The organism is Dactylosporangium sp. CS-047395 (assembly GCF_050942185.1).
Classification (GTDB): domain Bacteria; phylum Actinomycetota; class Actinomycetes; order Mycobacteriales; family Micromonosporaceae; genus Dactylosporangium.
In genome coordinates this window covers 3,338,375-3,395,074 of the sequence record NZ_CP192015.1, presented here as the reverse complement: position 1 = coordinate 3,395,074, position 56,700 = coordinate 3,338,375, and the positions used below count along the sequence as shown (strand labels likewise).

The window sequence follows — 56,700 nt, the reverse complement described above, 5'->3', positions numbered from 1 at the left end:
TCCAGAGCTGGGGCGAGCCGGGCAGCGCGACCCAGTGCCCGGTGCCGGTGTTCCAGCCGAGCGGGCCGTACCAGTAGGTCCAGGGCCAGACCACCCGCCAGCGCCAGGTCGACTCGAAGTTGCCCTGCATCAGGATCGTGACCAGCACGAGCAGGACGACCGCGAGCGGGGTGACGCCACGGCCGGGCAGCCAGCGGGCGAGGAGCAGGCCGAGCAGCGGGCCGCCGAGCGCGGGGAGCACGCCGGAGGCGAACATCACGGCGAACACGTGCCCGTCGCCGAACGGGCCGAACGGCACCGTCGCCGGCGCGGGTGGGTGGATCGCGTACTCGGCCAGGGCGGCGGCGTACCAGAGCAGCGCGGTGGCGACGGGGACGACCACGGCCCCGGCGAGCGCGGCGGTACGGGTGCGCTCCGGCACCGCGACGGAGCCCGCGGCCGCGGCGGCGCGGTCGGAGCGGCGGGCCAGCCCGGCCATGACGATGAGGCCGAGGACGCCCAGCAGCGCGGCCGGGCCGATCATGCTCAGCGCCGAGGACGAATATTCGCCGCCGGCGGTGGTGGAGGACGAGGAGCCGGCGAGGTCGATCGCGGTGACCACGGCGAGCAGGGCCGCGCCGAGCCAGTAGAGCTTGGCCGTGAGGTAGTGGCGGATCTCCCGCCGGGTCAGCACGCCCAGCATGGGCGCGACGGGGGTGACGGCGGCGGTCATGCCACGGCTCCTTCGACATCGGCGCTGCGCAGCAGCAGGTAGGCGTCCTCGACCGTCGGCTCGACGGCGGAGGAGCCGGGGGCGGGCCGGCCGCCGACGGAGCGGACCAGGCCGGTGCCGGTCCGCCAGGTCTGCACCGCGCCGGGACTGGCCTCGGCGCCCTGGTGGACCCGGTCGGCGGCGGTGGCGAGCAGTTCCGGGACGGTGCCGTCGAAGCGGACCCGTCCCCCGTCGAGCACGACGACCCGGTCGCAGAGGGCCGATACGTCCTCGGTCTGGTGGGTGGAGATCAGCACCGTGCCGGGGCGGCCGGACAGCAGGCCGCGCAGCGAGGCCCGCTGCTCGGGGTCGAGGCCGGTGGTGGGCTCGTCGAGGATCAGCAGGGCGGGGTCGCCGAGCAGGGCCTGCGCGATCGCCAGGCGGCGCCGCTGGCCGCCGGAGAGGGCCTTCACCTTGACCGTGGCCCGCTCGGCCAGCCCGACCAGGGCGAGCACCCGGCGTACCTCCTCGTGGCGGTTCGTCGTGTCGGCCCATTCCTTGAGCACGGCGATGTAGTCGAGGAACCCGAACGCGGTCATGCCGCGCGGGAACACGACCTCCTGCGGCAGGTACCCGATCCGGCGCCGGGCCGCGGTGCGCTCGGCGTGCGAGCCGGTGACGGCGTGGCCGGCCACGGCGACCGTGCCGGTGCTCGGCGCGAGGGCGCTGGACAGCACCCGCAGCATGGTGGTCTTGCCGGCGCCGTTGGGGCCGAGCAGGCCGATCACGCCGGTGCCGAAGCGCAGCGTGGTCGGGTGCAGCGCGACGGTACGGCCATAGATCTTGGAAACGTCGACGAGGTCGGCGGTCATCGGGCGGCTCCCCGGGCGTGGTGGGTGGTGGTGACGTGCACGAGCACGACGGCGAGGACGGCCACGACGAGCGCCGAACCGGCCTGCCCGGCGGGTGGTGGCCAGCGGGTGCAGCCCGCCGGTACCGGCCGCGACCGAGGCCAGCACCAGCCAGCCGGCGGCCACCGCGGCGGTCGCGGCCCGGGCCGTGAGCCAGGTCAGCAGGATCAGCGCGGCCACGGTCAGGGCGAGCCCGGGCAGCAGCCAGGTGGCGAAGTACCCGTGCAGGGCCGGCACGGCCAGCGCCGCCACCACGGTCAGCGGCACCGCCGCGGTCAGGGCGGCCGCGGTGCGCAGCAGGGCGAGCCGCAGCCTGGAGTACGGCGTGGTCCCCGAGACCTCGCGGAAGGGGTCGGTGGCGTCGTAGGTGGCGATCACCGCGAGCACCGGGATGAGCGGCGCGAGCAGCAGGAACATCGTGGCCGGCCCGCCCGGCAGCCGGACCGGGGCCAGCCCGGCGAGGAAGGCGCAGCACACCGCCGCCCCGACCGCCACGGACCAGGACAGCCGCAGGTCGCGGGCGGCCGCCACGACGACGAGGTCGGACTCGGGCACGCCGAGCCGGGCGAGCATCCGCAGCGGCCAGGGCGGCCGGGGCCGGGTGATCTCGGCGTGCACCGCGTCCCAGAGGACACCCACGTCCGGCACCAGCGGGCGGGCGCCCGCCCGGCACGGCGCGCACACCGTCACGTGCTGCTCGAGCGCGGCCTCGGCCACCGGGTCGAGCCGCCCGGCCGCGTACCCGCGCCAGGTCTCGTCGTCGACGTGCCAGCTCATGCCAGTCCCTCCAGCAACTGCCGGCGCAGGCGGGCCTTGGCCAGCCGTACCCGGCTCTTCACCGTGCCCTGCGGCACCCCGAGCAGCAGGGCGGCCTCGCTCGTGCTGAGCCCGTCCAGCACCGTCACCTGCAGCGCCTCCCGCAGCTGCGGGGACAGTCCGCGCAGCGCCGCGCCGAGGTCGCCGTGCTCGACGGCGGCCAGCAGCTCGTCCTCGGCGCTGCGCAGGCTCGGCGACAGCGCGGCGACCACCTGCTGGCTCACCGGCGTCGGCCCGCGCCGGACCCGCAGCCGCGAAACCAGCTGCCGGATCGCGATGCCCCACAGCCAGGCACCGACGTCGCCGTCGCCGCGGTACCGCCGCGCCTGCTGCCACACCGCGACGAACGTGTCCTGCAGGGCCGAGGCGGCCAGCTCCTCATCCGGGGTGCGCCGCCGCAGCCGCAGCGCCAGCCACGCCGAGTGCCGCTCGACCAGCTCGCGCAGCGCGCGTTCGTCACCGGCCGCGACCCGCGCCAGCAGGTCGGCGTCGCTCGGTGTCGGCGTCTGCATGCCACCACTGTCGCGGTCCGGGCCGCGATCGGATCACCGTCGCGGCGACTTTTTTCCGATCCGGGCGGAGGACGGACGCCAGGACGTCAGGACACCGTGTCGAACACGACCGACCAGGGGCCGGGTGCGCCCAGGATGCGGCCCGGGGCGTCGTTGCGGGGCTCCAGCACCTCGCGGGCCAGGGCGCCGAAGCGCTCGGCGGCCGGATGCGGGGCGCGCCGGGGCCAGACGGCGGAGGTCTCCTGCCACAGCGGGTCGCCGGCCAGCGGGCGCCACGCCACGCGGGGCTCGCGGCGCACGGCGTCCTCGCGCTCCAGGCCGATGCCCAGGCCGGCCAGGACGAGGCCGCAGAGGAACTCCGGGTTGCGGGCGTGCCGCACGCGCGACGGCACGAAGCCCAGTTCGCGGCAGGCGTTGATGAGGGTGTCGTACCACTGCGGCGCCGTCGCCCGCGGGAAGACCACGAGGCCCTGGCCTGCGAGCTGGTCCACGGTCAGCTCGGTGAGCCGGGCCAGGGGCGAGACGCGGGGCAGCACGACGCCGAGCCGGACGCGCGTGACGGGGCCGCGGCGCAGGTCGGCCGCGGTGACCGGGTGGTGGACCAGGCCGACGTCCAGCCGGGCGCCGGCGAGCAGGTCGAGCTGCTCGGCGGTGGTGAGCTCCTGCAGGTCGACGTCGAGGCCGGGGGCCTGCTCGCCGAGGCGGCGCAGCAGCTCGCCCAGCGCGGCGGCCGGGGTCTCGGGCGGCACCCCGGCGCGCAGGGTGCCGAGGTCGCCGTCGCGGATGCTGTGCATGAGCGCGCGCAGCCGGCGTTCGGCGCCCAGGAACTGCGGGGCCTCGTCGCGCAGCGCCCGGCCGGCCGCGGTGAGCTCGGTGCCGCGCGGCAGCCGGTCGAACAGCGTCACGCCCAGTTCGCGCTCCAGCCGGCGCATCGCCTGGCTCAGCGGCGGCTGGGCGATGCCGAGCACCTCCGCGGCCCGGCCGAAGTGCAGCTCCTCGGCGACGACGAGGAACTGCCGCAGATGCCTGGAAAGGTCGGCCATACAGTGACCCTATGGTAATCGAGGAGGTCTTCGCCGCCGCCGGGGTCCGGGGACGGCTGCACGCGTGCGACATCGACTCGGGCCGCGCGGTCGGGGTCGGCGCGGACGAGCCGGTCGTCCTGTCCTCGATCGTGAAGGTGCTGCTGGTCCTGGAGTTCGCGCGGCAGGCCGCGGCCGGGGTGCTCGACCCGGCCGAGCGGGTCGTGATCGGGGCCGGCGACCGGTTCGGCGGCTGGGGAACGGCCGGATGCGCCGACGACGTCGAGATGTCCCTGCGCGACCTGGCGTACTTCGCGATGTCCATCAGCGACAACACCGCCGCCGACGTGCTGCTGCACCGGCTCGGCGGCCCCGACGTGCTCGGGCTGCTCGCGGCCGAGCTCGGGCTGCACCGCACGCGGATCGTCGGCGGGCCGCGGCAGATGCTCGAGTCGATGTTCGCCGACATCGGCGCGCGCGACGACGCCGAGTTCGCGCGGCTGTTCCCGACGCTGCCGCCGGAGCGGGTGGCGGCGCTGCGCGTGTTCGACCCGGCGCGCACGACGTCGAGCACGCCGCGGGAGCTGACCCGGCTGCTCGGGCTGATCTGGCGGGACGAGGCCGGGCCGGCCGGGGCCTGCGCGGCGGTGCGCGGGCTGATGGCGCGGCAGATGTCGTGGACCCGGCTGCGGTCGGGCTTCCCGGCCGACGTGCGGGTCGCGGGCAAGACCGGGACGCTGCCGGGGCTGGCGATGGAGATCGGCGTCGTGGAGTACCGGAGCGGCAGTCGTTTTGCGGTCGCGGTCTTCATCGACGGCGGCCCGGCGCCCCGCATCGACGCCGACACCGCCCTCGGCCGGGCCGCCGCGGCCGCCGTGAACCTGCTGCGTGAGCAGGGCTGATATCGGATCGGCTATCGCTCGTTCGGTCCACCGGTCTTGGACAGGCCGCGGCCGGGACTGCTTGGGTGGGCGACATGTCCGACCTGAACCGACGTGCCCTGATGAAGACCGCCGTCGCCGGCACCGCCGTGGCGACCGGCCTGACCGCCCTCGCTCCCCCGGCCGCCGCGGCCCGCCCGCGCACGGGGACGTTCCGCTGGTTCGGCACCTCCGGCTGGCGCATCGACGTGAACGGCCGCACGGTCCTCGTCGACCCGTACCTGTCCCGCTATCCCACCGGCCTGTTCACCGGCGCCTTCGACCCGGGGACCCCGCTGCGGGTGGACGCGGACGCGATCGGGCCGCGGATCGGCAAGCCGGAGACGGTGCTCGTCACGCACACGCACTGGGACCACTTCAACGACGTACCGCACATCGCGAAAACCGTCGCGGGCGTGCGGGTGCTGGGGACGCTGACGGCGTACCACCTCGCGCTCGCCTCGGGCGTGCCGGCCGCGCAGGCGGTGCCGGTCAAGGGCGGCGAGGTCCTCGACTTCGGCGACTACACCGTGGAGGTGGTGGCCGCGCTGCACAGCCGCAACCCCGCGTACTCCCTCGCCTTCCCGGGCGTGCGGGTGACCCAGCCGCCGGCGCCGCGGACGATCGCGGACCTGCCGGAGGGCGACACGCTCGCGTACCAGGTCTCGATCGCCGGCGGGCCGAAGGTGTTCTTCATGGGCGGCAGCGACTTCGTCGAGCGCAACCTGACCGGCCTGGCGCCGGACGTGGCGATGGTGGCCCTGCCGTCCGGCGGGATCGTGCACGACTACACCGCGCGGCTGCTCAAGGCCCTGGAACATCCGCGGGTCGTGGTGCCGGTGCACTGGGACGACTTCGAGCGGCCGCTGCAGAATCCGCCGGTGGCGCCCGCTGCCGACGCGGCCAAGCTGGACGCGTTCGTCGCCGAGATCCGGCGGGTGTCGCCGCGGGCGCGGGTGCTGCGGCCGGAGTACGAGACGCCCTACAGCTTCTGACAAGACTCTTACATTCACGGCATCGATTCGCTTCTATCGTGATTGGAGATCGTCGATGGGAGTGCGTTATGTCAATGCAACGGCTGACGAGGGCCGCCACCGTCGTGAGCCTCCTGACCGCCGGGATCGTGGCGCCCGGCACCGCCGCGAGCGCCGCGATCCCGGCCCCGCCCGCGGGCTTCACCCAGATCTGGGCCAGTGACTTCGACGGGGCGGCCAACACCGGCCTCGACACCGCGACCTGGATCTACGACACCGGCCCGGGCAGCAGCTTCGGCACCGGTGAGATCGAGACCATGACCAGCAGCACGCAGAACGTGTACCGCGACGGCAACGGCCACCTGATCCTCAAGGCCAGGCACGCGGGCACGAACCCGGCCACCGGCTGGACCTCCGGGCGCGTCGAGACCAAGGCGACCTTCGGGGCCGGCGCGGGCGGGGTGCTGCTGGTCAAGGCCTCGATCCAGCAACCGGACGTGACCACGGCCAACGGCGCCGGCTACTGGCCGGCGTTCTGGATGCTCGGCGCCCCGCTGCGCACCGGCACCCCGTGGCCGACGTCCGGCGAGATCGACATCATGGAGGACGTCAACGGCCGCAGCTCCGTCTTCGGCACCCTGCACTGCGGCACGAACCCCGGCGGCCCGTGCAACGAGTCGACCGGCATCGGCAGCGGCGAGCGCGCCTGCGCCGGCTGCCAGACGGGCTACCACACCTATGCGGTCCAGATCGACCGCTCGGTCAAGCCCGAACAGATTCGCTGGTACCGCGACGGCGCCAACTACTTCACCGTGAACGCCAACCAGGTGCCGGCCGCGACCTGGAGCAACGCCGTCGACCACCCCTTCTTCATCATCTTCGACCTGGCGATCGGGGGCGGCTTCCCCGGTGCCTTCGGCGGCGGCCCCAACGCGGCCACCGCGGGCGGCCACGCGATGAAGATCGACTATGTCGCCGTGTACCGGAAGTGAGGCCCTGATGCGTCGCCTGATGGTTTTTGTCGTCGTCGCGGCCCTCGTGTTCCTGGGCGCACCGCCAGCTTCGGCCGCCGACTTCTGGGGTTCCACGACCGGCATCCCCGTCTCCAGCCGGGTCATGACGTTCAAGGTGCTCAATCGCACGAACGGGCAGTACCCCGACAACAAGGTGTTCTGGACCTTCAACGGCCAGACCCACTCGATCGCCGAGCAGCAGTTCGTCGACGTGCCGGTCATCTCGGCCGCGCGGATGTACTTCCACCTCGGCACCCCGGACAGCCAGTACTCCGACTTCATCGAGCTCAACACCACCGCCGCCTGGATCGGCGTGAACACCACCCGGGTGGACGGCTTCGGCCTCAAGCTCGCGCTGCGCGTGCACACCAAGGGCGGCCAGGAGGCGACGGTCGGCGAGACCCAGGCCGTCTTCGCGCAGGGCCGCACCGCCACGTTCCAGGAGTTCGTGACCGCGATGCCGGCCCAGTTCAAGCACCTGGCCCAGGTGCAGGCGCCGTACCGGATCCTCGCGCCGAGCAAGTCCGCCCAGTTCCTGCCGGGCGGGCAGTATCAGAACTACTACAAGGCGTACACGTCGTCGCTGGGCCTGAACGTGTCGACCGGCGACGTCTTCGGCTGCGCGGGTTCACTCGCGCAGAACGCGGCGCTGTGCGGCGCCCTCAACCGGCACGTGGCCCAGCTGCCGCAGGGCCAGTGGGGCGACGTGAGCAAGTTCTACCAGGCGGCGCCGGCCAACTACTACGCGCGGTTCTGGCACAACCACGCGATCGGGAACAAGGCGTACGGCTTCCCGTACGACGACGCCGCCAACCAGTCGAGCTTCATCGCGCTGAACAATCCGCAGTACATGCTGATCGCCGTCGGCTGGTGACGCTCAGCTGAGCCTCATCCCTGGCGGGTCGGCCTGATCGTGAGGTCGCCGATCTCGACGTCGTCGGGCTGGTCGATCGCGAACGCGATGGCCCGCGCGACGGCGTCGGGGTCGATGCCGAGCTCCGCCATGTGCTGCTGGGCCTGCTCCCGCACCGCGGGATCGTCGACGGCATGGTCGATGAGCTCGGTCCGCACGTACCCCGGCGAGATCGACGTCGTGCGCAGCACCCCGTCGGTGCTCTCCTGGCGCAGCGCCTCCAGCAGCGTGCGGACCGCGTTCTTCGTTCCGGCGTAGACCGCCTGCGTCGGCACGATCTTCAGCCCCGACGTCGACACGACGGTCACCAGGTGGCCCGAGCCCTGGCGGCGGAACACCGGCAGGGCCGCGGCGATCCCGTGCAGGATGCCCTTGACGTTCACGTCGACCATGGCCGACCACCCCGCGAGGTCGAGGTCGGCCACCGGCCCGATCCGGCTGACCCCCGCGTTGCCGACGAGCACGTCGAGCCGCCCGAACCGCTCGACGGCCAACCCCACCAGCGCCTCCAGGTCCGCGGCGGCGACGACGTCGACCTTCAAAGCGGCAGCGGTACCGCCTGCCGCCCCGCCCGCGAGCTGGTCCGCGAGCCCGGCGAGCTGAAGCTGAACGCGGTCGCGAAGGCGTGCGGGATCGGCCAGGGCACGCTCTACCGGCACTTCCCGACCCGCGAGGACCTCCTGTCCGAGGTGTACCGCCAGGAGGTGGGCGACCTCGTGGCCGCCGCGCCGCAGCTGCTGGAGACTCTTCCCCCACTGGACGCCCTGGCGGCGTGGTTCGACCGCGTGGCGGCGTACGCCCGCATCAAGCGTGACGTGTTCGCCGCCGTCGAGGCCGCCACCTGGCGCGACCTGGCCGCCCACAGCCTGGGCCCGATCGGCGACGCGGTGGAGCTGCTGCTGGTCGCGGGCCGCGCGGCGGGCACCGTCCGCCCGGACGCGCAGGCCCGGGACGTGATCGTGCTGATCAGCTGGCTGTCCCGGCTGGACGACGCGGAACTGGACGCGCGCGGTCCGCGTTTGCTGTCCATCCTGGTCGACGGGTTGCGAGCTGCGACAATGTGACCCATGCAGGCGGTCCGCTTCAGCCGATTCGGCGGCCCTGAGGTTCTCGAACTCGCCGACCTCCCCGACCCTCATCCGGGTCCGGGCGAGATCCGGATCGCGGTTCGCGCGGCCGGCGTCAACGCCAGCGACTGGAAGAAGCGCGAGGGGCTCATGGACCAGGAGCTCCCGCAGACCCTGGGCTACGAGGCCGCGGGCATCGCCGACGAGCTGGGCCCCGGCGTGACGGGCGTGGCGCTCGGCGACCGGGTGTATGGCTTCTCCAGCGCCGGCGCGGCCCAGGCCGAGCTGGCGGTGCTGTCGCACTGGGCCCCGATCCCACCCTCGCTGAGCTTCCCGGAGGCGGCCGCCCTCCCGGCCGCTGTGGAGACGGCCTGGCGCGCCCTGGACCAGCTCGGCGTCGCCCGCGGCGGCACCCTGCTCATCAGCGGGGCGTCGGGGAGCGTGGGCAGCGCCGCGGTGCAGCTGGCGGTGGCCCGCGGCGCCCGGGTCATCGGCACGGCCGGCGCGGACAACCAGCAGTACGTGCGGTCGCTCGGCGCCTTCTCCGTGCCGTACGGCGAGGGCCTGACCCAGCGCGTGCGCGCGCTCGCCCCGGACGGCGTCGACCTGGCGCTGGACGTGGCGGGCAGCGGCGTGCTCCCGGAGCTGATCGCCCTGGCCGGCGGCGACCCGGACCACGTCGTAACGATCGCCGACTTCGCGGGCGCGCAGCAGCACGGGGTGCGGTTCAGCCGGGGCGACACCGGCCGCGCCCTGCACGCCCTGGCCGAGATCGGCCCGCTGATCGACGCCGGCCGGTTCGCGCTGCCGGTCGCGCGGACGTTCCCGTTGGCCGACGTGGCCGAGGCGCACCGCGTGAGCGAGCAGGGCAAGGTACGCGGAAAGCTGGTACTTCTGGCACATTAGGGCGCCGTGGCACCTGACACCCCGCTCATGGTCTGGCTCCCCGGCGAACGAGAGTCCTGGCTGTCCCGCGCGGCCGCCCTCGACCACGGGCGCGAGCAGCCCGACTGGGCCGCCGCGGCCACGCGCGCGGGCCGGTTCGCCGATCTGACCCCGCCGCAGGTCGCGTGGCTGCTGTCGCGCGGGCCCGAGGCGGTGGCGCGGCGCCTGCTGCCAACGGACCTGCCGGTGTGGCAGCCGCAGCGGATCGACCTGGTCCGGGTCGCCGTCGCCCGGTTCGGCCCGGACGCGCTGCCGCTGGCCCTGGAGGAGGCCGGGGCGAACGCGGACGGCCTGGGGTTCGTGCTGTTGCCGTTCCGCGCTCCGGAGGCGGCCATGCTGGTCGCCGGGTGGCTGCGGAACCTCGGATCGTCGCGGTTGTTCGCGCGGCTGTGGTTGCGGCGGCACGCGGAGACGGCGGTGCGGGCGCTCACGCCGGTCGCGCAGGGCAAGCCGGGGCGGCCGCGGCAGCACGCCGACGACGCGCTCGGCTACCTGTCCGTTGCCGTACCCCCGGACTCGCTGCTGCCGCCGGCCATGGTCGCCGCGCTCGGGTCGGAAGGACGGCTGCCGCGGTGGGCGCGATCCGTGCCCGCGCCGGTGGCGGACGAGGAAGCGGCCCGGTTGATCCGCCTGCTGACCCGGTCTCGGCTGGCCGACCCGCCCGAACCCGCGCCGGGCGACGCGGGCGTTCCGGTCGTCGTCGAGTCGTCGGCGGCCGTGCAGCCGCTCGTCGCCCCGGCCGGCCCCGAGCTCGAGCGGGCGGTCGCGCGGTGGGAGCGGACGACGGTGGCCGCGTTCGGGCGGTCGTTGTTGCGGGCCTGGCTGGACGACAAGATGCCGGCGGCCGAATCGTGGGTGCTGCTCGCGCAGGCGCACATCGGCGACGACGCCACCATGGACGAGCTGGCCCCGCTGATCCGGTCCTGGCCGCCGAAGAGCCGGTACGCGCGGGCCATCGACGGGTACGCGGTCCTCGCCACGGCCGGCACCGACACGGCGCTGCGGCATCTGCTGGCCATCACGGCGAACATGTCCGGCGGCCCGATGAACGATCGGGCGAACGACTACCTGCGCCAGGCCGCCGCGCGGCGGGGGCTGTCGCCGGCGCAGCTGGCCGATCGGCTCACCGTGACGCACGGGCTGGACGCGGGGCTGACCCTCGACTACGGGCCGCGGGTGTTCACTGTGGACATCGACGAGCACCTGACGCCGTTCGTGGTGGACCGTGACGGGCGGCGGATGGCGCGGCCGCCGAAGCCGGGGGCCAAAGACAGCAATCCCGACGCGTACAAGCAGTTCCAGCAACTGGCCAAGGACCTGCGGGCGACCGTGGTGGCGCAGACGGCGCGGTTCGAGCGCGACATGCTCACCCGGCGGCCGCGCCCCGCGCGCGATCTGCACGACGTGCTGCTGCCGCACCCGATCCTGGGCCCGCTCGCCCGGCGGCTGCTGTGGGGCGACGGCGACCGGGCGTTCCGGATCGCCGAGGACGGCAGTTTCGCCGATGCGCGCGATGCGAGCACGACCGTCCACCCCGACGCGCAGATCGTGATCGTGCATCCGGCCGAGCTCGGGGCGGAGCTCGCCGGGTGGTCGCAGCTGCTCCTGGACTACGAGGTGCTGCAGCCGTTCCCGCAGGTCCATCGGCCGGTGGTGATGCTGACCGAGGCCGAGCGCGGGGCCACGAGCCTGGCCGGGTTCGGGCCGGTCCCGACCGGGCGGCTGGACGCGCTGCTGAACGGGCGGCGGTGGCACGGCAACGCGCACCAGCTCTCGAGCAACCGGCACACGCAGCTCGCCCACCCGCTCCCCGGCGGGCGGTCCCTGCTGGTCGAGCTGAGCCCGGGCGTGCCGACCAGCGTGCGCGACCCGGACGAGGAGCAGTGGATCACCGAGATCTGGGCCGACGACGAGTGGTCGAGCCACTGGCAGCTCGCCCGGCGCACCCCGCTGGGCGCCTGCGACCCGGCTGCACTGTCCGAACTGCTCGTCGCGCTGTACGCGCTGAAGGAGTGATCAGTGCGCGTACCGGTCGCCGGCGTGCTGCTCCAGGGCCTCCTTGACCAGCTCGTCGCCGAACGCGCTGGTGCTGGTCAGGAAGAACACGCTGTACGGGCGGGACCAGAACCGTGCGGTGCCGTGGTCGCTGCCCAGCGCCGTGTTGCTCGCCGGCGTGCACACCAGCCAGCGGCTCGCGCGGTACGGGCGGATGTACACCGTCGCCATGAGCGACCACGGGAACGTCGTGTCCTGCCCGCCCAGCGTCACAGTGATGCCGGTCGCGTCGATGCGCGTCGGGCGGGTGTCACGGGCGCTCACCGCCCACTGGAACAGCTTCCACCCGAGGCCCGCGCCGCCGCCCAGGATCAGCAGCCAGCTCAGCAACGTGAACAGGACGCCGTCGAACAGGCCGAGCACGATGCCCGCCACGAACACGGCGGCGAAGCGGAACGTGGCCGGGCCGTGATGGCGGTACGGATTCGGGATCAGCTTGCGCTTGTCCTGCTGCGGCGGGCCGTACGGAACGGGGCCCGGCGGGGGAACGGGCATTGGCGCGGGCGGCATCTTGACGGTGACCGACTCGCGCCGCGTCGGAGGAGCCTGCGTGGCCACCGCCGGTTCCTTGAGCGTCCCCCCGTCCTGCGGCGGAATCCAGGCCGGCACCGAGACCGGAGCAGCCTCCGGCGTAGTCCTGAATGGCGTTGTCTTCAAAAGGGGTTCGTTGGCCCGCATCGCGAGGTACCGCAGCGCCCCCTCGGCCACCACGAGCTCCGGATGCTCGACCCGCCGCGGCGAGCGCCCGGTCGCCTGACCCAGCAGCGTCCCCACCAGCGGCGTGCGCGTCGCCCCGCCGACCAGGAACAGCTCCGCCCGGTCGTCCCGCCCGATCTTGGCCCGGCGAAGCACCTGGTCGGTCATCGACACCGTACGCTGCAGCAACGCCCGCGCGTCGCGCTCGAAGTCGCCGCGCGTCACCGACACGTCCTCGTCGACGAGCGGCACCTGCACCCGGGCCACCCGTTCGGTGCTCAGCCGCTCCTTCGCGCCGCGGCAGTCGTCCCAGAGCAGCCGGGCCGACCAGCGGTCCGGGCCCTCGGGTTCCATGAGCCGGGCCCACTCGTCGGGGTACCGGTCGCCGACCGAGCGCCCGACCCGCTTCTGCACCACCTCGTCGAGGTCGAGCCCGCCCACGTCGCCCAGCCCGGCCTTGGCCAGTTGCTGGAACTCGCGGCCGGTCCGCAGCACGGCGGTCACGTCGCAGGTGCCGGCGCCCAGGTCGTACACGATGAGCGGGTCCCCGTCGGCGACCGTGGCCCCCGACGCGATCAGCTGCGCGGCGGCCGCCTCCGGCTCGCTGACGAGCGTCGGCTGGTGCAGCCCGGCATGGCCCGCGGCCGCGCGCAGCACGCCCTGCCGGTCGGCCGACCACGCGGCGGGATGCGTCAGCACCACGCGCAGGCGGTCGGTTCCGGCGAGGCGGACCGCCTCGGCGTACACCTGCGCGAGGGTCGCCCCGATCAGTTGCGCGATGTCGAACTCGTCGCCGCCGAGCAGGACCCGCTTCTCGTCGATGCGCCGCTTCGGGTTGGGCTCGTAGCGGCCCGGGTCGAGGCGGGCCGAGCGCACCGCCGCGTTGCCGGTCACCAGCGAGCGGTGCTCGTCGGCCCACACCGCCGAGGGCAGCAGCGGCCGCCCGTCGAACTGCAGCGCGAACGGCGTCTCCCCCGGCGGCTGCAGGTACGCGACCGTGTTCGTCGTGCCGTAGTCGATGCTGAGCCGGAACTCGCTCATTGCGATCCCCCTTGGAGGGCGAAGATGACGACGGCGACCACGGCGACCAGGACGAGCGCGGCCCCGCCGACCATCAGCAGCAGCCGCGACGAGATGCGCGAGGCGGGCGACGGCGCGGCCGAGGAGCGCGTGACCGTGCCGGCGAGCGCGGCGACCGGACGCTGCCGGACGGTCGTGCGGCGCTCGGCGAGCAACAGTTCGGACCGCTCCGGCCAGATGTCGTCGAGCCCGGCGGCCAGATAGAAGTCCCGCGCCGCGAGCTGATCGACGCGGGCCTTGCCCACCAGCGTCTGCGGAAACCGGCGAAGAGCAAAGGCAAGCGGCGGCGGTACTTCCGGTGCGTCCTCCCGGGCCAGGAACTTCAGCACGTCGTGGAGCGCGCGCCCGTTCTCGGTCTCCAGTTGCGCCCCGAACACGGCGAACAGCAGCCGGTGCCACCGATCCTGCGCGACCTGCGCATCGCCGGGCAGGAACGGGATGCAGTAGATGAGGAAGTCGGTGCGTTCCAGCGCGGTGTGCGCGGCGTCCAGCGCCTCCTGCTCGAACCGCCGGTTCTCCGCCGCGCTCAGCAACAGCTCGGTGATCTGCACGTCGGAGCCGGTGTGCCGGTTGGCCAGTTCGATCAGGTCGGCGAGCGCGATGCGGTCCATCAGCGCGCGGATGCCCGGCGACTGCAACGCGGGCGGCACGCCGAACGAGGACGCGAGCTGCGCGAGCTCCACAATGGACGCCGGGGCGGCGCTCGCGTTGCGGCCGTGGCCGGCCCAGGCGCGCAGGTGCGCGTCGACGAGCGCCGGGTCGAACGCGGAGCGGCGCAGCGACTCGCGCAGCGTCTTGCTGGCCCCGGAGCGCATCGCCCGCTGCACGACGAGCCGGGTGATGACCTGGCTCGCGCCCGGGTACTGCGCGCCGAGCGCACCCGCGGGCTGCCACGCCTGGTAGGTGGTCGCGAGGTCGCCGTCGTTGAGCTTGGCCGCCTCGGCCTCGATCTGGCGCTGCCCGGCCTCGGTGCGCAGCAGGTCCAGGTGCTCGGGGGCGGCCTGGCCGGAGCCGACCGCCTGCAGGAGCGTGGTCTGCAGGATGCGCCCGCCGACCACCACGTCGCTCTGCCACTGCCGCACATCCGCGGACCCGGCGATGGCCCGCCCGCCGCGCAGCGGGGCCAGCTCGGCCGCGCCGCCGCGGCGCCACATGTCGGCGAGCTGTTGCGCGAAGCCGTCGACGCGGACCGTACCGTTGCCGGGGTAGAGCCGCTCGCGGGTGGCCGCATAGCCGCTCCCGCCCGTGACCGCGTCGAGGAACACCAGCCGGGGCAGATCGGGGTCGGTGTCGTCGTCCTCGTTCGCGGCGAACGTCAGGTCGCGCACATCGCCGAGCACGTCCACGAGCCCGCGCACCAGGGCGGTGGCGGGCGCGTCCGGCATGACCACGGTGAGCGGGGCGGCCGGGTTGGCCAGCACCCGGTCCAGCAGCTCGTCGAAGGCGGGCCCGGGGTCGGCCGGCGGCTGGGCGTTGGCCGCGTCCGCGTGCTCGCGCAGGGCCGCGTAGGGCACCGCGCCGAGCCGGCCCGGCGGATACGCCCCGGGGTCGTTGCGCCCGGCCCAGTGCGGCCAGTGTTCGAGTCCGAGTGCGAGCTGCACGTTCACGAGCTCGGCCGGCCCGATGAGCGCGTGCGCGATCGCGGCGCCCGGCCGGTTCTTGTCGTCCCGCGCGGGCACCTTGTGCAGGATCACGCCGGTGCCCTCGATGCGCAGGTACGCCAGCGCCGGGCGTTCGTTGCGCCCCGGCGCGCGGGTGATGCGCAGGGCGAGCCGCTCGTTCCACCACGCGACCGCCGACTCGGCCAGGGAGGTGGCGTCGGGGCCGACACCGTCCTGGCCGCCGCCGGCCGCCGCCCGGGCCCGCCAGCGGAACACGATCTGGTCGATGCGGCCCGTAGGTTGCGTCATCGGCGCTCCTTCAGTTGCCGAGCACGGACCGGTCGAGCACGCCGGTCATGGCGAACAGGGACAGCAGCGGGCGCAGCACCCGCCGCGGGCCGAAGCCCTCGGCCGGGAAGTGCCCGTCCACCGGCGCGACACCGGCCGCCGAGGCGTAGTGCAGGCTCACGTCGCTGACCCGGTTCACCGGCGGCAGGAAGCGCTCGGCGCCGTTCGTGGCGAGGAACTCGTACACCTCCTCGCTCTCCTCGGCGACGGTGTTCAGCCGCACGTTGTCGTCGCGGTTGAGCCAGCGCGCGACCTCGGGGCGGCGCGGGGCGAGCAGGTCGGACTTGGCCACCACCATGGCCGCCGGGATCGGCAGGAACTGGGTGGCCTTCTCGCCGCGGACCTCGACGAGCCGGTCCATGACGGCGTTGAAGGCCGGGTCGCCGTAGACGGTGGCCGGTTCGCCGAGCGCCGAGGGCAGCGCCTTCTCCGGGTCGACGACGAAGACGAGCGCGTTGACGGCGGAGAGGAACGACGTGTCCAGGAACCGGTCACCCGAGCGGCGCCGGCGCAGCTGTTCGCCGGCCACGTCGAAGAAGGCGACGGCGAAGTCGCGGCGGGCGTGCGCGCTGTACACCTTGGCCACATAACTGAACGCGATCGGGCTGATCTGGGTGAGCGGCAGCTGCTCGCGCCGGTGGCAGAACGGCTCCACGAACCGGGTCATGTAGTTGTGCTCGATCGCCTCGTCCAGCCGCTCCACGCGCAGCCCGAGGTCGGCCAGCTCCAGGTTGTTGCGCAGCGCCTCGACCATCGCGGCCAGCAGCAGGGTCTTGCCGGCCGCGCGGTGCCCGACGAGCCCGATGACGATCGGGTCGCCGTAGTCGCCGTACCGGTCGGGCAGGTAGTGCGTGGTGGCCATCCCGTCGCGCATGAGCGTGCACGAGCGCTGGGCGCCCAGCCGCCGCTCGGCGAACGCCTCCTTGGTCTCGTCGGCGCCGCGGGGGCGGAACGGGCGGTGCTGCTGGGTCTCCACGTCGACCTCGACCCGCTGCGCCTTGCTCCAGTGAATCCACTGCAGACAGATCGGGCAGAGCACGCGGCCGAGCAGCCGGCTCGGGCTCGCGAGGTTCACTTGGACCCTCCCAGATTGGTGACGACGAGGATGACGAGCAGCAGGGGGACGCCGACCACCACGAGCGCGATGGCGCCCATGATGATGCGGCTGGAGAGTTCGTCGCGGCTGTACCACAACACGTCGAGCAGGCCGCGCGAGAAGCGCCAGGCGACGCGCTGCGGGGCGTTGCGCTCCTCGCGGTACTGCCGCTTGGCGTCCACCAGCCGCCGGAACTCGTCGCGGGCCGGGCTGAGCGGCACGGCGGCCCGGGCCACGGCGGCGGCGGTGGCGGCGGGCATCGGGGAGTACTGCTGCGGGATCTTGATCGTTGCCGTGGTGGCGTCGGACGGGTCGCTGCTCTGCCAGACCGGCTCGTAGCGCGCGTCCTCGACCCGCCGCAGCAGCTCGTGGGCGTCGGGGCGGTCCCGCGGGTCGTCGGCGAAGACCCCCTCCAGCAGCGCGGACAGCGCCGAGCCGCCGCCGATCCCGAGCTCCTCGCGCACCGCCGCGGCCGCGGCCGGCCCGTGCTGCAGGGCGATGCAGAACACGACCATGCCGGCCTGGTAGACGTCGTGCGCCTCGGTGGCCAGCCGCAGCCCGTCGGGGCCCGGCGGCGGCTGCCACTGCGGGTCGAGGGCGGCCCGGGCGGGCTCGCCGACCGCGACCGTCTCGCCGAGGTTCACCAGTTGCGCGTGGCTGCCGTCCCAGAGCACGAACTCGGGGATGATCGAGCCGTGCGTGAGCCCGGCCTTGGCCAGGTGCTGGATCGCCGTGAGCAGATCGCCGAAGATGGTCAGCAGCGTCTCGGGCAGCGGCGCACCCGGCTGCCCGGCCACCGGCACCCCCCGGTACGTGCTGGTCACGTGCGGGTTCGTCCCGTTGAGGTCGTGGTCGACGACCCGGGACAGCTGCGGCGGGTAGGTGCTGCCCGGCAGCGCGCCGAGCAGGTTCCCGGCGTGGACCTCGGCGTGGACGAGCCGCTGCGCGTCGGCGTTGCGCGCGGTTCTGCGCAGCACTCGCTCACCGGTCGCGCTCAGGCGGCCCCACTGCAGCTCGAACTGGTCCGTGAAGCGCCGGTCCGGATCGAACTCGATGTGCACCGTCATGTGGGCAGTCGCTCCCCGTCGTCGGCGTTGATGGCGAACAAGGTGTAACCGTTGTCGACGTACAGGACACCGTCGCCGACGACCGGTGCGCGGGTGACGACGATGTCCGGCGCGGACCATCGGGCGGTGCCGTCGTGGCGTTCGTAGGCGCGCAACACGCCGGCGTCGACCACGAACACCAGTGTCCGGGTCGCGTGCACGCCCGGCCACACGGCGACCCCGGGCACCCGCCACAGGATCTCTCCATCCGGGCTCAACGCGGTCACCCCGCCGGGTTCAGATACGAAAACCGTCCCGTGTACCGCATGTGGCACGCCCTCCCCGCTCCGCCGCCAGCGCAGCGTCCCGTCGGCCGGGTCGAGGCCGAGCAGTTCGCCGGCGGCCGGCTGCACCACGATCTCGGCGGTGGCGGTGGGCGCGACGCGCGGCGGCAGCCCGGGGCGGCGGAAGCGCGGCTCGCCGTCGTGCACGCCGAGGGCGAGCAGCTCGTCACCCGCCCGGACGAGGACCAGGTCGCCCGCGGTGGCGAGGGCGGCGGCCGGCGCGGGCAGCTCGCCGTGGCCCCATCCGGCGCTGCCGTCGCCGCGCCGCTCCCGCACCATGCGCCCCTGCACGATGGCGACGCCGCCGGGCAGCGGCACCGGGCGTAGCGTCGCGGCCGCCGTGCGCCACGTCTCCTCCCCCGTGCCCGCGTCGACGGCGAAGAGGTTGCGCTTGCCCGGGCCGAGCACGTGCACCTGGCCGTTCGCGTAGACCGGCTCACTGTGCGCGACCACCGGGACGCGCCACTGCTCGGTGCCGGTGCGCAGGTCGAGCGCGACGGTGCTGGTCCGCGTCGTGCTGATCAGCGTCCCGCCGGCGACGACCGGGCGGTGGCCGGGTGCGGGCGGTTCTGGGTGGCGCCAGCGTTCGGTGCCGTCGCCGGCCTCCAGCGCGTGGATGCCGTCGTCGGCGCTCACCACCACGGTGTCGCGGGCGACGACGACCTCGCCGCGGGCCATCGCGTGCCCGGCCCGCCACGGACGGTTACGGCCGGCTCGCAGCAGGTTGCGGGTGGCCTGCTCGCGGGCGGCGATCGCGGCGAGCACCGGCGCGGGCAGCCACGGCCCGGTCGCCTCGCGCAGCCCGCTGGCGAGCCGCTCGCGCACCTGCCGGGCGGTGGGCCGGTCCTCCGGGGCGGCCTCCAGGCACTTGCGCAGCGTCCAGGTCATGCCGGCCGGGACGCCGACGAGGTTGGGGGCGCTGTAGTGCACGGCGTAGAGGTACTCGGCCATGGTCTTGCCGTCGAAGGGCAGCCGCCCGGTGGCCGCGCGCACGAGCACCGCGGCGAGCGCGAACACGTCCGAGGCGGGCGTGCCGGCCTTGCCCGCGAACCGCTCGGGGGCGATGTAGCCGACGGTGCCGTGGAAGTACTGCGACGCCGTGAGCCGGGGCGCGTCATCCGGCCGGGCGATCCCGAAGTCGATGATCTTGATCTGGTCCTTGAGCACGAGCACGTTGCTGGGCTTGAGGTCGCGGTGCACCACCCGCGCGTTGTGGATCGCCGCCAGCCCGTCGGCGAGGGCCGCCCCGAGCCGCCGCACCAGCTCCTCCGGCAGCCCGCCGGCCAGCTCTTCGACCTCCGCGAGGGTGATCCCCGGGAGGTACTCGGTGGCCAGCCACGGCGGCACCCCGCCCGGATCGGCGTCGAGCACCCGGGCCGTGTGCGCCGAGCGGATCTTCGCCGCCAGCTCCACCTCGCGCCCGAACCGCTCGACGAGCTCGGCGTCGTACCCGCTCCCGTCGTGCAGGGTCTTGACCGCCGCAGCCGCCCCCGAGGCGTCGCGGCCCAGGAAGACCTGCCCCATGCCGCCGGCGCCGAGCCGCCCGAGGAGGCGGTAGGGCCCGAGGCGGCGCGGGTCGTCCGGCCGTAACGGGTCAACCACCGCTGCTCACGAGGTCCATGGTGCCTGCCTCGCGCAACTCCCGGCTCCTGCGCGCTGTGGCGTTGTTCCACCACAGCCCGGAGGAGTCATCGAAGCGGTATTCCCGCTGGAGCCACGGACCGTACTCGGCGACGAGGTGAACCGCGTCGACGATGTACTCGGCCTGCGCCTCGGACAGGTAGTAGGCGAAGCTCACCCGCGCCCACCCCGGCTTCACCCCGAGCCGCCCGCTCACGGCCTCTCGCGCCAGCCCCTCGGCCTGTGCACTTGTGATGCCGAGCAGCTCGTGCCCGTACGGCCCGGCGCAGGAGCACCCCCCGCGCGCCTGAATCCCGAACAGATCACTGAGCAGCGTGACGACCAGGTTGTGATGCACGTTCCGCACCGTGAACGACACGATGGGTAGCCGGTCGGCGTCGAGCTCGCCGAGCACCGTGATCGTGGGGTCGGCCCGCCACGACCGGATCGCCCGCTTGACGAAGGCGTCCTCGCGGGTCCGCATCGTGCGCTGACCGACCGCCCGGTGCAGATCCATCACGAGCCCGGCCCGGACCGACTCGAGAATGGCCGGCGTACCTCCCTCCTCCCGCTGCACGACGTCGTCGGCGTAGTGGTGCGCGTCCCGGTGCACGTAGACGATCGTCCCGCCCCCGGGCACGGTCGGGACCGCATTGCGCACCAGGTCCTTGCGCACCACGAGCACGCCGGGCGTGCCCGGCCCACCGGGAAACTTGTGCGGCGACAGGAACACGGCATCGCGCCCGTGAGCCGCGTCGATGTCCACGTGCGGCCCGGCGGCGGCGTAGTCCCAGGCGGCGAGCGCGCCGTAGCGGTGCAGGAGGTCGCTGACCGCGTCGACGTCGGTCTTCACCCCGGTGACGTTCGACCCGGCCGAGAACGACCCGATCATCGTGCGGTCGCGGTGCGCTTCGAGCTGGTGCTCGAGGTCGTCGGGGTGGACCCGGACCACCTCGGCCCCGGACTCGCGCCACAGCAGCTCGTTCGAATGATGCTCGTACGGCCCCACGAACACCACCGTCCGCCGGTCCGGCCGCATGATCCGCACGAACTTGTCGATCGCCGCCGTCGACCCCGACCCCGTGAAGATCACGACCTGGTCCGCGCCGGCCCCGACCGCCCTGTGCACGGCTTCGCGCGCCGCTTCGCGCATGGTGGTCATCCGCCGCCCGGTGGCACTGGCCTCGGTGTGCGTGTTGGCGTACCACGGCATGACCCGCGCCCGAATCTCGTCCTCGATGAACCCCAGCACCCGCCCGGAGGCGGTGTGATCGGCGTAGACGAGCGGCCGCTCCCCGAACGGCCCGGCCACCGGCATCCCGTCGCCGACGACCGACTCCCTGACCCGCCGCACGATGGGCGGCTCTTCCAGCACCATGACGACTCCCTGGCAGACGTGGTCCCTTGTGATCCGGGCCACGCACGCCGAGCCCCCACCGGCCGGGCCCGGTCAGGAACCCGACTCAGGGCATCGCGCGCTGGATGGTGATCTGGCCGTACCAGGTGCGGGCGACCACGCGCACCCGCTCGGCGAAGCCCTCCGGCCCCGGCCGTACTTCGAGCATGTTGTGCACACTGCCGAGGGTCGAGTGGGCGTCGATGTGCGCGGCGGTGCCGGCGGCGATGCCCACCTCGATCGAGCCGCGGGCGGTGCTCAGGTTGGCCTTGCCGCGGGACAGTTCGGCCACGCGGATCGAGCCGTTGGCGGTCTTGGCGCTCACGCTGCCCGCCGCGCGCACGACCGTGATGCCGCCGTTGGCCGTGGCCACTTCGACGTCGGCCGCGCACTCCTGCAACCGGACGCTCGCGGTGGCGCCGGCGACCTCGACCATGCCGTCGACGCGGCCGGCGATGACGTCCGAACCGGAGGTCGAGACGTGCAGGGCGCCGACGTGATCGAGTTGGATGGGGCCGGAGACGGTACCGAAGCGGCAGTCGCCCATCCGCCCCTCCGTGCGGATGTCGGCGCGCACCGTCTGCACCTCCAGGCTCGAGCCGGCCGGCACCTCCAGGTGCACGTCGATCCCGCCGCCCGGGCGCAGGAACATCCGGTGCGGCGCCTTCACGGTGAGCGTCCCGGCGGCGTGCTCGACCGTGGTCTGTTCGGCGGCGGCGACGGCCGACGAGCTCGTCCCGGCCGGCATGACGGCGACGGTGCTCGCGGAGCGCTCGGTGGCGACCACCCGCACGCGTCCGGTGTCGAGCACCACTTTCACCGCGACCGGCCCGGGCGTGTCGAACGTGCGCATCCGCCGTCCCTTCATGGCGCCATGATGGCGCCAGCTTACATTGGTTCATCTTGGGCGGTCTCCGGCCGATAGGGGTTCGTGTCCCGGTTCGGTGTGGTCGCATCCGTCGGTGCGCGGCTGCTCGAGGCCGCTCCCGATGAAGAGCGCATGCTCCGGTACCTCACCAAAGCCCTCACCGCCGAACTGCCCGACCGCCCGGTGTCGGTCACCCTGCACCCGGACGCCGAAGGTGCCGCCGCGCTGGTCGTGCACGGCCGGACGATCGGCGCCCTGCGCGTCGACGGCGCCCTGACCGCGGACGAGGACGAGTTCGTGCAGGCGCTGGCGTCCGTGGCGTCGGCCGCGCTGGAGCACGGCCGGGCCCTCGAAGCGGCGCTGAGCCTGCTGGACGACGCCCAGCGGCAGAGCCAGCTCCTGGACGCCATCTCGGACGCGGTCATCTCGTGCACGCCCGACAACGTGATCGTGTCGTGGAATGCCGGGGCCGAGCGCCTGTACGGGTACCCGGCCGGGGACGCCGTCGGCTGCGACCTGTTCGCGCTGCTGGCCACCTCGACCGGGACCGGTCCCCGCCAGGTCCTGGACGACCTGGAGTCGCTCGGCCGCTGGGACGGCGAACTGCGCGAACGCCGCTTCGACGGCGCCCCGCTGACCGTGCTGTCGTCGGTCTCCACGCTCACCGGCCCGGACGGCGGGCGCACCGGCTTCGTGTACGTCAACCGCGACGTGACCGAGCAGCGCCGCCAGGAGCACGCGGCCTCGCACGACGCGCTGACCGGCCTGGCCAACCGCCGCCGCCTGATGGACCGCATCCACGACGCGGCCGGCCGGGTCCACCGCGGCGGCGGCCCGATGGCGGTGCTGTTCCTGGACCTGAACGGCTTCAAGCCGGTGAACGACCGGCACGGCCACGCCGCGGGCGACGAACTGCTCGTCGCGATCGCGAACCGCCTGACCACCACGGTGCGCGGGTCGGACTTCGTGGCCCGGGTCGGCGGCGACGAGTTCGTGGTGCTGCTGGAGGACATCGGTTCCGCGGCGCGGATTCCGGCGGTCCTGGAGCGGATCCTGGAATCGGTGGCCGAACCCGCACCGCTGTCCTCCGGCGACACGGTCGCGGTCACCACGGCGATCGGCGTGACGGTGGTCGAGTCACCGGACGAGGCGGCGACGGATCCTGAGCGGCTGGTGCAGCTGGCGGACGAGGCGATGTACCGGGCGAAGCGCCGCCCCGGTCACGTCGCCTTCAGCGATCCCGTGCGCGACAAGGAATGGCTCGCCTAGGCGGCGGCCAGGGCCTAAGCGGCGGCCAGGGCGCGCAGGCGTTCCTCGGCGCGGTCGGGGATCTCCGGGCTGAGCTCGCCCAGCACCCCGTTCGTCCAGCGCAGCGCCGACAGATACGCCGCCACGATCGCCCCCGGTTCGCCGTGGTCGTTGTCCGGGTCGGGGTCGGTGTAGGCGCGCGCGGCGGCCAGGATCGCGCCCAGCGGCCCCTCCCCCGCCCGCAGCGCGGCGCGCAACGGCGGGCTCAGCGGCAGCCCGGCGACGACCTCCTCGACGGGCCGGCTGAAGTGGTCGGCGACCGCGGAGAGCAGGCCACCGAGGTAGGCCGCGTCGGACTGGCCCTCGGCCCCCGCGAACTCCGAGGAGTCGACCAGGAGCTGGCACAGCCGGGCGCGGACCAGGATGCGGGCGAGTTGTTCGTGGTTGGCGGTCGTCAGGTCCGAGACGAGCATCAGGGTGACCCACTGGCGCAGCCGGTTGAGGCCCATGGCGACGATCGCCTCGCGCACCGACGAGACCGTGCGGGTCAGGCCGAACGTGGCCGCGTTCGTCGCGCGCAGGACGCGCATCGACAGGCCGGCGTCCTGCGAGACGAGCGCGACGACCTCGTCCATGTCGACGTCGTCGGCCGTGAGCGCGGCGAGCACGCGCAGGCGCGCGAGCCGGCCCGGGGTGAGCGCCATGGTGGTGTCGACGTGCGGGCGGCCGAGGATGTGCCCCTGGAACAGGTCGAACCCGAGCTCGAAGGCGAGCCGCAGGGACTCGGCGCTCTCCAGGCGGACGGCGACGAGTTGCAGGTGCGGGTACCGCCGGCAGACCTCCACGCACGCCCGCACCGCGGCCTCGTCGACCCCCAGCATGTCGATTTTCACGTAGCTGACCAGCGGCAGCAGCACCTCGCGGGGGCCGCCGCAGACGAACCGGTCGATGGCGAGCGTGAAGCCGCGCTCGGACAGGACGGCCAGCCCGGCCCGCAGGTCGTCGCCGACCTCGACGCTGGAGAGCACCTCGAGGACGGCCTGGCTGTAGTCGAACGGCAGCGGCAGCGTCCCGGTCAGGAACGCCTCGGTGACGTTGAGGAAGCACACCTTGCCGCCGGTCAGCTCGTCCAGCCCGAACTCGGTGAACGCGGCGACGAGCACCCGCGCGGTGGCGTGATCGTCCGCGCGGGCCGCCGTGGCCGCGTCGGTCCCGGCCCGGAACAGCAGCTCGTACGCGACGACGGCGCCCTCCCGGTCGTAGATCGGCTGCCGCCCGACGTGCGCCGACGAAACCTCGGGGGTGTCCAGTTCCTCCACGGGTTCGATTCTCTGCCGCAAACGCCGTCAATGCCGCCAAAACCGACAAATCGCCAGGAGCAGCGAGCCCACCAGGACGGCGAGCCCGCCCGTCCCGGCCAGGCCCACGACGTCGGCGCCCGTCACGGGCAACAGGACCGCGACGGGAACCGCCGGAAGGATGGTGCTGCCCGGCGACGGGCCGGCCGCGTTGCGCGCCCAGACGACCACCGCGTACTGCTCGCCGTTGCGCAGGTCCGGCACCGAACCCGCCAGGCGGTCCCCCGCGACCGCCGTGGTCAGCGGCTGCCAGGTCTGCGTGCCGTCCAGGCTGACCTCGTAGCTGGTGACCGGCCCGGTGCCCGGGTCGAGCGGCGCGCGGAACGACACCTCGAGGGCGCCGTCGCGCGGCGTCACCCGGAGGTCGCGCGGGGCGCTCGGGGTGGCCGGCCCGATGCGGTGCACGCCGTCGGGCGCGCCGACGAAGACCGCGCCGGCCGCGGTGGCCACGGCCGAGCGGCCGGATGTGCGCGAACCGCGCAAGGTGAGCGAGCCGTCCGGGGCGATGGCGGCGACGGTACCCGCGGCCGCGTCGGCGACGTACAGCACGTCACGCGCGTCCGTGCTCAGGTACGCCGCCGGACCGAGCCGGGAGTCGAGCGCGCGACCGGGTGCCGGGCGACCGCAGCCGCGACCGGCGTACGTGCCGCGCGTGCCGGACGGCGTGATGCGCGCGATGGTGCAGTCCGGGCCCGGAACGAACAGGTTGCCGGCCGAGTCGACGGCGACGCCGCGCCCCGCCGCCCCGGTGGCCGCGACGCTCAAGGTGCCGGCCGGCGTCACGCGCAGGATCGAGCCGGCGTCCGCGATGTACAGGTTGCCGTCCCGGTCGACGGCGAGCCCGGCCGGGTCGGCCAGCGGGGATGCGAGCGCCGGCCCGGGAACGGCCGCGCCGGCCGAACCGTTGCCGGCCACGATCCGCAGGCGCCCGCCGGGCGTGATCCTCGCGACACGGTGACGAGCGTCGCTGACGTACACCGTGCCGTCCCCGCCGACCGCCACCCCCTCCGGCCGGTCCAGCCCCGCCGTGGCGCCGCCGGCCACCTCGGTCACGTCGCCGCCCGGCGCGACGCGGACCACGCGGTCGCCGGTCGGATCGGCCCCGACCAGGGAACCGTCGGGGTCGGCGGCGAGTTGGGCCAGCTTCGCGGTGCCGGAGAATCGGCTGATGGCATCGGGCCGCACGGCAGCGGAGGCCGGGGCGGCGAGCGGCGTGGCGAGCAGGGGCAGGACGAGCGCGGCGGCGAGGCGCAGATACCACACACCAGGAAAAACGCGCAAATCGGCCAAAAGTTACCGCCTACACTGACCCCAAAAGCAACGCCGAAGTTGTACCGTCCGGCAGGTGCACTGGATCAGCCGCTTCTACGACGCGCACTGGCAGGTCACGGCCGGGCAGTCGATCAGCTACCGGGAGATCGTGGGCAACCTGTTCGGGCTGGCCTCGGCGCTCTTCGGGCTGCGCCGCAGCGTGTGGGCCTGGCCGGTGGGGATCGTCGGCAACGTGCTGCTGTTCACCGTGTTCGTCGGGCAGGCGACGGGCACCGACGAGCCGACGACGCCGTTGTACGGCCAGGCGTCCCGGCAGGTCTTCTTCGTGCTCACGAGCGTGTACGGCTGGTGGCGCTGGCGCCGGACGCGCAATGCCGAGGGCGGCCCGGCGGTGCACCCGCGCTGGGCGAGCACCGTCGAGCGCCTCTCGCTCGTCGCCGGTTCCCTCGCGCTCGTGATCGTGTGCTTCTACGTGTTCCGGGCGGTCGGGGCCGGCTTCCCGGTGCCGTGGTGGTACTACCTCGCCGACTCCTGGATCTTCGTCGGCTCGATCGCCGCGACGTACGCGATGGCCCGCGGCTGGGTCGACTTCTGGCTGTGCTGGATCGCGGTCGACCTGGTCGGCGTGCCGGAACTGCTGCATTTCCGGTACTACCCGTCGGCGATCCTCTACGCCGTGTACGCCGGCTTCGTGGTCTGGGGCTTCGTCGTCTGGCTGCGCATCTCCCGCCGGGAACGGCTCCGGCGCGGGTCGATGGGGCCGGCGCTGAACCCCGCCTGACGGTCGAACCCCGCCGGCCCGGCTGGTCGCTGCAGCCGGGCCGGCGGGTGGAGCGGGGTCAGCTGGTCGGGAAGTTGTCCGTGGTACGGATCCGGCTGCGCAGGTACGCACCCGACTCGCTCAGCGAGTTCGCGTTCGTGTACGACCCGGCCGAGCACGTGCCCGGCTTGAACGCGGCGCTGCTCTCGTTGGCGTCCGAGTAGGTCCAGTTCGCGTAGCTGATCTTGTTCTGGTCGAGCAGGTCCAGCCACGCGCCGGTGCTGGACAGGTCGACCGTGCCGCCGCCGGTGTAGGTGACGCTGCCGAACTCGGTCACGAACAGCGGCAGCGACCGCGCGGCGCGGGCGACCACGCTGCGGTAGTCGTCCTTGTGCGAGGCGGCGTAGAAGTGGAACGTGTACATGATGTTCGTGGCGTTCACCGGGTTGTTCACGATCTCGGACTCGTTCGCGCCGTCCGAGACGCCCAGCGAGGACCAGCCGCGGGTGCCGACGATGACCACCGCGTCCGGGTCGGCGGCCCGGATGATCGGGATGACCGTCTCGGCGTAGCTCTTGATGCCCTGCCACGAAACGCCGTTGGGCTCGTTGGCGATCTCGTAGATGACGTTCTTCTTGTTCGCGTTGCGCTGGGCGACGCTGGCGAAGAAGGTCTTGGCCCGGTCGAGGTTGTAGTTCGGGTCGCCGGGGGTCAGGGTGTGGAAGTCGATGATCGCGTACATGCCGCGCGCCTCGGCCATGTCGACGTAGTTGTTCACCTGCGCGGTGAAGCCGGACGGGTTGGTCTCGTAGCCCTGCTCCTGCACGTACATCGCGATGCGCAGCAGGTCGGCCTTCCAGTCGTTCGCCAGCGCGTCCAGCGAGGCGTTGTTCAGGCAGGACGAGAACCACTGGATGCCGTGGCTGCTCATGCCGCGCAACTGGATCGCCTTGTTGTACTGGTTGCACAGATTCACGCCGCACACGTGCAACTGGCCGTTGATGGCCAGCGGCGTGGTCCCCGGCGGCGGGTTGCTCGGGCTGGTGCTCGGCGACTTCGACGGGCTCGGGCTGGTGCTCGGCGACTTCGACGGCGTGGGCGACTGGGTCGTCGGCGTCGGCGTGCTCACCGAACCGGTGCAGGCCACGCCGTTGAGCGTGAACGACGACGGGTTCGGGTTCGAGCCGGTCCAGGTGCCGTTGAAGCCGATGTTCGTCGAGGCGTTGGTCGCCAGGTTGCCGTTGTAGTCGAGGCTCTTGGCGGTGACGGACGAGCCGCTCTGCGCGTACGTCGCGGACCAGCCCTGGCCGACCTTCTGCCCGGCGTCCGGGAAGGTCCAGGCGAGCGTCCAGCCGGTGATCGGGTCGCCCAGGTTCGTGATCGCGATGTTGCCGGTGAAGCCGCCCGGCCACTGGTTGGTCGTGTACGAGACGCGACAGCCGGCGGCGGCGGACGCGTTGACCATCGGCGCCAGGATCAGGCCGCCGGCCACGAGGGCGCCGACGGCCCCGGCCACCCCGAGGGTGCGGCCGCGCGGCAGGCGTTTGAGCAGGCTCATGACGATGTTCCTCCGGATACGTGTCGCCGGGCGGCTGGCCTCGCCCGGGACGGAGATCGTCACGTGCCGCTGCTGAAGGGCTCAAATGCAACAAGCCCTTCGCCGGTACCGCACGTGCTCTGACCTGCGCTTTGATCGTGCACAAAGCCTGAAATATTCATCTCGAAGCGCTTCGACACTTGTGTACCTTTTCGCGGCCTGAGCAACGTGCCAATTTCGTTCGGCCCCGAACGCTTGAGCTGCGGCGGAGCGCCGTTGCCGGAATACGGTGGCCGAACGGCGATGCAATGCCGGGTGCCCGCCTGCGCACAATGGCGCCGTGCCCGATCCCGAACTCGCCGCGCTGCGCGACGCGATCCGCCGGCGCGGCCCGGCCGACGTGCACGGCGCGGCCGCGGTCGTCGAGGAGTACCTCGGCGACATCCTGCGCGACGCGGGCGCCCCCGGCCACGAGGGCGCCCGACGGTGGGCCCGCGACCGGCTCAAGCTGTTCATGGTGGTCAGCTGGGGCAACTGGTTCGGCGTGCTGGAGCGCCTCCCGCAGGAGTACCCGGCGCTGCGCGATGAGTGGCGCGACCTGCTCGCCGATCCGGCGCGATACGGCCCCGAGCACCTCGTGGCCTGGTGGTGGCGCCTGCAGCCGGCCATGTTCCAGCCGCTCGTCGCCACCCAGCTGCGCGAGATGGGCGCACCCCTGCGCGACGGGGTGGCCGGCATCCTCAAGGACGGCGGCGACTTCGAGGGCCGTCTCGTCGACTGGGCCGCGTTCGGCGCTGCCTGAGTTACCCGAAGGCTTTCGCGGGGATCGGGGCGGGCACCGGCGGTACCAGCGACAAATCAAAGGTGTAGCGCAGCAGTCCGTCCTCGTAGGACGGGCTCTGGTCCGGGCCGGCCAGCGCGCGGATCAGGCCGTTGCTCGCCTGGTTGGCCCCGGACACGTCGGCCTGGATGGTGCGCACCCCGGCCGCGATCATGCGGTGGACCAGGGCGCGGATGAGTGCCGTGGCCAGGCCGGTGCGCTGCCACGGGTCGGCGACCAGGACGGCCAGGTCGGCGGCGGGCGAGGCGGCGGGCCGGCGACCGTACTCGGCCCAGCCGCACAACTCGCCACCCGCCACGGCGACCTGGGCGTCCCACTCGGGGCGCGGACCGGCCGCGAGGTGGCGCAGGTAGAACGCGGGCAACCGGCCGCCGCTGCCGGCGAGGAAGCGGCGGTCGATGCTGCGTGGGGACAGGTTCCGCTGGGCGGCCTCGACCAGGTGCTCGTCGCCCGTCTGCCATGGCCGGATGAGCATGGGCTGAGTCTAAGACTCGAACCCAGGTCTTGTGACCCGGTACGTGACCGGCCCCACACCCCGTTCGGCCATACCCCGGTCGTCTGGCCTTCGCGTGCCTGGGGTACAACCCCTGATCATGCTTGCCGTCGTGCTGTCGGTCCTCGCCGCCGCCATGTTCGCCACCTCGGCGGCCATGCAGCAGCGCGCGGCCCGCCGGGCCGCTCCCGACGTGCACGACCGGGCCCTGCCGGTGCGCGTGTTCCTGCTCGTCCGCCGGTTGGTGAAGGACCGCTGGTGGCTGACGGGCTGGATCCTCAACGTGTTCGCGTTCGCCGCGCACGCCGTCGCGCTGCACGTCGGGTCGCTCACCGTGGTGCAGGCGTTGCTCGTCTCGCAGCTGCTGTTCGCGATGCTCACCATCCGGCGGCCGCCGGCGCGGGCCTGGCTCGGGACGGTGGCGGTGTGCGCGGGGCTGGCGCTGCTGGTCGTGGCCCGGCCGTCGGCGCCGCACACGCTCGACCGCGCGGACGCGGGACCGGCGGTGCTCGTCGCGGCGGCGGTGATGGTGCTGTTCATCGGGGTCGCGCACGTGCTGCCGAGCCGGACCGAGGCGAAGCTGCGCGGTGCGCTCGCCGGGGTCGCGGCCGGGGTGTGCACGTGCCTGACCGCGGTGTTCGTGGTGCTCGTGGCCGACACCCTCGCGCGGGACGGCGTCTGGGGCCTGGCGAGCGACTGGGCCACGATCGGCGTGATCGCCTCGACGACCGCGAGCGGGCTGCTGACCCAGGACGCGTTCGCGGCGGGGTCGCTGCCGACGGCGCTGACCGCGATCAGCATCGCCGACCCGCTGGCGAGCGCGGTCTTCGACGCGACCGTGTTCCACGCCGGATGGCGCGGGGTGCTGTGGTGGCCGTGGAGCCCGATGGTCGTGATCGCCCTGCTCATCGCGGGCGTGGGCCTGCTGGCCGCCGCCCGCGTCCAGGAGCGCGCCCCGGTGCCGGCCTAGCGGAACGCTAGGCCACCTTGGCGCGGCCGGTGGCGGTGGCGAACACGTCCAGCAGGCCGTCGACCGTGGCCGACCACGGGAACTGCTCCCCCACCGCCCGGGCGTCCGCGCGCCGCAGTGCCGGGGCCACGGCCAGCAGGGACTCGACCCCGTCGGCCAGGCCCGCCGGCGTGCCGTCCGTGACCCGCCCGGACTCGGGCCGCAGGATCAGCTCCCGCGCCGCACCCTCCGAGGGCACCACGACCGGCACCCCGCAGGCCATCGACTCGAGCGTGGCCAGCCCGAACGTCTCGGCCGGCGACGGAGACAGCGACACGTCGGCCGACGCCACCAGCTCGGCCAGCCGGTTCCGCTCGGCGACGTGGCCCAGGAACCGCACCGGCAGGTCGCCCGCGAGCTTCCGCAGCCGCTTCTGCAGCGGCCCGGTGCCGATGACGTCCAGCGTCGCCGGCACTCCCCGCCGCCGCAGCTCCCGCAGGGCCTCGATCGAGAGCTCCGGATGCTTCTCCGTGGACAGGCGCGTCACGGTGACCAGGCGCACCGCCGAGGTGTCCATGAAGGAGACGGGGCGGAAGGTGTCCAGATCGACGCCGAGCGGCACCCGATGGATCTTCGAGGCCCCGAAGACCTCGAACTCGGCGGCCGAGAACGCCGAGGCCAGCACGATGTGGTCGACCAGGCGGTGCAGGCGGCGGTTGGCGGCGGTGGCGGCCGAGTCGAGCGGGAACCAGCGCGGCACCCGGGTGCGCAGGATGGCGTTGATCCGCTCGTGCGAGACCAGCACGAGCGGCACGCCGCGCTTGCGCGCCCACGGCGCCAGCCAGCTGATGCTCAGCTTGTCGTTCGCCTCCAGCACGTCCGGCTCGACCCGGTCGAGCAGGTCGCACACGCGGCGGCGGGCGGTGAGCACCCGGTAGCCGCCGCTGCCGGGCAACAGCGGGCTGCGCACGGTGAGGTGGCGCCCGTCGGGCAGCGTGATGTCGCGATCCTCGGTGCCGGGGACCAGCGTGACCCGCTCGTGGCCGGCCGCGATGTAGCCGCGCCCGGTCTGCTCCACGCACGTGCGCAGGCCGCCGGAGACCGGCGTGTAGAAGTTCGCGAGCTGGACGATCCTCACGACGCCGCCGCGTCGAGGACGGCGCCGTAGGTGGTGGCGCGGGCCCCGGCCTTCAGCGCGCCCTCGATCGCCCGCAGGGTGTCGTCGCGCAGGCCGGGGCGGTGCAGGTCGTCGGGGTGCAGCGCGACGCGGACCAGGCCGCGGCGGCGGGTGGCCCAGGCCGCGCCCGCGCGCAGGACGGCCGAGCCGAGCCGCTCGCCGGTGCCGCCGGGACGGTGCGAGAGCGCGAAGCCGCGGCGGGCCCGGGTGGACCGCGGACCGCGCAGGTCCTTGACCCCGAAATGATCCGTCGTGTACCGGAAACCGGCCCCCGCCAGGGCCCGCTCGGCCGCCGGCGAGGCCAGCCAGCCCGGCGGGGTGAAGCCGGTCGTACTCAGCCCGAGGCGGTCCATCACCGCCTTCGCCTCGCCCAGCCGCCCGGCCGCCTCGCGTTCGTCCAGCGCCGCGAACTCGGCGGCGCCGCGGGCCACGGCCCGGCCGACGGCGCGGCGCACGGCCCGCCCCTCCGGCCCGGCCTGGTGGCACCAGCCGTGCAGCACCAGCTCGTCGCCGTGCGTCGCGCGGTCGCGCAGCACCTCGGCGTAGTCACCGTGCTCGCCGAGCGACATCCCGCGCCAGGGACCGGGGATCACCAGCAGCGACACGGGGATGCCGAGCGCGTCGGCGTCGGCGCACCAGCGCGCGGTCTCGTCGGCGGTCGCCGGCGCCACATCGTGGACGCTGACCACCATCAACGGTTCCACAGTTGTCATATGGGCCCATCACACCAGGTCAAGGCGGCGTGCCGCGCCGAGTCGGGGTACCTGTCGGCCGGACGGTAGCACGTACCGCACAACGCTTTCGGACCCCGAGCGTCCGGCACCGGACAATGCGGCGCACGTCACGATCACATCGATGAACATGCCCTCACATCAGGGTGAACCAGACATGTACACCCAGGGTTTTGACAAGTATTGACAGTTGTCGCCAGGACAGCGACCCTAATCAATATGCGCCGCCGCCTGTTCGCGCTCCTCCTGCTGCTCGCCGCCGTCCCGCTCACCGCCGCCACGGTGTTCGCGGGGCCCGCTGAGGCCGCCGTCACGACCCGGCCGATCCGCGTCATGCCGCTCGGCGACTCGATCACGTGGGGCGCGGGCAGCGCCACCACCTCCAGCTACCGCGCCGCGCTGTACAGCCGCCTGGTCACCCAGGCGGGGTACGGCATCGACTTCGTCGGCTCCCAGCAGTCCGGCGCCCTGCCCGACACCGACAACGAGGGCCACTCCGGGTGGCGCATCGACGAGATCGCCGCCCAGGTCGACGGCTGGCTGGCCACCTACCAGCCCGACGTGGTGCTGCTGCACATCGGCACCAACGACATGAACCAGAACTACCAGGTGGGCACCGCACCCCAGCGCCTCGCCGCGCTCGTCGACAAGATCCTCGCCGACCGGCCGGCCGCGCAGGTGCTCGTCGCGAAGATCGTCCCGGCGCTCGACGCGAGCATCCAGGCGCGCATCAATACGTTCAACGCGGCCGTACCCGGCGTCCTCGCCGGCAAGGCGCGCACCCGGGTCGTCGACCTGAGCGGCCTGGCGAGCAGCGACCTGAACGACACGCTGCACCCGAACGACACCGGCTACGCGCGGATGGCCGTCCGCTGGTACCAGGCGCTCGAACCCGTGCTCGGCGACGGCCGCGACTGGCCGCTGTTCGGCACCGCCTTCGAGCCGTCCGGCCCCGCCCCGACCTGGGCCGACAGCGCGGGCGCGGCCGTCGGGGTCGGCGGGTACTGCTGCGCGCTCACCGCCGCCGAATCCTCCCCGCGGGCCGAGGTCGCGCACAGCGGGACGAGCGCGCTGCTGTACTCCGGCTCCGACAATTCGGCCACCCAGTCGTACTCCTACCAGCGCATCTACGCCGCCGATGTGCCCCTGGCCGCGAGCAGCGTGCTGTCGTACTGGATCTACCCGCAGCAGGCGACCGGCACCTTCGTCGGCGTCGACCTGCAGTTCACCGACGGCTCGGCGCTGCGCGACTCCGGGGCGGTCGACCAGTACGGCGTGCGCGCCCACCCGCAGTTCCAGGGCGAGGGCGGCCGGCTCGTGGTCGGCCAGTGGAACCTCGTGCGGGTCAACCTCGGCGGGCTCGCGGGCCGGACGGTGGCCCGCATCGATGTCGGCTTCGACCGCCCGACCGGCACCGGCCCGTTCCGCGGCTACGTCGACGACATCGCGATCGCCGACGAGGGCGGCGCCTACCCGGGTGTCAACCTGGCCCTCGGCGCGCCCGTCACCGGCTCGGCCCCGTGCGTCGCGGCCGAATCGCCGGCCAAGGTCACCGACGGCGTCGTCACCGGCAACAGCAAGTTCTGCTCCGGCACCGCCAACGCCTCCCTCCAGATCGACCTCGGCGCGACGAGGACGGTGCGGCGCTTCGTGGTCCGGCACGCGGCGGCGGGCGGGGAGCAGGCCGGGTACAACACGCGCGCCTTCACGATCGCCACCAGCACCGACGGCACGACGTGGAGCACCGCGGCCACCGCCACCGCCAACGCCGACGGCGTGACCACGCACGCGATCGCCGCGCGCGGTGCCCGCTATGTGCGGCTCAGCGTCACCACCCCGAACCAGCTCGACGGCGCGACGCGCATCTACGAGCTCGAAGTGCACGGAGCCTGAGCATGCGCCGCGCCCTGCTGCTCACCATCGTCCTCATCGGAGTGTCCACGGTGGACGGAACTTCCGCGCACGCAGCGGTCGCCCGCCCGGCGCTCACCTTCAGGTGGTCCAGGACGACCAGTGGTGGGACCAGGTTGTCTGGCTCACCGCGGCCTGGAACCACTACCTGGTCACCGGCGACCGCGCGTTCCTGAGCGATGCCTTCCAGACCGCCCGGAACACGCTCGGCACCCGCCGGGCGGCCAACTACAACGTCACCTACGGGCTGTTCCAGGGGCCGTCCTTCTTCAACGACGGCATCGCCGGCTACCCCGCCCCGCCGGCCGACGCGACCGAGAGCCACGGCAGCTTCGTGCTCGGCTACCCGACCGCCGGCGACCTGGCCCTGTCCACGAACGCGCTCTACTACAGCGCCTACCGCAGCGCCGCCCGCATGGCCGAGGCGCCGGGCCAGTCCCCCACCGCCCTCGACAGCGCCGCCGAAGCGCTGAAGAGCAACATCAACCGGTACTTCTGGATCGCCGCCAAGGGCACCTACGGCTACCTGATCCACAATGGACAGCTCGACCAGTCCGAGGAGGGCACCGGCCAGTCGTTCGCGGTGCTGTTCGGGATCGCGAGCACCGACCAGGCCCGGCTGGTGATGCGGAACAGCCACATCCAGCCGTACGGCATCGTCGACGTCTGGCCGCACTTCGCCCGCTACAGCGACAGCAGGCCGGGCCGGCACAACGTCTCGGTCTGGCCGATGATCCAGGGCTACTGGGCCGAGGCCGCCGCCCGCGCCGGCGACCCGGCGCGCTTCGCGTCCGAGACCCTGACCCTGGCCGCGCTGGCCAACACGTCGGGCGGCTTCTACGAGATCTACAACTTCCGCTCCGGCGCCCCGGACGGCGGCTGGCAGACCGGCTCCCACTGGGGCCCGCTGGCCGACCAGACCTGGTCCGCGACCGCCTACCTACGGATGATCTACAGCGGCCTGTTCGGCCTGCAGTTCACCACCACGGGCCTGGCCTTCCGCCCGACGCTGCCCTCGGGGTGGGGCGACGTGCGGCTCTCGGGCCTGCGCTACCGCGGCGCGGTCCTGGACCTGGCCCTGCACGGCGCGGGGACGGTCATCACGGACGTGCGGCTCGACGGCACGCCGACCACGGCCCGTTCGGTCCCCGCCACGCTGACCGGCACCCACACCTTGGACATCACGCTGTCGGCAGGCGCACCGGGGCCGGTCCGCGGCTACGGCAACCTGTGCCTGGACGTGAACAACGCCGCAACCGCGAACGGCACCCCGATCCAGCTGTGGGGCTGCAACGGCACGAACGCGCAACAGTGGACGGGTGCCGCCGGCGGCACCCTGCGCGTCCTGGGCAAGTGCCTGGACGTGAGCAACGGCGGCACCGCGAACGGCACGCCGGTGCAGCTGTGGGACTGCAACAACACCGGCGCGCAGGCGTGGGTGCCGCGCGCGGACGGCTCCTTGCGCAACCCGCAGTCGGGCCGCTGCCTCGACGACCCGAACGCCTCGACCGCCTGGGGCACCCGCCCGCAACTGCGCGACTGCGACGGCACCGCCGCCCAGCGCTGGTTCCTGCCGGGCTGACGCCCGCCGCCCAGCGCTGGTTCCTGCCCGGCTGACGCCCGCCGACCCGCGTCAGGTGAGGTGGAGCGCCGCCACCGGGAGCATGCCGGGCTTGGTGGTGGCGCTCGTGTCGGGGCGGAACACGTTGACCACCACGTCGTCGCGGTCGAGGTCGCCGGTCGTGGTGAACCGGTACGCGCCCTGGGACAGGTAGAACGGGCCGCGGGCCAGGGCGGTCTGCACGGCGGCGCGATCCCGGGCGCCGTCGCCGATCGCGTTCAGCAGCAGGGTGGCCGCGTCGTAGGCCAGGGCGGCACGGCGGCCCGGCTCCTCCTTGAACTCGGCCCGGAACGCGGCGGCGAAGCTCGCGTCCAGCGGGTCGCCGCAGCCGCAGGTCGCGAACGTGTTGGCGCCCGCCGGGCCGGCCACGGTGGCGTACTCGGGGTCCAGCAGGGCCTCGGTGCCGACCATCGGACCGGCGAAACCGGCCGCGCGCAGGGCCTTGGCGAAGATCCCCGCCTCGCCCGCGAAGCCGGTGAAGTAGACGGACTCGGCGCCCAGCGAGCGGATCCGGTCCACGACCGGGGCCCAGCTCGACGGGGCGACCTCGACCTCGGCGGTGCCCACGACCTGGACCGGGCCGCCGGTCCGGGCGAGCCGGTCGGCGATCCGCTTGTCGGTGTCGAAGGTGTGCCGCACCACGAAGACCTTCGTCGTCTTGAGCCGGCTCGCGAGCAGCGTCGCGGCGGCGTCGGCGGCGTCGAGGTCCGTCGGGTACAAGCGGTGGAACGTCTTGACCCCGAACGTCGCGGCGATCGGGTCACCGGCCGACGGGGTGATGAACGGCAGCTCCCGCTCGTCGAACCAGAACCCGGCCTGGCCGACGTCGACGTTGCGCAGCGGACCGACGACGCCGAGCACCTCGCGCCCGAACTGGTTCAGCGCCGCGGTCACGTCCGACGGGGCGGCGTGCTTGGTGTCGGCCTCGACCAGCCGGACCGAACACCGCGAGGTCCGGTTGTACGTTTTCACCGCCAGCTGCACCGCCTGCCGCGCGCGCAACGCGTCCGTCCCGAGCTCGGCCGCGCCCAGGAACCCGATCGCCGGGCAGCCCGCCGGCGCGGTCGACTCGACCACCCGGGCCGGCGGCGCGGGGGCGCCGGCGTCGTCGTCATCGTCGCCGCTGTTGCGGGCGACCGCGCAGCAGATGAGCGTCACGACGACCACCGCCGCGATGGTCACCCACGCCGCCGTCGCGCCCTTGCCCTTGCCGCCCGGCTGCGCCTTGAGCACCGGCACCAGCGGCGGCGGCCCAGGCGGCTGAGCAGCGCCACGCCGAGCCTGCGCCGGTTGCTTCGCCGCCTTCTGCTGTGGCCCGCGCTTCTGCTGGGGCGAGGTCCGCGCCGGCCGCGCCGACGCCTTCGGGGGCGGCGCGGGCAAAGACGCCGACTTGGGCAGCGGAGCCGCAGGCGGCGGCTCTACCGGCTTCGCGGGCGACGGGATCTCGAACGGCTTCAGTTCCGGAAACGCCGCTTCGCCGAACGACTCCGGCAGCCGGCCATCGGGCATCTCCATCCCGCCAAGATAGAGCCCACCGCCAAACGACGAGGTGGCCCGTCCGGTGCCCGCCCCGCCATCGACCGGACCGCACGCCGAATAATCCCCAAATGCGCGCGCTGATCCCGATCCTGACGTGCCTGCTCCTGGCCGCCTGCGGCACCCCGGCGCCCACGGCGACGCCGGCAACCGGGGCGGCAACCCCGCCGGCAACCCCGCCGGCCAGCCCGAGCGCCGCCCAGAAGCCGGAGCCGGGCACCACCCCGAAGCGGCAACTCCCGGACGGCTTCGTGGACCTGTCCGATGTGGACGCCAGCATCCTGTCCGACATCCGCTACGCCACCCCGCACAACTTCGTCGGCCGCCCGGTCACCGGCTACCTGCGCCCCCGCTGCCTGCTCACCAGCGAGGCCGCCGAAGCCCTGCACCGCGTCCAGCGGAGCGCACAGGCCCGCGGCTACAGCCTCAAGGTGTACGACTGCTATCGCCCTCAGCGGGCCGTGGACGACTTCGTCGACTGGTCCAAGAACGCCGACCAGCGCATGAAGGGCGAGTTCTACCCGGCGGTCGACAAGTCCGCGCTCTTCGACGACGGCTACATCGGCGGCCCCACCGCGCACAGCCGGGGCAGCACCATGGACCTGACGATCGTCGCGCTCCCGGCCCGCACCCAGCCCGAGTGGCACCAGGGCGACCCGCTCGAGGCGTGCACGGCCGCGGACCGGTTCCCGGACAACACCCTCGACATGGGCACCGGCTTCGACTGCTTCGACCCGCTCGCCCACACCGCGGCGACCGGGGTGAGCGCGGCCGAGCGGGCCAACCGCGACCTGCTGACCGGGCTGATGGCGGCCGGCGGGTTCACGAACTATCCCAAGGAGTGGTGGCACTACACGCTCACCAAGGAGCCGTTCCCGGACACGTACTACGACTTCCCCGTCGAGTAGACCCCGGTGTTCTTTTGAGGGGGTGTGGGTGGAGCTTGCTCCCCCGCCGCTTTTCAGGACATCGCACGGTATACAACGGTGCACGCTCGACCATCCGCCGATCGACATCGACGGGCATCTCCGGCACAATCGTCGCGGTACCAGGCATTCGGGGGCCTGGCCGCCACGACGGGGGATCATGGACAACAGCGGTGCGTCACGACTGGGCGAGCTGCTCCGTCGGCACCGGCTCCGCGCGGGCATCGACCAGCAGGAACTCGCCGGCCGCGCCGGGCTCAGCGTGCGCGGGCTGCGCGACATCGAGCACGATCGGGTCCGCCGGCCCCGCCCCGAGTCGGTCGAGCGGCTCGCCGACGCGCTGCGGCTGTCCGAGGACGACCGGCACGCGCTGCGATCGGCGTTGACGGGCGGCGGGAAGGGCGCGGCTCAGACGGTACAAGTGCGGGTCCTTGGGCCTTTGTCGGTGGCGCGCGAAGACGTGGCGGTCGAGGTCGGCTCGCCGATGCTGCGGTCGCTGCTCGGGCTGCTCGCGATCCATCCGCGCCAGGCCGTATCCCGCGACGAGATCGTCGACGTGCTGTGGGAGCGCCCGCCGCGCAGCTGTCTCAACCTGATCCACGTGTACATCGGGCAGCTCCGAAGGCTCCTGGAGCCCGAGCGGCGACGGCGCGGCACCGCGGCGACCGTGCGGCTGGCGCCCGGCGGGTACCTGCTCGACCTGGACCCGACGGGGCTCGACGTGGCCCGCTTCGACGAGCTGCACGCCCGGTCGCGCGGGGACGCGGAGGCACTTGGCGCGGCGCTGGACTGCTGGCGGGGGCCGGTGCTGGCGGGCGCCGATCCGCGGCTGCGGGCCCACCGGACCGCGGTCGCGCTGGGCCGGCGCCGGGTCGAGACCGCCCTCGCGTACGCGGATCTGGCGCTCGAGACCGGCGACAGCGCGCAAGCCGTGGCGCGGTTGCTGGCCGTCGCGCCGGACGAGCCGCTGCACGAGGGCCTGCACGCCCGGCTGGCGCTGCTGCTGGCCGAGGGCGGCGAGCGGGCCGGGGCGCTGCGGGTGCTGGCCGACGTGCGGACCCGGCTGGCCGACGAGCTCGGCGTGGAGCCGGGCGACGAGCTGCGCGCGGCCCAGCTGCGGGTGCTGCGCGAGCCCGCCGCCGACCTCGCCCCCGCGGTGCCGGTCGTGGTGCCGGGTCAGCTGCTCGCCGACGTGGCCACGTTCACCGGGCGCGCCGACGCCCTGCGCGACCTGGACGCGGGCGCGGGGGTGGTGGCCATCGCCGGTACCGCCGGCATCGGCAAGACCGCGCTCGTCATGCACTGGGCGCACCGGGTCAAGGAGCGCTTCCCGGACGGCCAGCTCTACGTCAACCTGCGCGGCTACGCCCAGGGGTCGCCGCTGCGCCCGATCGAGGCCCTGGCGCGGTTCCTGCACGCCCTCGGCACGCCGCCCGACGAGGTGCCGCTGGAGGTCGAGGAGGCCGCCGCCGTCTTCCGCAGCCTGCTCGCGGACCGCCGCGTGCTGGTCGTGCTCGACAACGCGCGCGACGCCGAGCAGGTGCGCCCGCTGCTGCCCGGCGGCGACGGCTGCCTGGCCCTGGTCACGAGCCGGGACCGGCTGGCCGGCCTGGTCGCCCGGGAGGGTGCCACGCTGCTGGTCCTCGACGTGCTGGCCGCCGGTGAGGCGCGGGACCTGCTCGGGCGGATCCTCGGCGCCGAGCGGATGCGCACCGAGGCGGCCTGCGTCGAGGAGCTGATCGGGCTGTGCGGCGGGCTGCCCCTCGCGTTGCGGATCGCCGCCGCCAACCTGCTGTGCAACCCGCACCAGAGCGTGGCCGAGTACGTGGCCCGGCTGCGCGGCGGCGACCGGCTGACCGCGCTGCGGATCGAGGGGGACCGGCAGACCGCCGTCGGGGCCGCGCTCGACCTGTCCTACGCCGCGCTGCCGGCACCCGCCCGGCGAATGTTCCGGCTGCTCGGGCTGGTGCCCGGGCCGGACTGCGGCGCCGCCGCGGTGGCCGCGCTCGCGGGCACCGACCCGGCCGGCGTCACCGGCGTGCTGCGGCTGCTGGCCGAGGCGCACCTGCTGGAGGAGACCGGGCCCGGCCGGTACGCGTTCCACGACCTGCTGCGCCTGTTCGCGCAGGCCCGCGGGGCCGAGGAGGACGACGAGGCCGGCCGCCGGGCCGCCGTGGACCGGCTGCTGGAGCACTATCTGTCCGGTTTGGACGCCGCCGCCCGGCTGTTGTACCCGGAGAAGCTCCGCCTCCCCCTGCCCGACCTTCCGCCGACGGTGTTCGCCGACCACGCGCACGCGCTGGCCTGGGTCGACGCCGAGCTGCCGAACCTGGTGGCGGCGGTCGAGCACGGCACCGACCCGGGGACGTGGCTGCTCGCCGACGCCCTGCGCGGGTACTTCCACCTGCGCATGCACACCATCGACTGGCTCACCGTGGCGCACGCCAGCCTGGCCGCCGCGCGGGGCGCCGGGGACCTCGCGGCGCAGGCGGTCAGCCACCTGAGCATCGCCGACGCGCACTGGCGGCGCAGCCGGCACGACCTGGCCATCGAGCACTTCCGGCTGGGGCTCGCGGCCGCGCGCCGCACGGACTGGGCCGAGGGGCAGGCGAGCATTCTGGGGAACCTCGGCGCCGTACACTGGCAGACCGGAAATCTGCGGGCGGCGGGCGACCAGATCGCCGAGGCACTCGAGCTCAACCGGCGCAGCGGCTGGCTGGCGGGGCAGGCGGTCAGTCTCGGCAACCTCGGCCTGGTGCGCATGGAGGCCGGGCAGCTCGACATGGCGGCCGGCCACTTCCAGGAGGCGCTCGAACTCGCCCGGCGGATGGGGGCCCGCAGCAGCGAGGCGAACATCCTGGGCAACCTCGGCGAGGCCTGCCAGCTGCTGGGCCGGCTCGACGAGGCCGAGACGCACCTGAACGCGGCTTTGGAGCTGCACCGCGAGCTCGGCGGGCGGGGCAACGAGGCGGCGAACCTGCGTACGCTGGCCGCCACCCACCGCGACGCGGGCCGCCTCGACCGGGCCCTCGCCTCGGCCCGGGCCGCGCTGGACCGGGCCCGCGAGACCGACATGCTGCGCCTGGAGATCGACGCGCTCAACGTCCTCGGCACGGTGCTCGTCGCGCTGGGCCGGCCCGCCGAGGCGGTCGACAGTCACGAGCGCGCGCTGGACATGGCCCGGGAGACGGGCGAGCAGCTGCCCGAGGCGGAGGCGCTCATCGGGGTGGCCGCGGCCCGCCGCCGGCTGGGCCGGCTCGACGAGGCCCTGGCGGACATCCGGCGCGCGGTCACGCTGACCCAGCGGGCGGGCTTCCACCAGCTCGAAGGGGCGGCGCTGACCGGGCTCGCGCAGATCCATCTGGCCCGCGGCGAGCCCCAGTGGGCCGTGCAGGTGGGCGAGCGCGCGGGCGCGATTCATGAGAAGACCGGGTACAGGATGGGCATGGTCGTGACTGACGCGCTGCTGGACCGCGGGCCCGGCGAACCGGGCCCGCGGCATCCGGCGGTCCGGCCGGACTAGCAGCCGTCCCACGGGTCGTTGCAGGCGGTCGAGCTGGTCGTGCAGTTGGGGTTCACCCAGACCTTCTTGTAGATGTTCCCCGAGCAGACCTGGCACCACGACTCGTACGGGCAGCGCGCGGCGGCCGTCGCCTTCGGCAGCACACGGGCGAGCATCCACTCTCCGAGCTTCACCATGCCGTCCATCCCTTCCCATCGACGCCCGGCCCCGTGCCGGCGCGTGTCGTACCCTCGGCGGCCCGGTCGGCCCGGGCGCCGAAGTCCTGGGGCGGCCCCGGCGACAGCCGCCGCACGACGACCCCGAGCAGCCGCTCACCGGGCAGGAAGCCCAGGCGGCGCGAGTCGAGGCTGAAGGCGGGGTTGTCGCCGAGCACCACCATCCGGCCGGGCGGCACCGTCCGGCCGTCGAGCACGGCCGTCCCCGTGACGTCGATGTCGGGGACCGGGTCCCCGGGCACCGCGACCGCCCGCTTGATCATCAGGTCTTCCCCGGCGTCGTCATCGCTTTCGGGGTCGCGCAGCACGACGACCTGCCCGGCCCTGATACCGCCGAGCCCCGCGCGCCGCACCAGCACCCGGTCCCCCGGCTGCAGCGTCGGCTGCATGCTGACCCCACTCACGGTGACCGCCAGGAACCGGCGCCGCAGCACCGCGAGCGCGGCCACGACGAGCAGGAGCGCCGCCGCCAGCGCGAGGGCGGTCATCCCGGCACCCCGGCGTCGGTGTACCCGCGCGCCTGCACGTCGAACAGCTCCGCGTAGCGCCCGCCGAGCGCCATCAGCTCGGCGTGGCTGCCGTCCTCGACGATCCCGCCGTCGCCCAGCACCACGATCCGGTCGGCCTCCCGGACCGCGCTGAGCCGGTGCGAGATCAGCAGCGTGGTCAGGCCGGCGCGGTGCCGCCGCAGGGCCGCGTGCACCTCGTACTCGGCCTGGGCATCCAGCCCCGCACTGGGCTCGTCGAGAATCACCAGATCCCGCCGCGCCCGCAGCAACGCGCGCGCGAGCGCCACCCGCTGCCACTGCCCGCCGGAGAGCACCACGCCCGTCTGCGGGTCGTCGCCGGGCGCGCCCTGATAGAAAAACCGCGAAAGCAGGGTGTCGTACCCCCTGGGCAGCGCCTCCAGCGTCGCATGCACCCCGGCCCGGACCGCCGCCTCCGCCACCCGCGGCCGATCGTCCAGCGCGCGCAGGTCACCCACCGCGACGTTCTCGGCCGCCGACAGGTCATAGGCGGTGAAGTCCTGGAAAATGGCCCCGATCCGCTCCCGCAGCGACGCCGGGTCCAGGTCCCGCAGGTCGACCCCGTCCCAGGTGATCGAGCCGCGGGTCGGGTCGTAGAACCGGCACAGCAGCTTCACGGTGGTGCTCTTGCCGGCCCCGTTCAGCCCGACCAGCGCCACCGTCTGCCCGTGCGGGATGAACAGGCTCACCCCGCGCAGGATCCACGGGTGCTCGTCGCTGTAACGGAACCAGACGTCCCGCAGTTCAAGCCCCAGACGCAGCTCCGGTACCGCCTGTGCGTCCACCCGCACCGGCAGGTCCGGCCCGCCGCCGACCACGGCCTGGTAGTGCTCGAACAGCAGCAGCGCCTGATGCGCGGCCGCCGCCTGCTGCACCCCGCCGGCCAGCCCCATCTGCACGCCGGCCATGGCCGCGATGAACATCGACACGTCCCCGAGGGTGGCCCGCCCGGCCGCCGTCTCCGCGATCATCCACATCAGCCCCCCGCCGGCCACGACCGCCGAGAGCAGCCCGAGCAGCCCGTGACTGCGCAACTGCCGCAGCCCGATCCGCCGGTACTCGTCGTTGACGGCGGTCAGCTCGGTCCGCATCCGCTCGCGGAAGAAGTCCCCGAGCCCGAACAGCCGCACCTCCTGCGCCACGCCGGGCGTCGTCAGCAGCCGAGCGAAGAACATGTGCCGCCGCTGCGCATGCCCGGTCCGCCACAGCATCGCCGCCTGCTCCCGGCTCAACGACAGGTGCACCAGCAGCATCGGCAGCGCGGCCACGAGCACCGTGATCGCGGTGACCGGGCTGACCGCGACCAGCGCCCCGGTGAACCCGACCACCCCGATGAGCGCCTGGACGAGCCCGAGCACGCTCGACACCAGCTGCCCCGGCCCGCTGCGACTGGCCTGCTCGGCCATCTGCAGCCGATCCTGGAAGCCCGGGTCCTCGAGCCGCGTCAGCCCCGGCTGCCCGTTGACGGCGAGGTAGAGCCGCTCCTGCGCCCGGACCCCGATGCGGCGCTCGGTCTCGGCGGTGACGTACCGCAGCGCCTGCGGAGTCACCCCCGCGACGAGCCCGGCCAGTCCCATCGCCGCGGCCAGCCCGAGCAGCGGCCCCAGCGCGGCGCCGCCACTCAACCGGTCGAACACCTGCTTGGCGAGCACCGCGGTCACGACGGGCAAAACCCCACCGGCCACGGTGAGCACGACTTCGGCAACGAGCAGCCCAGGGGCGGCCGACCAGGCCAGCCCGAGCGCGGCCCGGGCGTGCCTCACGTGGCGGCTCCCGCCTTGGTCCTGGCCGCCCCCGACCGGATCTTCGCGCCGTACCGCTGCGGATCGGGAAAGCCCCCGAGATCGGTCCCGGAGGAGAGAATGACCCCGTCGGCATCGAGCAGGTACATGGCCGGCAGCCCCCGCACCCCGAACGCCTCATAGACGGACCCACCCCCGTCCGGCTCATCGACGACGTGCGCGGCAGGACTGAGCTCCTTGGCGAGCGGGGCCGTTTCGTCGGGCGTGCCCACGACAACGGCGAACACCTGATCCCGCTCCAGCCCAGCGGCGCGCGCATACTTCAGGAACTTCGGCATCCGGTCGTGACACAGGTTGCAGTGCGGCGTGAAGAACCCGACCAGCCGCCCCTTGCCCCCGACCGTCTCGAACAGCTCCCCGTCCCGGGAGCTGACCGAGAACGCCTCCGGCCGCTCCCCCGGCGGCAACACCGGCCGCGCCCCTTCATCGCTGATGACGCCGGGCGCCTCGGCCTTCTGCAGCCGCTTGATGACCCCGAGCAGCAGCACCAGGTTGAGCCCCGTGACAATCCCAAGCAGCACAACAGCGGCGGTGAGGTACGTCATCGGTCGCAACGCTCCCTTGGTCTCGGCCTGTCGTACCGGCTTCCGACACCAAGCTATGCAGCCCCATCGGCAGCTTCACTGAACCCCGACTGAACCCGCCGCCCGCACCAGATCCCCACGTCGACGCCGGTGCGCGGCTTCGCACCGGCAGAAGCGGCAGAACCGCACCGGCAGAGCCCTTCCGCACAGGAGCGCTCCCACGCCGACGCCGGGAGCTACCGGGTCAGGCATCGCCGCGGGCCATGGCGATCAGGCGGTCCAGGATCGCGCGCGAGCTCACCCGCAGGGCGTCGTGCTCGAACTCGTTCGTGATCCAGGTGCGCGCACCCTTGATGGCGGCCGCCGTCGCGAGGGAGAGCGTGCGGTCGACGTACATGTCCTCGTAGTACACCGCGGCCACCACAGGTACCTCGTTCGCGGCCAGCTGGGCCCGGTCGTACAGGCGCGGCCAGGTGTCGCGCGCGGCCAGCACGTGGGCCGCCTCGCGCAGCGGGGTGAGGGCCGGGTCGACGTCGAACTGCCACGGGTACGTCATCTCGCCCGTGAAGTACACGACGTCGGAGGAGTCGAACTCCGGGTGCTCGGCCCGAAGACGCTGCGCGGCCCAGGCCGTCGCGTTCTGCTGGCCGTAGCAGGCCTCGTGCAGCAGCGGGAAGATCGGGGTGCTCGCGAAGCCCACGCGAGCCTGCACCTGCGCGAGGAAGGCATCGGACAGTACACCCGGGGACTCGAAGGCGGACTCGAAGAGGTAGTGCAGCTCGTGGGAGCCGGTGCTCGAGCCGAACGCGATGCCGAGCGTCTGGAAGGACTCGACGGTCAGCCGCGCGCCGTCGGGCAGGCGGACGTCGTGGTCGCGCAGGAAGGCGCAGATGTCGCGGACCAGGGCGACATCGCCGGGGTACCGGGCGTAGTGGGCCTCGTTGCGCGCGGCGACGCGGGGGTAGGTGGCGCGGTACACGTCCTCGGCCCGCGCGTCCAGGCCCGGTAGGCCGCCGGTGATCAGGACCTCGCGCAGGCCTTCGGGGGCGAACGACAGGTAGTTCACCGCGCAGAAGCCGCCGAAGGACTGGCCCAGGACGGTCCAGCGCTCGTCGCCTAGCATTGAGCGGCGCAGCAGTTCGGCGTCGCGGACGATGCTGTCGGCGCGGAAGTGGGACAGGTACTCGGCCTGCGCCTCGGGCGTTCCCCGCCGGGTCACCGAGTGCCGGCTGACGCGGGTCGAGCGGCCGGTGCCGCGCTGGTCGAGCAGCAGGACGCGGTAGTCGTCGAGGGCCCGGCCGACCCACGAGTCGCGGCCGATCGGGCGGGGTGAGGCGCTGCCGGGGCCGCCCTGCAGGAACAGCAGCCACGGCTTGGCGGCGTTGTCAGGTGTGACGACCGCGCGGGCGAAGATGTCGATGGTCTCGCCCGCGGGGTCGTCGTGGTCCAGCGGCACCGTCAGGACGTGGTCGGTCAGGACGGTGCCGGGGTGGCGGAAGCTGCTCATGCCGCCATTTCTAGCGGATCGGCACGTCTACATACGATCCGCCCGCGACCGTGACGGCCGCGCCGAAGGTGTTCGCGTCGTAGTACAGCGGGTCGGTGGTGTCCACCACGAGGGTGAGCGAGTGGCCGGCCGGCACGTCGTACGCGGTCGCCGACAGCGCCACGTCGAGCGAGCGGTTGCCGGTCGCGGTGCCGAGCCAGCTCACCGGGGCGTGCGTGATGAGCTTGGCGTTGCCGAGGCTGTCCAGGTCGTAGAGGTACGCCACGACCGTGCCCTGCGCGGCGGTGCCCGTCAGGTTCAGGTGAACCGTCGGGATGCCGCGGATGCGCAGTGCGGTGCCGGGCCGCTCGGAGGCCCACACACCCGCGCGCAGACGGTCAACGGCCGGCAGCCAGATTTGCGGCTGCTGTCCCGTAAATGCGCCGACGCCGTTGGTGAGCAGCACGACCCCGCCGTTCGCGACCGTGTCCAGGTCGCCGGGCAGGGTCTTGCTCCAGCCGCCGCTCGGGGCGCCGCCGAGCAGGCCGGTGCCGTCGAGCCAGCGGATCGCGCCGAGGCCATAGCGCCGGGTCGAGGTGTTCAGCGCCGACCAGGACGCATAGGACTCGGTTGCCGCATTCAGAGGCCGCAGTTGTACTGCCGGTTCTGCGCCGATCCCCGTGTCGTTCCCGGCGAGATACTGGTCGAACCAGCGGTACAAACTGGTCCAGGCGTCGTTCGGCAGGCCGAGGATGCCGGTGAACTCCGCGATCGCATGGTCACCGGGGCGCAGCTCGAGCCGCTTCGGGGTGTTCAGCCGGCCGAAGAAGTCCACGAGCTGGTCGGGCGGGAAGAACGAGTCGCCCCACGCGTTCGCGATGAGCACGGCCGGCTTGTTCGCGTTGATCGCGTCGAGGTAGGTGGCCGCCGAGCGGGCCCGCGCCCACGCCTGCACCTGCGCAACGTTGCGGTTGGCGTTGAAATCGGCGAGCTTGCCGGACAGGTCCGCGCCCGGGTGGCCGAGCAGGCTCGCGGCCAGGCTCAGCAGCCCGGCCGACTGCTGGTGGCGGGTGTTGTCGCCGTACAGGCTGTACACGAGGTCGGTCCAGCCGCTCATCATGACGACCGCGCGGATGCGCTTGTCGAACGCGGAGCCGAGCAGGCTGATCCCGGCGCCGTAGGAGACGCCCGCGGCCCCGATGCGCGCGGGGTCGGCGGCGGTGTTGGCGATCGTCCAGTCGATCACCTTGGACAGGTCGGCCATGTCCTGCGGTCCGGCGGTGTCGATCTCGCCGCCGGAGGCCCACCAGCCGCGCGGGGTGTAGGAGACGACGACGTACCCCCGGCCGGCCAGGACGTTCGCCTGCGCGAGGTATTCGAGGTCGTTGAGGCCCCAGCTGGACGGGAAGACGATCGCCGGGCGTTTCGCGGTGCCGGCCGGGGCGACGACGTTCGCCTTGAGCACGACACCGCCGGCCCCGGTGATGTCGACGAACGTCGTGGTGCTCGCGGGCGCGGCGGCGGCCGGGGCCTGGAGGGTGACCGCGGCGAGCAGCGCCACGGCGAGCAGGGTGAGGGCTTGGCGGGTACGGGTCATACGCACGCTCCTGGCGGGGTAGCGCTTCGTGGTGGCGGCAGCGTAGGAGCCCGTTCCGAGAATTAGAAGTTCGTGACATTATCATTACCGGTCGGTAACATACCCTGGTGCTCTACGGGTCTCCGACGCCGCAGCGCCGTGACGCGCAGCGCAACCGCTCGGCGATCGTGCGCGCGGCGACCGAGCTCGTGCTCACGCGCGCGGCGGTGCTGATGCCGGAGATCGCCGCGCGGGCGGGGGTCGGGCAGGCCACGTTGTACCGCCATTTCCGCGACCGCCACGCGCTCGCCGCCGCGATCGTGTCCGACCAGCTCGAACGGCTCGAGGCCGACGAGTCGTGCGACTTCCGCGGGCTGCTGACGGCGGCGCTGCGGCTGTACACCGTGATGCGTCCCCTGTCCAGCGGCGGGCTCGACCGCCGGCTGTCCGTCGCGCTCACCCCGGCGCTGCGGCGGGCACAGCAACAGGGCCAGGTCCGGCCCGACCTCGTGCCGGACGACCTGGCCCTGCTGTTCGCGATGCTGTCCGGCGCGCCCGCGGACGCCGAGCGCTCGATCGCGCTGCTCCTGGACGGCGTGTGCCGCTGAGCCCGAGCCAGGGCCGGGGCCCCGGTGCGGTGTTGAGGGGGTGTGGGTGGAGCGGAGCTCCCCCACCGTTTTTCAGGACATCGAGCGGTATACCCCGTCGCCAGCAAGACCATACGCAACAAGCGTCTGGCGCTGCCGGCCCAGCCCTTCGATCTCCAGCTCCATGACGTCGCCCCCGCGCAGGTACGGCTGTCCGGGCAGGCCCATCGCCACGCCCGCCGGGGTGCCGGTGTTCACGATGTCGCCCGGGTACAACACCATGAACTGGCTCAGGTACCAGATCAGGTGCGGCACCCCGAAGATCATGTCGGCGGCGAGCTCGTCCTGCCGCGCCTCGCCGTTGACCCACGAGCGCAGCCGCAGCCCGGGCACGTCGACGCCGTCCGCGGTCACCAGCCAGGGGCCGAGCGGGTTGAACGTCTCGCAGTTCTTGCCCTTGTCCCACTGCCCGAGCCGTTCGAGCTGGAACTCGCGCTCGGAGACGTCGTTGCTCACCGCGTATCCGGCGATGTGGGCGGCGGCGGCTTCGGGGCTGTCGAGGTACCGCGCCGTCGCCCCGATGACGACCGCCAGCTCCACCTCGTAGTCGGTCTTGACGCTGGCCTTGGGGATGCGCACGTCGTCGTTCGGCCCGACGAGCGTGTCGGCCGCCTTGAGGAACACGATCGGCTCGGACGGCGGCTCCGCCCCGGACTCGGCCGCGTGCCGCGCGTAGTTCTGCCCGATGCACACGATCTTGCCGGGGTCGCGGACCGGCGGACCGATCCGGGTGCCCTCGGCGACCCGCAGGCGGGGCAGCTCGTCCAGCGCCGCCCGGGCCCGGTCGAGCCCGCCGCCGGCCAGGAAGGCGGCGTCGATGTCGAGGGTGACGCCGGACAGGTCGAGGTACGTGCCGTCGTCGGCGACCACCACGGGTCGCTCCTGACCGGCATGGCCGATACGGGCAAGTCTCATACCGGCCAAACTATGCCCGCCCTGGTCAAGTGGTCAAGCCAATCAGGTCCGCGCCGCCGCCGCGCGCCGGGCCTCCCCGGCGATCCGCGTCAGGTGCGCCGTCATCGCCGCCCGCGCCGCCTCGGCGTCCCGCCGGTCGATGGCGTCCACGATCGCCCGGTGCTCGGCCGCGGACCGGCGCAGCACCCCCGGCCGCGAGGCGGTCATCGCCCGGCTCGCCAGCCCCAGCGTCGCCAGCGTCTGCAGCATCGTGGCCAGCAGCGCGTTCCCGGCCGCGTCGGCGATCAGCCGGTGCAGCGCGAGGTCCGCCGCCACCCGGTCCGGCTCGGCCAGCGCCGCCCGCATCGCCGCCACCTGCCCCGCGTCGGCGTGCGCGGCGGCGAGACCGGCCAGCGCGGGCTCGATGATGAGCCGGGCCTCGAAGAGCTCCTCGACGGTACGCCCGCTCAGCGCCATCACGAACTGCAGCGGCTCCAGCAGCGTGGCGGTGTCGAGCGCGGCCACATAGGTGCCGGACCCGTGCCGGCTCTCCAGGATGTTGAGCCCGACCAGCGCCCGGATCGTCTCGCGCAGCGTGGGCCGGCTGATCCCCAGCATCTCGCTGAGCTCCCGCTCGGCCGGCAGCCGCTGCCCGGGCACCAGCCGCCCGTCGACGATCATCTCCTGGATGAGGCGGGTCGCCTGGGCCGCCGCGGAGGAGCGGTGCACCGGCGTGAACTCGGCGGTCAACGGCTGCTCCCGGGTGACTAGGTGACCTGACCATTTTAGGGACATGGCCGGTACCCTGTGCCAATGCGGCTCAGCCTGGTCGACATCGTCTTCTTCGAGGGCGTGAACCACCTGCGCCCCAGCCCGTTGCAGACCTTCCGGGGCGGTGGCGACCGCCCGGAGACCCGGGACCGGATCGCCGTCGACGACCTTTACGGTATCGAGGCGATCGGCCCGCCGGTGCCGTTCCGGGTCGGCCTCAGCCTGCTGGAGGGCGACCTCCGCGAGGACTTCGACGCCTGCCTGCGGGACATCCCGGCCGATGCCGAGCTTGGCACCCCCGGCGCCGAGGCGCTCATCGCCCCGGGCGGGCGGCTCGAGGAGGCGCACCGGCTGGTGCGCGAGGCGTGCGCACGCGATTACCAGGCCGACACGATCGCCGCGAACCTGCTCGCGCGCAAACGGCCGCGGCTCGTCTTCCTCGCCGGCCGGGGCGTCGCCTGCCAGTTCGGGCAGCCCGGGCCGTTCATGCAGAAGGTGCACCGGCGGCTCGCCGCGAACGACGGCGAGTTGCGGGCGGCGCTCGCCCGGGCCCGCGCGGCGGCGAACCTGGACGAGGACACGGTGAGCCTGGTGCAGGCCCTCGGGACCATCCTGGGGTCGCGACACGGCGACCACTGGGACAGCGACCGGGCAGGCAGCAAATGCCCGTACGACGCGACGGTGGTGCTGGAGTAGGCGAAGACGCCGGGGCGGGCGCCGATCGGGCGCCCGCCCCGTCTCCTGAACCCCCAGTAACGTCTGTGAACTAGCGGTGCGGCTTCTGCGGAACCCGCGGCTGCACGAGCGGCGGCCCCGCGGCGGCCAGGTCGCCCTGGACCGTGCGCAGCGACTTCTTCGGCTGGTAGTTCGCGTCCCACAGGCAGCCCGCGCCCTCCGGCGGGTTGGTGAACCAGCCCGGAATCCACGAGTGCTTGTCGGTGAAGCCCCACACGGTGAACGACAGGCAGTGCCGGTTCATGAGGCACGCCTGCAGCAGGACGTGGTAGTTGTAGGCGGCGGCCTGGTCCCGGGCGTTGAGGTCGGCGCCCGCCGCGTCCTGGGTCGGGTCCTTGGCATCCTTCAGCAGGCTGCGCACGTCCACCTCGGTGAGCGCGACGGCCAGGCCGAGGTCGGTGAAGCGCTGCAGCGAGTCGGCCACGGCGAGCACGTCGTAGTTGCCGTACTGCGTGCTGAGATGCCCCTGGCTGCCCACCCCGTCGATCGGGACGCCCTGCGCGCGGAGCTTCTTCACCATGTCGTACACGAACTGCGTCTTGTCGCCGGGTCCACCGTCGCCGAAGGCGTCGATGTTGTAGTCGTTGTAGAACAGCAGTGCCTTCGGGTCGGCGGCCCGGGCGGTGCGGAACGCCTCGGCGAGGTAGTCCGGGCCGAGCAGGTCGGCGAACTTCTGCTTCAGCGAGCCGGTGTTGCCGCCGAGGTGGATCGCCGACGGCGTCTCCCACGGGTCGGAGACGGCCTCGTTGACCACGTCCCACTGCCAGATCTTGCCGCGGAAGTGGGTCACGACGTCGGTGATGTGCTTCTTGAGCAGCGCGCGCAGCTGCGGGCCGTCGATGGTGCCGTCCTGGATGCCGGTGTTCAGCCAGCCGGGGAGCTGGCTGTACCAGGCCAGGACGTGGCCGCGCACGAGCTGGTGGTTGCGCTGCGCGTTGGCCACGAACGCGTCGGCGGCGGCCCAGTCGTAGGTGCCGCGGGTCGGCTCGAGGCTCTCCCACTTCATCGCGTTCTCGACGGTGACGGTCGAGAACTGGCTGTCCACCAGCTTCTTGTACTGCGGGTCGGCGGCATCGGCGTACGCCGCCGGGTCGACGGCGGTGCCGAAGTACAGCCCGTTGCGCGCGGCCAGCCCGCGCAGGCTCTGGTCCTGCGTCGCCGGCGGGCGGGGGCCGCCGGCGGACGCGCCGACGGCGCCCAGCGTCGCCGCGACCACGGCCGCCAGAAGACCGGCCGTGGCCATTCTGCGTAATGTCATGAGCGTGGCTCCCGATTGTTTCGAAACAATTGCAGGGAATCGCCTTGAGACACCGACGCTATTGGGCGCTCAATACACCCGTCAATACGCCTCCGTTATCGAAACATTGCCAATTACTGAGCCGAGTTGGCGACCCGCTTGCTGACGATGTCGAACGCGACCGCGGCGATCAGCACGAGGCCCTTGATGGCCTGTTGCCAGGCCGCGTCGACGCCGAGAATCGACAGGCCCATGTTCAGCACGCCCATGATGAGCGCCCCGATCACGGCCCCCGTGACCTTGCCGATTCCGCCGGTCACGGCCGTGCCGCCGATGAACGCGGCGGCGATCGCGTCCAATTCGTAGTTCGTCCCGGCGCCCGCCACGCCGGCCCCGGCGCGGGAGGTGGTGACGACCGCGGCGACGCCGGCCAGGATGCCCATGTTGACGAAGATGAGGAAAGTTACACGTTTCGTCTTCACGCCCGACAGTTTCGCGGCGGCGAGATTCCCGCCCATCGCGTAGATGTGCCGGCCGAACACGGTGTTGCCCATGACGTACGTGTAGAGAATGACGAGCGCGCCGACGATGATGAGCACGTTCGGGGTGCCGTCGGTGCTCTCGGCGAGCAGATACGTGATGTAGGCGATGAGCGCGGCGAACACCACCAACTTGCCGATGAACGCGGCCCGCGGCTCCAGCCGCAGGTCGTAGCGGATCAGCTCGCGGCGGGTGCGCAGCTGCGTGTAGGCAAGTCCGCCGATCGCCACGCCGCCGACGAGCAGCGTCATGCCGTCGAGGTTGCCCAGGAACCCCAGCGCGTTGGGCAGCGACTTGGCCGCGATCGCGCCGAAGCCCTGATCCTGCACGGGCACCGTCTGGCTCACCGCGAGCACCGCGAGGCCGCGGAAGAGCAGCATCCCGCCGAGCGTGACGATGAAGGCCGGGATCCCGACGTACGCGATCCAGAATCCCTGCCAGCAGCCCACGACGATGCCGATCGCGACCGACGCGGCCACCGCGACGGGCCACGGCCAGCCCCACTCGGTGATCATCAGGGCACAGACACCGCCGATGAACGCCACGATCGAGCCGACGGACAGGTCGATGTGCTGGGCCACGATGACCATGACCATGCCGATCGCCAGGATCAGCACGTAGGCGTTCTGCTGGACCAGCGCGGCGACGTTGTCGGGGTACAGCAGCCGCCCGTCGGTCAGGATCTGGAACGTGATGACGATGGCGATGAGGACCGTCAGCATCCCGTACTGCCAGAGGTTCTGGCCGAGATAGCCGCGCAGCGACGAGACCTCGGTGGGCCGCGTCTCCGGCTGCAGCGTCTCCGTGGTGGTCACCGCGACACCCCGCTCTTGTCCATGGTCATGTACCGCATCAGGCCCTCCTGGGTAGCCGCAGCCCGGTCCATCTCGCCGGTGATCCGCCCCTGGCTCATCGCGTAGATCCGGTCGCAGATCCCGAGCAGCTCCGGCAGCTCGGAGGAGATGACCACGACCGCCTTGCCGGCGTCCGCGAGGGCGTTGATGATTTCGTAGATCTCGTACTTGGCGCCGACGTCGATGCCCCGGGTCGGCTCGTCGAGGATGAGCACTTCCGGCTCGGTGAAGAGCCACTTGCTGAGCACGACCTTCTGCTGGTTGCCGCCGGAGAGCTTCCCGGTGAGCACGGCGACCGAGTCGGCCTTGACCCGCATGTCCTTGCGCAGCCGCTCCGCCCGGTGCACCTCCTCGGCGTTGTTGACCACGCCGAGCTTGGCGACCGCCGCGAGTTTGGCCGCGGTGATGTTGCGCTTGATGTCCTCGATGAGGTTCAGGCCGTAGCGTTTGCGGTCCTCGGTGGCGTAGGCGATCCCGTGCCCGATGGCCTCGTCGACGGTGCGGACCCGGATCTCGCGGCCGTGCAGGTACAGGCGGCCGGAGATCCCGGTGCCGTAGCTGTGTCCGAACACGCTCATCGCCAGCTCGGTGCGGCCGGCGCCCATCAGCCCGGCGATGCCGACGATCTCGCCGCCGCGCACGCGCAGGGCCGCGTTGTCCACCACGACCCGGCCGCGGTCGATCGGGTGGTGCACGGTCCAGTCCTCGATCCGCAGCACCTCCTCGCCGATCTGCGGGGTGTGGTCGGGGAACCGGTGCGCGAGGTCGCGGCCGACCATGGCCCGGATGATCTGATCCTCCGAGACCGGCTCGGCCCCGTGCATCTGGAAGTCCGCCACGGTACGGCCGTCGCGCAGCACGGTCGTCGTGTCGGCGATCGACGCGATCTCGTTGAGCTTGTGCGAGATGATGATCGAGGTGATCCCCTGGCTCTTGAGCTGCCGGATCAGCCCGAGCAGGTGCTCGGAGTCGGCGTCGTTCAGGGCGGCCGTCGGCTCGTCGAGGATCAGCAGCCGGACCCGCTTGGACAGCGCCTTGGCGATCTCGACGAGCTGCTGCTTGCCGACGCCGATGTCCAGGATCTTGGTGTCCGGTTGTTCGCGCAGGCCGACCCGGGCGAGCAGCTCGGCCGCGCGCTTGTTGGTCTGCGGCCAGTTGACGATGCCGCGGGTCGCGCGTTCGTTGCCGAGGAAGATGTTCTCGGCGATCGACAGGAACGGGCTGAGGGCCAGCTCCTGGTGGATGATGACGATCCCGCGCTGCTCGGAGTCGCGGATCGACCGGAAGTGGCAGGGCTCGCCGTCGAAGACGATGTCGCCGTCGTAGGAGCCGTGCGGGTACACCCCGGAAAGAATCTTCATCAGGGTGGACTTGCCGGCACCGTTCTCGCCGCAGATCGCGTGCACTTCGCCCTCGGCCACGCTCATCGTGACGTCCTGCAGGGCTTTCACGCCCGGAAACGATTTGGTGATGCCGTTCATCTCGAGCAACAAGGGCATGGGGGGCTTCCCTTACAAAGTCGCGTGTGGGCCGGGCCCGCACTCGGCGGACCCGGCCCGTCTGGCTCCGGCGGTTACAGGCCCAGGTCGGAGGCCTTGAAGAAGCCGGAGTCGACCAGTTTCGACTTCACGTCGTCCTTGGTGACCACGACCGGCGGGAGGAGGTAGGAGGGGACGACCTTGACGCCGTTGTTGTAGGTCTTGGTGTCGTTCGTCTCCACCTGGGTGCCCTTGCTGATCGAGTCGACCATCTTGGCCACCTGGTCGCCGAGGGTGCGGGTGTCCTTCCAGACCGTCATCGACTGCTTGCCGGCCAGGATGTTCTTGGTGTTGGCGAGGTCGGCGTCCTGCCCGGTGAGCAGCGGCCAGTCACCGCCCGGCTTGTAGCCGTGCGAGTCGAGCGACTGCGCGATGCCCAGCGCGAGGGAGTCGTTCGGGGACAGCACGACGTTGACCTTCTTGCCGCCCGTGTAGAACGAGTTCAGCCGGTTGTCCATCTCGGCCTGGGCCGTCTCGGTCTTCCAGCCGTTGATCGAGACCGTCTTCCAGTCGTCGTTGCTGGCCAGCTTCTTGCCCGACGGGATGACGAGCTTGCCGCTGTCGACGTACTGCTTGAGCACGTCCCAGGCGCCGGCGAAGAAGAACTTCGCGTTGTTGTCGTCCGACGAGCCGGCGAACGGCTCGAGGTTGAACGGGCCCTTGCCCTGGTCCAGGCCGAGCTTGGAGACGATGAACTGGCCTTGGAGCTGGCCGACCTTGTAGTTGTCGAAGGTCGCGTAGTAGTCCACGTTCGGGCTGGAGTTGATCAGCCGGTCGTACGCGATGACCTTGACCTTCTTGTCGGCCGCCTGCTGCAGCACCGGCGCGAGCGCGGTGCCGTCGATCGAGGCGATGACCAGGATCTTGGCCTTGTCGTTGATCATGTTCTGGAGCTGGGTGATCTGCTGGTCGACCTTGTTGTCGGCGTACTGCAACGAGGTCTTGTAGCCCGCCTTCTTCAGCAGGTCCTCGAGGTGGGCGCCGTCGTTGTTCCAGCGCTCCAGGCTGCGGGTCGGCATGGCGATGCCGACCAGGGCCGGTCCGCTGTCGCCGCCGCCGCTGCCGGCGTTGTCGTCCTTGCGGGTCTCGCTGCAGGCCGAGGTCGTGGCGAGCAGGGCAGCCAGGGCGGTGGCGGCCAGGATCTTGAGAGTCTTGCCCATCCCCGACGCCTCCTTTCGTATCGGGAGGAGAGGGTGTGCGCGCAGGGTGGTGGGGTTTGTTATGGCCGCGAACATACCTCCCTTCGCCGGTGGAAAGTGGTCACAGATCGGTAACACCATGGTCAACTCCGTTACACGGCACCATGTTTCGAAACATCTTGCTTTAGCTCTAATGTAATTAGTGCTAATGTACTTCCCGTGAGCGTGGATCTCCGGCAGGTCTTCGAGGACCTGGTGCGGTTCGAGACCGACCTGTGGAACGGCGTGGACGCCAAGCTGCGGGAGGCGGGAGCGATCCCCCTCGGCAGCCTCGACGTGCTGCGGGTGGTGGCCCGGACCGAGGCGTGCCGCATCAACGACATCGCCACCACCCTGGG

At 72.9% G+C, this 56,700-nt stretch carries 49 protein-coding genes and 1 pseudogene (2 of these 50 only partly in view); 19 read left to right on the top strand and 31 right to left on the bottom strand.

The annotated features are described in order from the left end of the window. From ACQP00_RS15950 to ACQP00_RS15935, 4 genes are all read right to left on the bottom strand, one after another. Positions 1-712: the 5' portion of a hypothetical protein gene (locus ACQP00_RS15950; RefSeq protein ID WP_433219704.1), read on the bottom strand. Its footprint begins 191 nt before the window's first position; only the first 712 of its 903 coding nucleotides appear in the window; the start codon lies at positions 710-712; the stop codon falls past the left edge of the window. Continuing rightward, complete coding sequence (locus tag ACQP00_RS15945) at positions 709-2,379, bottom strand: ATP-binding cassette domain-containing protein (protein WP_433219702.1); 1,671 nt, start codon at positions 2,377-2,379, stop codon at positions 709-711. The genes ACQP00_RS15950 and ACQP00_RS15945 overlap by 4 nt, the downstream gene beginning before the upstream one ends. Next, positions 2,376-2,930 carry an RNA polymerase sigma factor gene (locus ACQP00_RS15940; protein ID WP_433219700.1) on the bottom strand — a complete coding sequence of 185 codons (555 nt, stop codon included), beginning with the start codon at positions 2,928-2,930 and terminating at the stop codon, positions 2,376-2,378. The genes ACQP00_RS15945 and ACQP00_RS15940 overlap by 4 nt, the downstream gene beginning before the upstream one ends. Before the next feature lie 86 nt (positions 2,931-3,016). After that, positions 3,017-3,973, bottom strand: coding sequence for a LysR family transcriptional regulator (locus ACQP00_RS15935; RefSeq protein WP_433219698.1), 957 nt, complete (start codon positions 3,971-3,973; stop codon positions 3,017-3,019). An 11-nt stretch (positions 3,974-3,984) separates the two neighbouring features. On the opposite strand from ACQP00_RS15935, the gene ACQP00_RS15930 reads away from it, so the two are divergent. The 4 genes from ACQP00_RS15930 to ACQP00_RS15915 all read left to right on the top strand — a co-directional run bounded on the left by ACQP00_RS15930 (position 3,985) and on the right by ACQP00_RS15915 (position 7,733). Continuing rightward, positions 3,985-4,854 carry a serine hydrolase gene (locus tag ACQP00_RS15930; RefSeq protein WP_433219696.1) on the top strand — a complete coding sequence of 290 codons (870 nt, stop codon included), beginning with the start codon at positions 3,985-3,987 and terminating at the stop codon, positions 4,852-4,854. Positions 4,855-4,928: 74 nt separating this feature from the next. Continuing rightward, entirely contained in the window at positions 4,929-5,867 is a 939-nt protein-coding gene (locus ACQP00_RS15925; protein ID WP_433219694.1) for an MBL fold metallo-hydrolase, read from the top strand. A gap of 68 nt (positions 5,868-5,935) precedes the next feature. Then, a complete protein-coding gene (locus ACQP00_RS15920; protein ID WP_433219692.1) occupies positions 5,936-6,838 on the top strand; it encodes a glycoside hydrolase family 16 protein in 903 nt (300 codons plus the stop codon). Positions 6,839-6,845: 7 nt separating this feature from the next. Continuing rightward, positions 6,846-7,733, top strand: a complete 888-nt coding sequence (locus tag ACQP00_RS15915) for a glycoside hydrolase family 64 protein (RefSeq protein ID WP_433219690.1) — start codon at positions 6,846-6,848, stop codon at positions 7,731-7,733. A gap of 14 nt (positions 7,734-7,747) precedes the next feature. Here ACQP00_RS15915 and ACQP00_RS15910 read toward each other — a convergent pair whose 3' ends face one another. Next, positions 7,748-8,314 carry an SDR family oxidoreductase gene (locus ACQP00_RS15910; RefSeq protein ID WP_433219688.1) on the bottom strand — a complete coding sequence of 189 codons (567 nt, stop codon included), beginning with the start codon at positions 8,312-8,314 and terminating at the stop codon, positions 7,748-7,750. 36 nt (positions 8,315-8,350) lie between these two features. Here ACQP00_RS15910 and ACQP00_RS15905 point away from each other — a divergent pair. The 4 genes and pseudogenes from ACQP00_RS15905 to ACQP00_RS15890 form a co-directional block, all read left to right on the top strand. Then, positions 8,351-8,419, top strand: a pseudogene (locus ACQP00_RS15905) (hypothetical protein); the annotation flags it as partial. 57 nt (positions 8,420-8,476) lie between these two features. Further along, positions 8,477-8,836, top strand: coding sequence for a hypothetical protein (locus ACQP00_RS15900; protein ID WP_433223867.1), 360 nt, complete (start codon positions 8,477-8,479; stop codon positions 8,834-8,836). A 3-nt stretch (positions 8,837-8,839) separates the two neighbouring features. Further along, a complete protein-coding gene (locus ACQP00_RS15895; RefSeq protein WP_433219686.1) occupies positions 8,840-9,745 on the top strand; it encodes an NADP-dependent oxidoreductase in 906 nt (301 codons plus the stop codon). Positions 9,746-9,751: 6 nt separating this feature from the next. After that, complete coding sequence (locus ACQP00_RS15890) at positions 9,752-11,800, top strand: DUF4132 domain-containing protein (RefSeq protein WP_433219684.1); 2,049 nt, start codon at positions 9,752-9,754, stop codon at positions 11,798-11,800. Here the strand turns inward: ACQP00_RS15890 and ACQP00_RS15885 are convergent, their stop codons facing one another. From ACQP00_RS15885 to ACQP00_RS15855, 7 genes are all read right to left on the bottom strand, one after another. Further along, positions 11,801-13,576 (bottom strand): Hsp70 family protein, encoded by a 1,776-nt coding sequence (locus ACQP00_RS15885; protein WP_433219682.1) that lies wholly within the window; start codon positions 13,574-13,576, stop codon positions 11,801-11,803. Beyond that, entirely contained in the window at positions 13,573-15,525 is a 1,953-nt protein-coding gene (locus ACQP00_RS15880; protein WP_433219680.1) for a hypothetical protein, read from the bottom strand. Before ACQP00_RS15880 ends, ACQP00_RS15885 begins: the two co-directional genes overlap by 4 nt. A gap of 10 nt (positions 15,526-15,535) precedes the next feature. Beyond that, positions 15,536-16,639: a hypothetical protein gene (locus ACQP00_RS15875; protein WP_433061061.1), complete on the bottom strand. Its 1,104-nt coding sequence runs from the start codon at positions 16,637-16,639 to the stop codon at positions 15,536-15,538. Beyond that, complete coding sequence (locus ACQP00_RS15870) at positions 16,636-17,727, bottom strand: hypothetical protein (protein ID WP_433219678.1); 1,092 nt, start codon at positions 17,725-17,727, stop codon at positions 16,636-16,638. The genes ACQP00_RS15875 and ACQP00_RS15870 overlap by 4 nt, the downstream gene beginning before the upstream one ends. Beyond that, positions 17,724-19,652 (bottom strand): protein kinase domain-containing protein, encoded by a 1,929-nt coding sequence (locus ACQP00_RS15865; protein WP_433219675.1) that lies wholly within the window; start codon positions 19,650-19,652, stop codon positions 17,724-17,726. The genes ACQP00_RS15870 and ACQP00_RS15865 overlap by 4 nt, the downstream gene beginning before the upstream one ends. Then, positions 19,645-21,048 carry an aminotransferase class V-fold PLP-dependent enzyme gene (locus ACQP00_RS15860; protein WP_433219673.1) on the bottom strand — a complete coding sequence of 468 codons (1,404 nt, stop codon included), beginning with the start codon at positions 21,046-21,048 and terminating at the stop codon, positions 19,645-19,647. Before ACQP00_RS15860 ends, ACQP00_RS15865 begins: the two co-directional genes overlap by 8 nt. A gap of 85 nt (positions 21,049-21,133) precedes the next feature. Beyond that, entirely contained in the window at positions 21,134-21,934 is an 801-nt protein-coding gene (locus ACQP00_RS15855; protein ID WP_433219671.1) for a DUF4097 family beta strand repeat-containing protein, read from the bottom strand. Positions 21,935-22,066: 132 nt separating this feature from the next. Here ACQP00_RS15855 and ACQP00_RS15850 point away from each other — a divergent pair, with 132 nt between their 5' ends. Beyond that, complete coding sequence (locus ACQP00_RS15850; protein ID WP_433219669.1) at positions 22,067-23,203, top strand: diguanylate cyclase domain-containing protein; 1,137 nt, start codon at positions 22,067-22,069, stop codon at positions 23,201-23,203. 14 nt (positions 23,204-23,217) lie between these two features. On the opposite strand, the gene ACQP00_RS15845 is transcribed toward ACQP00_RS15850, so the two are convergent. Both ACQP00_RS15845 and ACQP00_RS15840 read right to left on the bottom strand, forming a co-directional pair. Further along, positions 23,218-24,501: an EAL and HDOD domain-containing protein gene (locus tag ACQP00_RS15845; RefSeq protein WP_433219666.1), complete on the bottom strand. Its 1,284-nt coding sequence runs from the start codon at positions 24,499-24,501 to the stop codon at positions 23,218-23,220. 27 nt (positions 24,502-24,528) lie between these two features. Beyond that, entirely contained in the window at positions 24,529-25,803 is a 1,275-nt protein-coding gene (locus tag ACQP00_RS15840) for a fibronectin type III domain-containing protein (protein WP_433219664.1), read from the bottom strand. A gap of 82 nt (positions 25,804-25,885) precedes the next feature. Between ACQP00_RS15840 and ACQP00_RS15835 the strand changes: the two genes are divergently transcribed. Then, the gene (locus tag ACQP00_RS15835) at positions 25,886-26,593 is read left to right on the top strand and encodes a nicotinamide mononucleotide transporter family protein (protein ID WP_433219662.1); all 708 of its coding nucleotides are present in this window, start codon (positions 25,886-25,888) and stop codon (positions 26,591-26,593) included. A gap of 58 nt (positions 26,594-26,651) precedes the next feature. Here the strand turns inward: ACQP00_RS15835 and ACQP00_RS15830 are convergent, their stop codons facing one another. Next, positions 26,652-28,130, bottom strand: coding sequence for a cellulase family glycosylhydrolase (locus ACQP00_RS15830; protein ID WP_433219660.1), 1,479 nt, complete (start codon positions 28,128-28,130; stop codon positions 26,652-26,654). A 319-nt stretch (positions 28,131-28,449) separates the two neighbouring features. Between ACQP00_RS15830 and ACQP00_RS15825 the strand changes: the two genes are divergently transcribed. Continuing rightward, a complete protein-coding gene (locus tag ACQP00_RS15825) occupies positions 28,450-28,911 on the top strand; it encodes a hypothetical protein (protein WP_433219658.1) in 462 nt (153 codons plus the stop codon). A 1-nt stretch (position 28,912) separates the two neighbouring features. On the opposite strand, the gene ACQP00_RS15820 is transcribed toward ACQP00_RS15825, so the two are convergent. Then, the gene (locus tag ACQP00_RS15820) at positions 28,913-29,425 is read right to left on the bottom strand and encodes an N-acetyltransferase family protein (protein ID WP_433219656.1); all 513 of its coding nucleotides are present in this window, start codon (positions 29,423-29,425) and stop codon (positions 28,913-28,915) included. Between the two features lie 118 nt (positions 29,426-29,543). Here ACQP00_RS15820 and ACQP00_RS15815 point away from each other — a divergent pair, with 118 nt between their 5' ends. Continuing rightward, positions 29,544-30,413 carry a DMT family transporter gene (locus tag ACQP00_RS15815; RefSeq protein WP_433219654.1) on the top strand — a complete coding sequence of 290 codons (870 nt, stop codon included), beginning with the start codon at positions 29,544-29,546 and terminating at the stop codon, positions 30,411-30,413. Between the two features lie 7 nt (positions 30,414-30,420). Here ACQP00_RS15815 and ACQP00_RS15810 read toward each other — a convergent pair whose 3' ends face one another. Continuing rightward, on the bottom strand, positions 30,421-31,530 hold the full coding sequence (locus tag ACQP00_RS15810) for a glycosyltransferase (RefSeq protein WP_433219652.1): 1,110 nt from the start codon (positions 31,528-31,530) through the stop codon (positions 30,421-30,423). Then, a complete protein-coding gene (locus tag ACQP00_RS15805) occupies positions 31,527-32,282 on the bottom strand; it encodes a DUF2334 domain-containing protein (RefSeq protein ID WP_433219650.1) in 756 nt (251 codons plus the stop codon). Before ACQP00_RS15805 ends, ACQP00_RS15810 begins: the two co-directional genes overlap by 4 nt. Before the next feature lie 237 nt (positions 32,283-32,519). On the opposite strand from ACQP00_RS15805, the gene ACQP00_RS15800 reads away from it, so the two are divergent. Together ACQP00_RS15800 and ACQP00_RS15795 are read left to right on the top strand one after the other, a co-directional pair. Continuing rightward, positions 32,520-34,193, top strand: coding sequence for a GDSL-type esterase/lipase family protein (locus ACQP00_RS15800; RefSeq protein ID WP_433219648.1), 1,674 nt, complete (start codon positions 32,520-32,522; stop codon positions 34,191-34,193). A 103-nt stretch (positions 34,194-34,296) separates the two neighbouring features. Then, positions 34,297-35,793 (top strand): ricin-type beta-trefoil lectin domain protein, encoded by a 1,497-nt coding sequence (locus ACQP00_RS15795; RefSeq protein WP_433219646.1) that lies wholly within the window; start codon positions 34,297-34,299, stop codon positions 35,791-35,793. Positions 35,794-35,844: 51 nt separating this feature from the next. Here ACQP00_RS15795 and ACQP00_RS15790 read toward each other — a convergent pair whose 3' ends face one another. Beyond that, entirely contained in the window at positions 35,845-37,347 is a 1,503-nt protein-coding gene (locus tag ACQP00_RS15790) for an ABC transporter substrate-binding protein (protein ID WP_433219644.1), read from the bottom strand. Positions 37,348-37,439: 92 nt separating this feature from the next. Between ACQP00_RS15790 and ACQP00_RS15785 the strand changes: the two genes are divergently transcribed. Both ACQP00_RS15785 and ACQP00_RS15780 read left to right on the top strand, forming a co-directional pair. Continuing rightward, the gene (locus ACQP00_RS15785) at positions 37,440-38,276 is read left to right on the top strand and encodes a M15 family metallopeptidase (RefSeq protein WP_433219642.1); all 837 of its coding nucleotides are present in this window, start codon (positions 37,440-37,442) and stop codon (positions 38,274-38,276) included. A 178-nt stretch (positions 38,277-38,454) separates the two neighbouring features. Continuing rightward, the gene (locus tag ACQP00_RS15780) at positions 38,455-41,817 is read left to right on the top strand and encodes a tetratricopeptide repeat protein (protein WP_433219640.1); all 3,363 of its coding nucleotides are present in this window, start codon (positions 38,455-38,457) and stop codon (positions 41,815-41,817) included. Here ACQP00_RS15780 and ACQP00_RS15775 read toward each other — a convergent pair. The 6 genes from ACQP00_RS15775 to ACQP00_RS15750 all read right to left on the bottom strand — a co-directional run bounded on the left by ACQP00_RS15775 (position 41,814) and on the right by ACQP00_RS15750 (position 47,968). Then, positions 41,814-41,993 (bottom strand): hypothetical protein, encoded by a 180-nt coding sequence (locus ACQP00_RS15775; protein WP_433061008.1) that lies wholly within the window; start codon positions 41,991-41,993, stop codon positions 41,814-41,816. The genes ACQP00_RS15780 and ACQP00_RS15775 overlap by 4 nt on opposite strands. After that, complete coding sequence (gene lepB, locus ACQP00_RS15770) at positions 41,987-42,520, bottom strand: signal peptidase I (protein ID WP_433219638.1); 534 nt, start codon at positions 42,518-42,520, stop codon at positions 41,987-41,989. The genes ACQP00_RS15775 and lepB overlap by 7 nt, the downstream gene beginning before the upstream one ends. After that, positions 42,517-44,322, bottom strand: a complete 1,806-nt coding sequence (locus ACQP00_RS15765) for an ABC transporter ATP-binding protein (protein ID WP_433219636.1) — start codon at positions 44,320-44,322, stop codon at positions 42,517-42,519. The genes lepB and ACQP00_RS15765 overlap by 4 nt, the downstream gene beginning before the upstream one ends. After that, on the bottom strand, positions 44,319-44,906 hold the full coding sequence (locus ACQP00_RS15760; protein ID WP_433219634.1) for a TlpA family protein disulfide reductase: 588 nt from the start codon (positions 44,904-44,906) through the stop codon (positions 44,319-44,321). Before ACQP00_RS15760 ends, ACQP00_RS15765 begins: the two co-directional genes overlap by 4 nt. Before the next feature lie 223 nt (positions 44,907-45,129). After that, a complete protein-coding gene (locus ACQP00_RS15755; RefSeq protein WP_433219633.1) occupies positions 45,130-46,392 on the bottom strand; it encodes an alpha/beta fold hydrolase in 1,263 nt (420 codons plus the stop codon). Between the two features lie 10 nt (positions 46,393-46,402). Further along, complete coding sequence (locus ACQP00_RS15750) at positions 46,403-47,968, bottom strand: CocE/NonD family hydrolase (protein WP_433219631.1); 1,566 nt, start codon at positions 47,966-47,968, stop codon at positions 46,403-46,405. A 107-nt stretch (positions 47,969-48,075) separates the two neighbouring features. Here ACQP00_RS15750 and ACQP00_RS15745 point away from each other — a divergent pair, with 107 nt between their 5' ends. After that, entirely contained in the window at positions 48,076-48,555 is a 480-nt protein-coding gene (locus tag ACQP00_RS15745; RefSeq protein WP_433219629.1) for a TetR/AcrR family transcriptional regulator, read from the top strand. Positions 48,556-48,627: 72 nt separating this feature from the next. On the opposite strand, the gene ACQP00_RS15740 is transcribed toward ACQP00_RS15745, so the two are convergent. Both ACQP00_RS15740 and ACQP00_RS15735 read right to left on the bottom strand, forming a co-directional pair. After that, positions 48,628-49,509, bottom strand: coding sequence for a fumarylacetoacetate hydrolase family protein (locus ACQP00_RS15740; protein ID WP_433219627.1), 882 nt, complete (start codon positions 49,507-49,509; stop codon positions 48,628-48,630). Positions 49,510-49,551: 42 nt separating this feature from the next. Then, positions 49,552-50,238, bottom strand: coding sequence for a FadR/GntR family transcriptional regulator (locus tag ACQP00_RS15735; RefSeq protein ID WP_433219626.1), 687 nt, complete (start codon positions 50,236-50,238; stop codon positions 49,552-49,554). 63 nt (positions 50,239-50,301) lie between these two features. Here ACQP00_RS15735 and ACQP00_RS15730 point away from each other — a divergent pair, with 63 nt between their 5' ends. Then, complete coding sequence (locus tag ACQP00_RS15730; protein ID WP_433219624.1) at positions 50,302-50,955, top strand: DUF6308 family protein; 654 nt, start codon at positions 50,302-50,304, stop codon at positions 50,953-50,955. A 70-nt stretch (positions 50,956-51,025) separates the two neighbouring features. Here the strand turns inward: ACQP00_RS15730 and ACQP00_RS15725 are convergent, their stop codons facing one another. From ACQP00_RS15725 to chvE, 4 genes are all read right to left on the bottom strand, one after another. After that, on the bottom strand, positions 51,026-52,252 hold the full coding sequence (locus tag ACQP00_RS15725; protein WP_433219622.1) for an endo-1,4-beta-xylanase: 1,227 nt from the start codon (positions 52,250-52,252) through the stop codon (positions 51,026-51,028). A 113-nt stretch (positions 52,253-52,365) separates the two neighbouring features. After that, on the bottom strand, positions 52,366-53,586 hold the full coding sequence (gene mmsB, locus ACQP00_RS15720; RefSeq protein ID WP_433219620.1) for a multiple monosaccharide ABC transporter permease: 1,221 nt from the start codon (positions 53,584-53,586) through the stop codon (positions 52,366-52,368). Continuing rightward, positions 53,583-55,124 carry a multiple monosaccharide ABC transporter ATP-binding protein gene (gene mmsA, locus ACQP00_RS15715; protein ID WP_433219618.1) on the bottom strand — a complete coding sequence of 514 codons (1,542 nt, stop codon included), beginning with the start codon at positions 55,122-55,124 and terminating at the stop codon, positions 53,583-53,585. The genes mmsB and mmsA overlap by 4 nt, the downstream gene beginning before the upstream one ends. A 74-nt stretch (positions 55,125-55,198) precedes the next feature. After that, a complete protein-coding gene (gene chvE / locus ACQP00_RS15710) occupies positions 55,199-56,323 on the bottom strand; it encodes a multiple monosaccharide ABC transporter substrate-binding protein (protein ID WP_433219616.1) in 1,125 nt (374 codons plus the stop codon). Positions 56,324-56,521: 198 nt separating this feature from the next. Here chvE and ACQP00_RS15705 point away from each other — a divergent pair, with 198 nt between their 5' ends. Continuing rightward, a protein-coding gene (locus tag ACQP00_RS15705) for a MarR family winged helix-turn-helix transcriptional regulator (RefSeq protein ID WP_433219614.1) crosses the window boundary here: on the top strand, positions 56,522-56,700 show its 5' end (the start). 253 nt of this gene lie beyond the right edge of the window; only the first 179 of its 432 coding nucleotides appear in the window; it begins with the start codon at positions 56,522-56,524; its stop codon lies off the right edge, out of view.

Coding starts and splice junctions, on each gene's coding strand:
- ACQP00_RS15885 (WP_433219682.1), bottom strand. CDS start 13,576: ATGAGCGAGTTCCGGCTCAGCATCGACTACGGCACGACGAACACGGTC.
- chvE (WP_433219616.1), bottom strand. CDS start 56,323: ATGGGCAAGACTCTCAAGATCCTGGCCGCCACCGCCCTGGCTGCCCTG.
- ACQP00_RS15775 (WP_433061008.1), bottom strand. CDS start 41,993: ATGGTGAAGCTCGGAGAGTGGATGCTCGCCCGTGTGCTGCCGAAGGCG.
- ACQP00_RS15730 (WP_433219624.1), top strand. CDS start 50,302: ATGCGGCTCAGCCTGGTCGACATCGTCTTCTTCGAGGGCGTGAACCAC.
- ACQP00_RS15760 (WP_433219634.1), bottom strand. CDS start 44,906: ATGACGTACCTCACCGCCGCTGTTGTGCTGCTTGGGATTGTCACGGGG.
- ACQP00_RS15725 (WP_433219622.1), bottom strand. CDS start 52,252: ATGACATTACGCAGAATGGCCACGGCCGGTCTTCTGGCGGCCGTGGTC.
- ACQP00_RS15755 (WP_433219633.1), bottom strand. CDS start 46,392: ATGAGCAGCTTCCGCCACCCCGGCACCGTCCTGACCGACCACGTCCTG.
- ACQP00_RS15895 (WP_433219686.1), top strand. CDS start 8,840: ATGCAGGCGGTCCGCTTCAGCCGATTCGGCGGCCCTGAGGTTCTCGAA.
- ACQP00_RS15855 (WP_433219671.1), bottom strand. CDS start 21,934: ATGAAGGGACGGCGGATGCGCACGTTCGACACGCCCGGGCCGGTCGCG.
- ACQP00_RS15830 (WP_433219660.1), bottom strand. CDS start 28,130: ATGAGCCTGCTCAAACGCCTGCCGCGCGGCCGCACCCTCGGGGTGGCC.
- ACQP00_RS15915 (WP_433219690.1), top strand. CDS start 6,846: ATGCGTCGCCTGATGGTTTTTGTCGTCGTCGCGGCCCTCGTGTTCCTG.
- ACQP00_RS15925 (WP_433219694.1), top strand. CDS start 4,929: ATGTCCGACCTGAACCGACGTGCCCTGATGAAGACCGCCGTCGCCGGC.
- ACQP00_RS15870 (WP_433219678.1), bottom strand. CDS start 17,727: ATGACGGTGCACATCGAGTTCGATCCGGACCGGCGCTTCACGGACCAG.
- ACQP00_RS15930 (WP_433219696.1), top strand. CDS start 3,985: ATGGTAATCGAGGAGGTCTTCGCCGCCGCCGGGGTCCGGGGACGGCTG.
- ACQP00_RS15780 (WP_433219640.1), top strand. CDS start 38,455: ATGGACAACAGCGGTGCGTCACGACTGGGCGAGCTGCTCCGTCGGCAC.
- ACQP00_RS15935 (WP_433219698.1), bottom strand. CDS start 3,973: ATGGCCGACCTTTCCAGGCATCTGCGGCAGTTCCTCGTCGTCGCCGAG.
- mmsA (WP_433219618.1), bottom strand. CDS start 55,124: ATGCCCTTGTTGCTCGAGATGAACGGCATCACCAAATCGTTTCCGGGC.
- ACQP00_RS15850 (WP_433219669.1), top strand. CDS start 22,067: ATGCTCCGGTACCTCACCAAAGCCCTCACCGCCGAACTGCCCGACCGC.
- ACQP00_RS15860 (WP_433219673.1), bottom strand. CDS start 21,048: ATGGTGCTGGAAGAGCCGCCCATCGTGCGGCGGGTCAGGGAGTCGGTC.
- ACQP00_RS15945 (WP_433219702.1), bottom strand. CDS start 2,379: ATGAGCTGGCACGTCGACGACGAGACCTGGCGCGGGTACGCGGCCGGG.
- ACQP00_RS15820 (WP_433219656.1), bottom strand. CDS start 29,425: ATGCTCATCCGGCCATGGCAGACGGGCGACGAGCACCTGGTCGAGGCC.
- ACQP00_RS15740 (WP_433219627.1), bottom strand. CDS start 49,509: ATGAGACTTGCCCGTATCGGCCATGCCGGTCAGGAGCGACCCGTGGTG.
- ACQP00_RS15940 (WP_433219700.1), bottom strand. CDS start 2,930: ATGCAGACGCCGACACCGAGCGACGCCGACCTGCTGGCGCGGGTCGCG.
- ACQP00_RS15750 (WP_433219631.1), bottom strand. CDS start 47,968: ATGACCCGTACCCGCCAAGCCCTCACCCTGCTCGCCGTGGCGCTGCTC.
- ACQP00_RS15805 (WP_433219650.1), bottom strand. CDS start 32,282: ATGACAACTGTGGAACCGTTGATGGTGGTCAGCGTCCACGATGTGGCG.
- ACQP00_RS15790 (WP_433219644.1), bottom strand. CDS start 37,347: ATGGAGATGCCCGATGGCCGGCTGCCGGAGTCGTTCGGCGAAGCGGCG.
- ACQP00_RS15815 (WP_433219654.1), top strand. CDS start 29,544: ATGCTTGCCGTCGTGCTGTCGGTCCTCGCCGCCGCCATGTTCGCCACC.
- ACQP00_RS15785 (WP_433219642.1), top strand. CDS start 37,440: ATGCGCGCGCTGATCCCGATCCTGACGTGCCTGCTCCTGGCCGCCTGC.
- lepB (WP_433219638.1), bottom strand. CDS start 42,520: ATGACCGCCCTCGCGCTGGCGGCGGCGCTCCTGCTCGTCGTGGCCGCG.
- ACQP00_RS15880 (WP_433219680.1), bottom strand. CDS start 15,525: ATGACGCAACCTACGGGCCGCATCGACCAGATCGTGTTCCGCTGGCGG.
- ACQP00_RS15920 (WP_433219692.1), top strand. CDS start 5,936: ATGTCAATGCAACGGCTGACGAGGGCCGCCACCGTCGTGAGCCTCCTG.
- ACQP00_RS15800 (WP_433219648.1), top strand. CDS start 32,520: ATGCGCCGCCGCCTGTTCGCGCTCCTCCTGCTGCTCGCCGCCGTCCCG.